This is a genomic window from Agreia sp. Leaf335, assembly GCF_001423605.1.
Lineage (GTDB): Bacteria > Actinomycetota > Actinomycetes > Actinomycetales > Microbacteriaceae > Agreia.
The window spans coordinates 1,076,222-1,133,892 of sequence record NZ_LMOQ01000001.1 but is presented as its reverse complement, the minus strand read 5'-3'; the positions used below and the strand labels follow the sequence as shown (position 1 = coordinate 1,133,892).

Annotated in this window: 48 protein-coding genes and 2 tRNA genes (2 of these 50 running past the window's edge); 21 read left to right on the top strand and 29 right to left on the bottom strand. The window is 66.9% G+C overall.

Annotated elements, in window-relative coordinates:
• The 3 genes in view from ASF79_RS05435 to ASF79_RS05425 are tightly spaced (each overlapping or abutting the next) and all read right to left on the bottom strand, a layout consistent with a single transcriptional unit that may run on beyond the window.
• Window positions 1-229, bottom strand: the 5' end (the start) of a protein-coding gene (locus tag ASF79_RS05435; RefSeq protein WP_156366166.1) for an Ig-like domain-containing protein. The gene continues 1,133 nt to the left of window position 1, outside the view; only the first 229 of its 1,362 coding nucleotides appear in the window; it begins with the start codon at window positions 227-229; the stop codon falls past the left edge of the window.
• The gene (locus ASF79_RS05430) at window positions 219-965 is read right to left on the bottom strand and encodes a TIGR03943 family putative permease subunit (RefSeq protein ID WP_235500649.1); all 747 of its coding nucleotides are present in this window, start codon (window positions 963-965) and stop codon (window positions 219-221) included. Before ASF79_RS05430 ends, ASF79_RS05435 begins: the two co-directional genes overlap by 11 nt.
• Window positions 955-2,022 carry a permease gene (locus ASF79_RS05425; protein ID WP_082495687.1) on the bottom strand — a complete coding sequence of 356 codons (1,068 nt, stop codon included), beginning with the start codon at window positions 2,020-2,022 and terminating at the stop codon, window positions 955-957. Before ASF79_RS05425 ends, ASF79_RS05430 begins: the two co-directional genes overlap by 11 nt.
• A gap of 73 nt (window positions 2,023-2,095) precedes the next feature.
• Between ASF79_RS05425 and ASF79_RS05420 the strand changes: the two genes are divergently transcribed.
• Complete coding sequence (locus tag ASF79_RS05420) at window positions 2,096-2,374, top strand: DUF4031 domain-containing protein (RefSeq protein WP_055852628.1); 279 nt, start codon at window positions 2,096-2,098, stop codon at window positions 2,372-2,374.
• Between the two features lie 29 nt (window positions 2,375-2,403).
• Here the strand turns inward: ASF79_RS05420 and ASF79_RS05415 are convergent, their stop codons facing one another.
• Window positions 2,404-5,007 carry an Rne/Rng family ribonuclease gene (locus ASF79_RS05415; protein WP_055852625.1) on the bottom strand — a complete coding sequence of 868 codons (2,604 nt, stop codon included), beginning with the start codon at window positions 5,005-5,007 and terminating at the stop codon, window positions 2,404-2,406.
• Window positions 5,008-5,321: 314 nt separating this feature from the next.
• On the opposite strand from ASF79_RS05415, the gene ASF79_RS05410 reads away from it, so the two are divergent.
• Entirely contained in the window at window positions 5,322-5,936 is a 615-nt protein-coding gene (locus ASF79_RS05410) for a vitamin K epoxide reductase family protein (protein ID WP_326938929.1), read from the top strand.
• A 1-nt stretch (window position 5,937) separates the two neighbouring features.
• Here ASF79_RS05410 and ndk read toward each other — a convergent pair whose 3' ends face one another.
• The 4 genes from ndk to ileS all read right to left on the bottom strand — a co-directional run bounded on the left by ndk (window position 5,938) and on the right by ileS (window position 11,616).
• Window positions 5,938-6,354 (bottom strand): nucleoside-diphosphate kinase, encoded by a 417-nt coding sequence (gene ndk, locus ASF79_RS05405; protein ID WP_055853185.1) that lies wholly within the window; start codon window positions 6,352-6,354, stop codon window positions 5,938-5,940.
• Window positions 6,355-6,423: 69 nt separating this feature from the next.
• Window positions 6,424-6,825: a DUF4233 domain-containing protein gene (locus ASF79_RS05400; RefSeq protein ID WP_235480437.1), complete on the bottom strand. Its 402-nt coding sequence runs from the start codon at window positions 6,823-6,825 to the stop codon at window positions 6,424-6,426.
• Window positions 6,822-8,237: a bifunctional folylpolyglutamate synthase/dihydrofolate synthase gene (locus ASF79_RS05395; RefSeq protein WP_082495686.1), complete on the bottom strand. Its 1,416-nt coding sequence runs from the start codon at window positions 8,235-8,237 to the stop codon at window positions 6,822-6,824. The genes ASF79_RS05400 and ASF79_RS05395 overlap by 4 nt, the downstream gene beginning before the upstream one ends.
• Window positions 8,230-11,616 carry an isoleucine--tRNA ligase gene (gene ileS / locus ASF79_RS05390; RefSeq protein WP_055852623.1) on the bottom strand — a complete coding sequence of 1,129 codons (3,387 nt, stop codon included), beginning with the start codon at window positions 11,614-11,616 and terminating at the stop codon, window positions 8,230-8,232. Before ileS ends, ASF79_RS05395 begins: the two co-directional genes overlap by 8 nt.
• Window positions 11,617-11,891: 275 nt before the next feature.
• On the opposite strand from ileS, the gene ASF79_RS05385 reads away from it, so the two are divergent.
• A complete protein-coding gene (locus tag ASF79_RS05385; RefSeq protein WP_055852620.1) occupies window positions 11,892-13,625 on the top strand; it encodes a BCCT family transporter in 1,734 nt (577 codons plus the stop codon).
• Here the strand turns inward: ASF79_RS05385 and ASF79_RS05380 are convergent.
• From ASF79_RS05380 to ASF79_RS05355, 6 genes are all read right to left on the bottom strand, one after another.
• The gene (locus ASF79_RS05380) at window positions 13,582-14,334 is read right to left on the bottom strand and encodes a DUF2071 domain-containing protein (RefSeq protein WP_055852616.1); all 753 of its coding nucleotides are present in this window, start codon (window positions 14,332-14,334) and stop codon (window positions 13,582-13,584) included. The two genes, ASF79_RS05385 and ASF79_RS05380, sit on opposite strands and share 44 nt — an antisense overlap.
• Window positions 14,331-14,669: a metalloregulator ArsR/SmtB family transcription factor gene (locus ASF79_RS05375; RefSeq protein WP_055852613.1), complete on the bottom strand. Its 339-nt coding sequence runs from the start codon at window positions 14,667-14,669 to the stop codon at window positions 14,331-14,333. Before ASF79_RS05375 ends, ASF79_RS05380 begins: the two co-directional genes overlap by 4 nt.
• Window positions 14,670-14,736: 67 nt before the next feature.
• Window positions 14,737-16,374 carry a dipeptide ABC transporter ATP-binding protein gene (locus ASF79_RS05370; protein ID WP_055852610.1) on the bottom strand — a complete coding sequence of 546 codons (1,638 nt, stop codon included), beginning with the start codon at window positions 16,372-16,374 and terminating at the stop codon, window positions 14,737-14,739.
• Window positions 16,371-17,174, bottom strand: coding sequence for an ABC transporter permease (locus tag ASF79_RS05365; RefSeq protein ID WP_235500647.1), 804 nt, complete (start codon window positions 17,172-17,174; stop codon window positions 16,371-16,373). Before ASF79_RS05365 ends, ASF79_RS05370 begins: the two co-directional genes overlap by 4 nt.
• A gap of 8 nt (window positions 17,175-17,182) precedes the next feature.
• Complete coding sequence (locus ASF79_RS05360; RefSeq protein WP_055852604.1) at window positions 17,183-18,127, bottom strand: ABC transporter permease; 945 nt, start codon at window positions 18,125-18,127, stop codon at window positions 17,183-17,185.
• A gap of 25 nt (window positions 18,128-18,152) precedes the next feature.
• Entirely contained in the window at window positions 18,153-19,784 is a 1,632-nt protein-coding gene (locus ASF79_RS05355) for an ABC transporter substrate-binding protein (protein ID WP_055852601.1), read from the bottom strand.
• A gap of 109 nt (window positions 19,785-19,893) precedes the next feature.
• Between ASF79_RS05355 and ASF79_RS05350 the strand changes: the two genes are divergently transcribed.
• Window positions 19,894-20,493 carry a TetR/AcrR family transcriptional regulator gene (locus tag ASF79_RS05350; protein ID WP_082495685.1) on the top strand — a complete coding sequence of 200 codons (600 nt, stop codon included), beginning with the start codon at window positions 19,894-19,896 and terminating at the stop codon, window positions 20,491-20,493.
• A 9-nt stretch (window positions 20,494-20,502) separates the two neighbouring features.
• On the opposite strand, the gene ASF79_RS05345 is transcribed toward ASF79_RS05350, so the two are convergent.
• Window positions 20,503-21,942: a helix-turn-helix domain-containing protein gene (locus ASF79_RS05345; RefSeq protein ID WP_055852594.1), complete on the bottom strand. Its 1,440-nt coding sequence runs from the start codon at window positions 21,940-21,942 to the stop codon at window positions 20,503-20,505.
• Window positions 21,943-22,076: 134 nt separating this feature from the next.
• Here ASF79_RS05345 and ASF79_RS05340 point away from each other — a divergent pair, with 134 nt between their 5' ends.
• The 6 genes from ASF79_RS05340 (at window position 22,077) to ASF79_RS05315 (ending at window position 28,945) form a co-directional block, all read left to right on the top strand.
• Window positions 22,077-23,924 (top strand): phosphoenolpyruvate carboxykinase (GTP), encoded by a 1,848-nt coding sequence (locus ASF79_RS05340; RefSeq protein WP_082495684.1) that lies wholly within the window; start codon window positions 22,077-22,079, stop codon window positions 23,922-23,924.
• Window positions 23,925-24,012: 88 nt separating this feature from the next.
• Window positions 24,013-26,625, top strand: a complete 2,613-nt coding sequence (valS, locus tag ASF79_RS05335; protein ID WP_055852590.1) for a valine--tRNA ligase — start codon at window positions 24,013-24,015, stop codon at window positions 26,623-26,625.
• 31 nt (window positions 26,626-26,656) lie between these two features.
• Complete coding sequence (locus tag ASF79_RS05330) at window positions 26,657-27,106, top strand: GNAT family N-acetyltransferase (RefSeq protein WP_055774522.1); 450 nt, start codon at window positions 26,657-26,659, stop codon at window positions 27,104-27,106.
• Window positions 27,103-27,768 (top strand): hypothetical protein, encoded by a 666-nt coding sequence (locus tag ASF79_RS05325; RefSeq protein ID WP_055852588.1) that lies wholly within the window; start codon window positions 27,103-27,105, stop codon window positions 27,766-27,768. The genes ASF79_RS05330 and ASF79_RS05325 overlap by 4 nt, the downstream gene beginning before the upstream one ends.
• Entirely contained in the window at window positions 27,765-28,013 is a 249-nt protein-coding gene (locus tag ASF79_RS05320; protein WP_235480439.1) for a hypothetical protein, read from the top strand. Before ASF79_RS05325 ends, ASF79_RS05320 begins: the two co-directional genes overlap by 4 nt.
• Window positions 28,010-28,945 (top strand): siderophore-interacting protein, encoded by a 936-nt coding sequence (locus ASF79_RS05315; RefSeq protein WP_326942848.1) that lies wholly within the window; start codon window positions 28,010-28,012, stop codon window positions 28,943-28,945. Before ASF79_RS05320 ends, ASF79_RS05315 begins: the two co-directional genes overlap by 4 nt.
• On the opposite strand, the gene ASF79_RS05310 is transcribed toward ASF79_RS05315, so the two are convergent.
• From ASF79_RS05310 to ASF79_RS05295, 4 genes are all read right to left on the bottom strand, one after another.
• Window positions 28,908-30,134 (bottom strand): benzoate/H(+) symporter BenE family transporter, encoded by a 1,227-nt coding sequence (locus ASF79_RS05310; RefSeq protein ID WP_055852582.1) that lies wholly within the window; start codon window positions 30,132-30,134, stop codon window positions 28,908-28,910. The two genes, ASF79_RS05315 and ASF79_RS05310, sit on opposite strands and share 38 nt — an antisense overlap.
• Window positions 30,115-31,392, bottom strand: coding sequence for an ATP-dependent Clp protease ATP-binding subunit ClpX (gene clpX / locus ASF79_RS05305; protein ID WP_055774534.1), 1,278 nt, complete (start codon window positions 31,390-31,392; stop codon window positions 30,115-30,117). The genes ASF79_RS05310 and clpX overlap by 20 nt, the downstream gene beginning before the upstream one ends.
• Before the next feature lie 165 nt (window positions 31,393-31,557).
• Complete coding sequence (locus tag ASF79_RS05300; RefSeq protein ID WP_044442923.1) at window positions 31,558-32,238, bottom strand: ATP-dependent Clp protease proteolytic subunit; 681 nt, start codon at window positions 32,236-32,238, stop codon at window positions 31,558-31,560.
• Window positions 32,239-32,271: 33 nt separating this feature from the next.
• Entirely contained in the window at window positions 32,272-32,883 is a 612-nt protein-coding gene (locus tag ASF79_RS05295; RefSeq protein ID WP_055774536.1) for an ATP-dependent Clp protease proteolytic subunit, read from the bottom strand.
• Window positions 32,884-32,996: 113 nt separating this feature from the next.
• Between ASF79_RS05295 and ASF79_RS05290 the strand changes: the two genes are divergently transcribed.
• Entirely contained in the window at window positions 32,997-34,289 is a 1,293-nt protein-coding gene (locus ASF79_RS05290; RefSeq protein ID WP_082495683.1) for a DUF445 domain-containing protein, read from the top strand.
• Between the two features lie 150 nt (window positions 34,290-34,439).
• Here ASF79_RS05290 and ASF79_RS05285 read toward each other — a convergent pair whose 3' ends face one another.
• The 4 genes from ASF79_RS05285 to ASF79_RS05270 form a co-directional block, all read right to left on the bottom strand.
• A complete protein-coding gene (locus tag ASF79_RS05285) occupies window positions 34,440-34,931 on the bottom strand; it encodes a hypothetical protein (RefSeq protein WP_055852576.1) in 492 nt (163 codons plus the stop codon).
• 670 nt (window positions 34,932-35,601) lie between these two features.
• Window positions 35,602-36,015, bottom strand: coding sequence for a phosphotransferase (locus ASF79_RS17655; protein ID WP_235500645.1), 414 nt, complete (start codon window positions 36,013-36,015; stop codon window positions 35,602-35,604).
• Between the two features lie 412 nt (window positions 36,016-36,427).
• Entirely contained in the window at window positions 36,428-37,774 is a 1,347-nt protein-coding gene (gene tig, locus ASF79_RS05275) for a trigger factor (RefSeq protein ID WP_055852574.1), read from the bottom strand.
• Between the two features lie 77 nt (window positions 37,775-37,851).
• A tRNA-Pro gene (locus ASF79_RS05270) sits at window positions 37,852-37,929 on the bottom strand.
• 204 nt (window positions 37,930-38,133) lie between these two features.
• Here ASF79_RS05270 and ASF79_RS05265 point away from each other — a divergent pair.
• Window positions 38,134-38,204, top strand: a tRNA-Gly gene (locus ASF79_RS05265).
• A 101-nt stretch (window positions 38,205-38,305) separates the two neighbouring features.
• The gene (locus tag ASF79_RS05260) at window positions 38,306-42,109 is read left to right on the top strand and encodes an SCO7613 C-terminal domain-containing membrane protein (RefSeq protein WP_156366165.1); all 3,804 of its coding nucleotides are present in this window, start codon (window positions 38,306-38,308) and stop codon (window positions 42,107-42,109) included.
• A 22-nt stretch (window positions 42,110-42,131) separates the two neighbouring features.
• On the opposite strand, the gene ASF79_RS05255 is transcribed toward ASF79_RS05260, so the two are convergent.
• Both ASF79_RS05255 and ASF79_RS05250 read right to left on the bottom strand, forming a co-directional pair.
• Window positions 42,132-42,800 carry a response regulator transcription factor gene (locus ASF79_RS05255; RefSeq protein ID WP_235500642.1) on the bottom strand — a complete coding sequence of 223 codons (669 nt, stop codon included), beginning with the start codon at window positions 42,798-42,800 and terminating at the stop codon, window positions 42,132-42,134.
• A 4-nt stretch (window positions 42,801-42,804) separates the two neighbouring features.
• Window positions 42,805-44,211 carry a sensor histidine kinase gene (locus ASF79_RS05250; protein WP_235500639.1) on the bottom strand — a complete coding sequence of 469 codons (1,407 nt, stop codon included), beginning with the start codon at window positions 44,209-44,211 and terminating at the stop codon, window positions 42,805-42,807.
• A 165-nt stretch (window positions 44,212-44,376) separates the two neighbouring features.
• Here ASF79_RS05250 and ASF79_RS05245 point away from each other — a divergent pair, with 165 nt between their 5' ends.
• From ASF79_RS05245 to ASF79_RS05230, 4 genes are all read left to right on the top strand, one after another.
• Window positions 44,377-44,865 carry a Dps family protein gene (locus tag ASF79_RS05245; protein ID WP_055774554.1) on the top strand — a complete coding sequence of 163 codons (489 nt, stop codon included), beginning with the start codon at window positions 44,377-44,379 and terminating at the stop codon, window positions 44,863-44,865.
• Between the two features lie 113 nt (window positions 44,866-44,978).
• Complete coding sequence (gene ppk2 / locus ASF79_RS05240) at window positions 44,979-45,902, top strand: polyphosphate kinase 2 (RefSeq protein WP_055852567.1); 924 nt, start codon at window positions 44,979-44,981, stop codon at window positions 45,900-45,902.
• Window positions 45,903-45,911: 9 nt separating this feature from the next.
• Window positions 45,912-46,193, top strand: a complete 282-nt coding sequence (locus tag ASF79_RS05235; RefSeq protein WP_055774560.1) for a hypothetical protein — start codon at window positions 45,912-45,914, stop codon at window positions 46,191-46,193.
• Between the two features lie 356 nt (window positions 46,194-46,549).
• Window positions 46,550-47,908 (top strand): HNH endonuclease signature motif containing protein, encoded by a 1,359-nt coding sequence (locus ASF79_RS05230; RefSeq protein ID WP_055852565.1) that lies wholly within the window; start codon window positions 46,550-46,552, stop codon window positions 47,906-47,908.
• 381 nt (window positions 47,909-48,289) lie between these two features.
• On the opposite strand, the gene ASF79_RS05225 is transcribed toward ASF79_RS05230, so the two are convergent.
• The 4 genes from ASF79_RS05225 to ASF79_RS05210 are packed head-to-tail and all read right to left on the bottom strand — an operon-like array spanning window position 48,290 to window position 51,938.
• Window positions 48,290-49,816 (bottom strand): amidohydrolase, encoded by a 1,527-nt coding sequence (locus ASF79_RS05225; RefSeq protein WP_055852562.1) that lies wholly within the window; start codon window positions 49,814-49,816, stop codon window positions 48,290-48,292.
• The gene (locus ASF79_RS05220) at window positions 49,813-50,439 is read right to left on the bottom strand and encodes an FMN-binding negative transcriptional regulator (protein ID WP_055852559.1); all 627 of its coding nucleotides are present in this window, start codon (window positions 50,437-50,439) and stop codon (window positions 49,813-49,815) included. The genes ASF79_RS05225 and ASF79_RS05220 overlap by 4 nt, the downstream gene beginning before the upstream one ends.
• A gap of 17 nt (window positions 50,440-50,456) precedes the next feature.
• A complete protein-coding gene (locus ASF79_RS05215) occupies window positions 50,457-51,443 on the bottom strand; it encodes an Fpg/Nei family DNA glycosylase (RefSeq protein ID WP_055852556.1) in 987 nt (328 codons plus the stop codon).
• A gap of 3 nt (window positions 51,444-51,446) precedes the next feature.
• Entirely contained in the window at window positions 51,447-51,938 is a 492-nt protein-coding gene (locus tag ASF79_RS05210) for a ribose-5-phosphate isomerase (protein ID WP_055852553.1), read from the bottom strand.
• Between the two features lie 111 nt (window positions 51,939-52,049).
• Here ASF79_RS05210 and pepN point away from each other — a divergent pair, with 111 nt between their 5' ends.
• From pepN to ASF79_RS05190, 4 genes are all read left to right on the top strand, one after another.
• Window positions 52,050-54,599, top strand: a complete 2,550-nt coding sequence (pepN, locus tag ASF79_RS05205; RefSeq protein ID WP_055852550.1) for an aminopeptidase N — start codon at window positions 52,050-52,052, stop codon at window positions 54,597-54,599.
• A 71-nt stretch (window positions 54,600-54,670) separates the two neighbouring features.
• The gene (locus ASF79_RS05200; RefSeq protein WP_082465818.1) at window positions 54,671-55,708 is read left to right on the top strand and encodes a mechanosensitive ion channel family protein; all 1,038 of its coding nucleotides are present in this window, start codon (window positions 54,671-54,673) and stop codon (window positions 55,706-55,708) included.
• A 1-nt stretch (window position 55,709) separates the two neighbouring features.
• A complete protein-coding gene (locus tag ASF79_RS05195; RefSeq protein ID WP_082495682.1) occupies window positions 55,710-56,153 on the top strand; it encodes a globin in 444 nt (147 codons plus the stop codon).
• Window positions 56,154-56,196: 43 nt separating this feature from the next.
• Window positions 56,197-57,671, top strand: the 5' portion of a protein-coding gene (locus tag ASF79_RS05190; protein WP_055852548.1) for an FAD-binding dehydrogenase. It continues 181 nt past the right edge of the window; the window shows 1,475 of its 1,656 coding nt (coding positions 1-1,475); the start codon lies at window positions 56,197-56,199; its stop codon lies beyond the right edge, outside the window.

Below are 57,671 nucleotides of genomic sequence, written 5' to 3'. Positions count from 1 at the left end.
CTGCGGCGATCTCCGCGAGCGGTTCGTTCGAGTGCATCAAGAGCCGCTGCTGGGCCAATTGCACCACGCTGTCGGTGTCGATGTCGGAGCGCACGAGCCTCGGGCCCTGTCCCAGAGTCAGAACGGCGAGCCCGGTGCAGAGCACGACCAGCACGGTGATCATGGCCGCGAGGGTACGACCGAACGATCCGCGACGCACGGGTGCGGAGGCGCTCGACTCAGTAGACATAGGGATCACTCGGCTCGTCGACCGGGCTGACCTGCTGAGGCAGGATGACCATCGGCTGGCGGCTCTTGACGCTCGGGTTCAGATCGAAGGCACCCGTCACCTCGACCCAGTCGTCGAGGGTCAACGACGACTTCCAGTCGGGCTGGTACACCGGCACACCCACGGGCTGGGCGTCGGCCGCGCAGCAGGTCACGAAGAAGCGCGTGATGAAGAAGACGTTGTCGGGGTCGTCGGGGTCGGCGCTGATGAAGCCCGTGAGCGTGGCCGGTTTGCCGGCGATGCCCTGCAGATCCGTGCTCTGGCGCAGAGCAGTCGCCCACTCCTTGACGCCGTAGTCGGCAGTATCGCCCGCGGCCTGCTGCGCGCCCGAACCCACCACCGTGCCGCTGTTCACGCTGCGCTGGTCGGCGGTGGCCGAGGTGAGCGTCGCGGGTGGCAGCACGATCAGCGCCCCGATGCCGAAGACGCTCGCGACGACCACCGCGACCGACAGGCCGCGCCGCCACGCGCGACGCGCACGCCCGCCGTCGGTCGCGTCGTCGGCGGGCACCCGCACAACGAAGCTCGCGACGACCAGCACGATGCCGCAGGCCGCAGCGATGACGGTGAACGCGAAATAACGAGGGTGCACGTAGAGACCGAGGTCACCGTTCAGCCACAGCCAGACCGTGGCCACGCAGGCCACCAGGGTCAGGACGACGCCGATCCACCGTTGTCTCAGGCTGTCAAACAACAACGTTCACCGCCAATCCCAGCGCCGCGGCCATCAGCCCGACGAGCACGGACACCTGCACGAGGGTCTTCGTCGTGAAGGTCGTTCGCATCAGCGCCAGCATCTTCACGTCGATCATGGGGCCGAAGGTCAGGAACGACACGATCGCTCCGGTGCTGAAGATGCCCCCGAACGACAGGATGAAGAACGCGTCGACGTTGGAACAGACCGACACGACGAACGCCAGGGCCATCAGCGCCAGCACCGACCAGACCGGGTTGCTGCCGAGCGCGACGAGCACGTCGCGCGGCACGATGGTCTGGATGCCGCCGGCCACGAGCGAGCCGATGATCAGCGCGGGCATGATCCCCGTGGTCTCCCGCACGAACATCGCCAGGCTGCGCACGAGTCGTGACCCGGACTCGTCATGCGCGATCGCGCACTCCCGCACGAACCCCGGCGTCAGCAGGGCGTCCGGATCGGAGTGCTTCGAGTAGAGCCACCCGATCGTGTTCGCGATGACGAATCCCCCCACGAGTCGCGCGACGAGGATGATCGGGTCTCCCCCGAACGCCTGCTGCGTGGTGATGATGGTAATCGGGTTGAGGATCGGTGCCGCGAGCAGAAAGGTCAGCGACTCGGGCACCGTGAAGCCACGGATGATGAGCCCGCGCGCCAGCGGTACGTTGCCGCACTCGCATACCGGGAGGAGCATGCCGATGAGCGAGATGCAGGCTCTGCGGGCCAGTGGGTTCTTGGGCAGGATACGGTCGAAGAATCCCGCGGGGAGCCAGACCTGCACGATCACCGCGAGCACGATGCCCAGCAGCACGAACGGCAGCGACTCTACGATGACGCTGATCGAGAGCGTGATGAAGTCCTGCATGCGGTTGGGCAGGCTCCACCCGAGGCCCGGGATCAGCGCGCGCACGGCGAACAACAGAACGACGATGCCGAGGCCCACGCCGACGCGCACCAGCAGCTGACGACCCGTCGCCGACGCCGAATGGGTGTGACCCTCGTGCTCGTCATGGGCAGCCTCGTCTGCGTGAGGGTCGAGGGTGGACCGGGTGGAAGACATCGGGCACCAGAGTACAAGCCACCCGGAGGGCGGACGCTGAGAAGCGCCGCGCGGCCGTACACTCGAGAAGATCATGACCGTGCTCATCGACTGGCCCATCTGGCCCGCTCACGGCACCGTATGGGGCCACCTCGTCAGCGACTCGTCGCTCGACGAGCTTCACGAGTTCGCCCGCAGGGCCGGTCTGCCCGCGCGCAGCTTCGATCTCGATCACTACGACGTGCCCATCGCCCGCCACGACGAACTGGTCGCGGCGGGGGCGCTGCCCGTGAGCTACCGCGATCTCGTGCGCAGGCTCGAGCGGAGCGGCTTACGCGTCAAAGGCCGCGACCGCCCCGGTGCGGGGCGATAGCGGCCTCTGATAGCGCTGAGGTCTGGCTGCTACTGCTGCTGTTCCTCGGGTGTCGGAGCCGAGAGCGCTGCCGTGCTCACCCGACGGCTGCGCGAACGACCCTGACCGGGCTGCTTGGGTTCCGGCAGGGCGCCGAGTACCGAATCGAGCAGCACTTCGGCGTCTCTGTTCGAGATGCGACGCTGGGCGGCCGGCGCCTTCGCGACGGGGATATCGAGGATCTCGATGGCCGGAAGCCCCGCAACGGCCGGAGCCTCGGAGACCTCTGACGCCGCGGGAGCCTGCGTGGTCTCGGGCTGCACCTCGACGGCCTCGATCTCGACCTGAGGCTTCGACTGGCGCGCGCGCCGGTTGCCCTTGCGACGCGACGAGGTCGGCGCGTCAGAGCCGGCCGCATCCGGAGTCGTCTGGACGTTCTCGGACACCGTGGCGACCTCGGCCGCAGCCTCGATGGGAGCCGTCGATGCCGCCTTGGCCGCCTCGGACTGCTCCTGGGTGATGATGTTCACCGCACCCGTGTGGGTGGAGATGGTCGACGCCGCGATCTTGGCGAGTGCGTTCTTCGCGTCGTCGGTGATGCCGTGCGGCTTGGTGGCGGGAGCGCTGTGCGACGACGAGCCGTTCGACGAACCATTGCCGTTTGCAGACGACCCGCCTGAACCGTTGCCATTTCCGTTGCCGTTACCGCCGTTGCCGCGACCCGATCGACGACGCTCCTGCTGCGGCGCGCCCGACGATGCGGGGGCGCCGCCTGCTCCACGATGCTTCACGACCGGGTCGTGGTGCACGATGACGCCGCGGCCCGCGCAGACCTCGCAGGCCTCGCTGAACGATTCGAGCAGGCCGAGGCCCAGCTTCTTGCGGGTCATCTGCACGAGACCGAGCGAGGTGACCTCGGCCACCTGGTGCTTGGTGCGGTCACGGCTCAGGCACTCGACCATGCGGCGCAGAACCAGGTCGCGGTTCGACTCGAGGACCATGTCGATGAAGTCGACGACGATGATGCCGCCGATGTCGCGCAGACGCAGCTGACGCACGATCTCTTCAGCGGCCTCGAGGTTGTTCTTGGTGACGGTCTCCTCGAGGTTTCCGCCGGAGCCCACGAACTTGCCGGTGTTGACGTCGACGACGGTCATGGCTTCGGTCCGGTCGATCACGAGGGATCCACCCGACGGCAGCCACACCTTGCGGTCGAGCGCCTTCTCGATCTGCTCCGAGATGCGGAACTCGTCGAAAGCATCCCTATCGCCCTCGTAGCGCTCGACCCGATCGAGAAGATCGGGAGCGACCTGGCCCAGGTAGGTCTCGATCGTCGCGCGGGCATCGTCGCCCGAGATGATCAGACGCTGGAAGTCTTCGTTGAAGACGTCGCGCACGATCTTGATCAGCAGATCGGGTTCGGAGTGCAACAGGGCCGGAGACTGCTGCTTCTGCACGGCGGTCGAGATCTCGGACCACTGCTTGGTGAGACGACTCACGTCGAGGGTCAACTGCTCTTCGGTCGCGCCCTCGGAGGCGGTGCGTACGATCACGCCGACGTTCTCGGGCAGCACCTCTTTGAGGATCTTCTTGAGTCGCGAGCGCTCGACGTCCGGGAGCTTGCGCGAGATGCCGTTCATCGACCCATTGGGCACGTACACGAGGTAGCGGCCCGGGAGCGAGATCTGGCTGGTCAGGCGAGCACCCTTGTGACCGACGGGATCTTTGGTGACCTGCACCAGGACGGTTGCACCCGGCTTGAGGGCGAGTTCGATCTTGCGCGCCTGATTGCCGCCGTTGGGGTTCTCTGCCGCTGCGGCGTCCCAGTCGACCTCACCCGAATAGAGAACAGCGTTGCGGCCGCGCCCGATGTCGACGAACGCCGCCTCCATGCTGGGCAGGACGTTCTGCACCTTGCCGAGATAGACGTTGCCGATGAGCGAGGCATCCTGCGCCTTGGCGACATAGTGCTCGACCAGCACACCGTCTTCGAGCACGCCGATCTGGATCTTATTGTCTTTGGCACGCACGACCATGACCCGGTCGACCGACTCGCGGCGGGCCAAGAACTCGGCCTCGGTCACGACCGGACGACGGCGACCGGCATCGCGACCATCGCGGCGACGCTGCTTCTTGGCCTCGAGGCGGGTGGAGCCCTTGATGCGCTGGGGCTCCGTGATGAGTTCCGGCTCGGGACGAGGCGTGCGCACCTTGACGACCGTGTTGGCCGGATCGTTGTCTCCCGGCCTGTTGTCCTCGCCCGAACGGCGACGAGAACGGCGCCGAACCGAGGTGTCAGGGCGATCGTCGTCGTCGCTATCGTCGTCGTCGCGCGGGGGCAACGGCTGGATGTCGGGCGCCTGGAAGATCAGCGACGTGGTCGGTCGCGCCGCGGGCGCGTGGACCGGCGCTGCCGTCTGCGCGGCGGGCTCGAGAGGCGCCAGTCCCGGATGCTCCTCGTCGAAGCCCGTGGAGGCCTCGGCCGGCGCCTCGGGCACCTGCTTCGGCTCCTCTGGCAGCGCGGGGGGCGCGACGGGAGCGTCGTGCGCGGGTGCGTCGGCAGACTTCTTCGCCGACTTGCGACCCCCGAAGAGGCGTTTGCGCGGTGCTGATTCTGTGTTCGATGAACCGTGGTTGTTGTTGTCTTCCACCATTTCTGGTGCACTCCTTGCCGACCCGGTGGCCGCGCCACCCGTCGGTACTCTCCAGAGCGAGCCCGTCGCCTGAGCGACGCCCTCGCCAATCCTTTACACGGGCAGCCGGCGACATAGGCTCTGGCTGCCTTTACGTGTACTTCTTTTGTGACTGTACATCTGTGTTCGGAAGAGGCGGGCGACCGATGAGGTTGCGCCTGCTTTCGTTCCGACAAGCCTTCTTTGGCGTCTTCCCGGACGCGGCCAGGAGGACTGACGCCAATTATCGCATGCATTCTCAGAATGCGTATTTTGCCCTGTGCGATAATCCGAACGTGGTGGATACGACGATCAAGACGAGACGGCCCTTCATATTCGCGATCTTCCTGATCGTGGCCGGAGTCATCGGATGGATCGCCGCCTTCGACCTCACGCTGGAGAAGATCGAGACCCTCGTCGATCCCTCCCACACTCCGAGCTGCGACATCTCGCCGCTCGTGCAGTGCGGAGCGAACATGTCGAGCGCTCAAGGGTCGGTATTCGGCTTCCCCAATCCCATCATCGGAGTCGCGGCGTTCATGGCCCCGATCTTTGTCGGCTTCGCGATTCTGGCCGGCGCGCGATTCGCGGCGTGGTTCTGGATCGCCTTCAACACGGGTCTCCTGGCGGGCATCGTCTTCGTCGCCTGGCTCATCTCTCAGAGCATCTTCGTTCTGGGAACTCTCTGCCCGTACTGCATGGTGGTGTGGAGCGTGATGATCCCGATGTTCTTCTACGTGACGGTCTTCAATCTGAAAGAGGGCCACTTCGGCAACTCGGGCGCGTCGCGACGCATCTTCGCTCGCGTGTACCCGTTTACCTGGATCCTCGTGCTTCTCGGTTACCTCGCGATCGTCGTGATGGCGCAGCTCAGGCTCGACGCCATCACGACGATCATTCTGTACAGCTGATCTAGCCGAACCAGATGGCGAGTTCGCGCTGTGCGGACTCGGGAGAGTCGCTTCCGTGCACGAGGTTCTGCTGCACCTTCAGACCCCAGTCGCGGCCCAGGTCGCCGCGGATCGTGCCGGGTGCCGCCGTGGTCGGGTCGGTCGTTCCTGCGAGTGAGCGGAAACCCTCGATGACGCGGTTGCCGGCGATGCGGATCGCGACGATCGGACCCGACTCCATGAACTCGAGGAGCGGCTCGTAGAACGGCTTGCCCTCGTGCTCGGCGTAGTGCGCCGCGAGCAGGCCGCGCTCGGGCTCGATGAGCTTGATGTCGACGAGCTGGTAGCCCTTGCCCTCGATTCGGGAGAGGATCTCCCCCGTGAGATTGCGGGCGACGCCGTCGGGCTTGATGAGAACGAGGGATTCTTCGCTCGTGATGGTCACAGGGATGTCCTTCCAGACAATGGGAAAACGTACCGTTTCACTGTAGCGAGGGTCGCGGACCGATCACGGCTGACCGGCGGCGGCTGCTGCTTTCTCTCGGTCGATTCGCGCTCCCACGACCATGCAGTACGTCCACAGGCCCACGAAGAGCACACCAACGATCCACATGACGGGCACGAGGAAGGCGGACGCGATGATCGCGGCCTGCAGCACCCAGCCGAAGGCGTAACCCCACCGGAAGCGCAGGAGTCCTGCCCCGGCCACGAGCGCCACGCACAGCAGGGCGCCCCCGCCGAGGGCGGGCAGCGCGGGGAGCGCCTTGAGCCCGAAGGCCACGAGGGCGGCGAGGAACATCACGACGCTCTCGAAGCCGAGCACGATGGAACCGAGCGACCGTCGCACGGATGCGGGTCGGGCGGGCCTTGTGGGCGTCGCGTCCTCGGCCGGGGGCTGGATGTCTGTCACGGCTTCCATTTCTCGGCCGAGGCAAGGGTGATGGCCTCGCCGACGAGCGTGATCGAGCCCGTCACGAGCACGGCGCCCCGTTCCGCCTCGTCTGCGCTGTCCCGAGCGACCTCCATGGCGCGCTCAAATTCGGGCTCGACCGTGACGCGGTCGCGCCCGACGATGCCGACGACGATCGCCGCCAGCGAATCCGCATCGATCGACCGGTCGCTGGGCGCATCCGTCACGACGAATTCGGTGACGACGGGTTCGAGCGCCCGCACGATGCCCTCGACGTCTTTATCGGCGAGGACACCGAGGACGGCGACCACCTTGTCGAAGGTGAAGTACTCGGTGATGGCCACGGCCAGCGCCTCGGCTCCGCCGGGATTGTGGGCGGCGTCGACCAGCACGGTGGGCTCGATGCCCACCAGCTGCAGACGCCCGGGCGATGTCGCGGTGGCGAAGCCCTCGTTCACTACGTCGGATGCGAGTTCGTGCGTTCCCCCGCCGAGGAACGACTCGACCGCCGCGACGGCGACGGCGGCATTCTGGGCCTGGTGGGCGCCGTACAGGGGCAGGAACAGATCCGAGTACGTTCCGGCGAGACCCTTGATCGACACGACCTGGCCGCCGACACCGACGGCGCTGGAGATCAGCCGGAACTGCTCTCCCTGCACGGCGAGGGTCGATTCGGTGAGCTCCGCCGCACGCTGCAGCTCGGCCAGAGCTCCCTCCGGCTGGAGGGCGGTGACCACGTGGGACACCGGCTTGATGATTCCCGACTTGGTGCGAGCGATCTCCTCGACCGTGTTGCCGAGGCGAGAGGTGTGGTCGAGCGAGATCGGGGTGATGACGGCGACCTGGCCGTCGGCCACGTTCGTGGAATCCCACTCGCCGCCCATGCCGACCTCGATCACGGCGACGTCGACAGGCGCGTCAGCGAACGACGCGAACGCCAGGACCGAGAGCGCCTCGAAGAAGGTGATGCGGGGTTCGCCCGCCGTCTCGAGCTCTCCGTCGACGATCTGAAGGAACGGCTCAATGTCTGCCCAGTTCGCCGCGAGCGCCTCGTTGCTGATCGGTTCTCCGTCGACGACGATGCGTTCGTTGAGGCGCTCGAGGTGCGGGCTCGTGAAGAGTCCCGTACGCAGGCCGTACGCCCGGAGGATGCTCTCCGTGATGCGGCTGGTGCTCGTCTTTCCATTCGTGCCCGTGATGTGGATCACGGGGTACGCACGCTGCGGGTCGCCCAGCAGCTCGACGACGCGACGGGTGGCCGAGAGCCTGGGCTGAGGAGCGGACTCGCCGAGCCTCTCGAGCAGCGCCGCGTAGACCGCGTCGCCCGCGGCGACGAACTCGTCGGGATCGGTATCGTCGAGCGGACCGATGTACCCGGATTCCTTCGGGTCGGGTGACTCGTGATCAGACATTGCGGATTCCTGACTGTCGGCTCACGGCGACGATGACGTCGTCGGTGTTCGCGTACTTGGCGCCGCCGATGCGAACGACGTGCTCGGGAGCGGTGGTGACCACGTTGCCGATCCACTCGGTGACCAGATCTCCACGGTACCCGCCGAGACGGGGGGTGTCACGGGGACCCGAGATGGTGAAGCCCGTGGCGAGGGTCTCCCCCGCCACGTCGACGGCAGAGGCCTGACGCAGCGCGTCGGCATCCGCATCGTCGAAGAAGACGAGGTCGAGCACGATGCGGTCGCTCACCTCGAAACCCGCCGACTTGCGGGCATCCTGCACGGCTCGGATCATGTCGCGTGCGAGACCCTCGGCCTCGAGCTCGGGGGTCGTCGCGGTGTCGAGCAGAGCGAATCCGCCGCCGGCGAGCAGCGCGAGGGCCGTGTGGGCGCCCTCACCGGCATCCTGCGTCTCGAGCACCAGGTCGTATTCGCCGTCGACGAGGTCGATGCCGCCCGCCGTCACGACGCCGTTGCTCTCGGACCAGTCGCCTCCGCGAGCGGCCTTGATGACCTGCTGCACCTGCTTTCCGAGGCGGGGGCCGGCGGCGCGCGCGTTCACCGTGAGCTTCGACGTGATGCCGAACTCGAGAGCGCTGTTCTGCTGCTGCTCGACCAGCGTGACGTTCTTGACGTTGAGCTCGTCGGCGAGGATGCCCTCGAACGGGCGCAGCGCTTCGACGTTCGAACTCACGATCGTGAGGTTCGCGAGCGGAAGACGCACGCGGAGACCGTTCTGCTTGCGCAGCGACAGGACGGTCGACGAGATCTCGCGCACCTGATCCATGGCGTGCACGAGCGCCGGGTCGGCCGGGAACCGGTTCTCGTCAGGCCAGTCGGTGAGGTGAACGCTCCGACCTCCCGTGAGTCCCTTCCAGATGCGCTCGGAGACGAGCGGCAGAAGCGGGGCGGCGACGCGGGTAACGGTCTCGAGCACCGTGAAGAGGGTGTCGAACGCCGCTGTGTCCGTTCCCGACCAGAATCGGTCGCGGCTGCGGCGCACGTACCAGTTGGTGAGCACGTCGGCGAAATCGCGCAGCTTCGCGGTCGCGAGCGTCGAGTCGTAGGCGTCGAGGTCCGACGCCACGTCGTGGATCAGCTCGCGCGTCTTGGCCAACAGGTAGCGGTCGAGCACGTCGGTCGAGTCGGTGCGCAGCCGGGCGTCGTAGCCCGACTCCCCCGCGGTGTTGGCGTAGAGCGTGAAGAAGTAGTAGGTGCTCCACAGCGGCAGCAGCACCTGGCGCGTCGCCTCCCGGATCGCCTCCTCTGTCACCACGAGGTTGCCGCCGCGCAGAACCGGCGAGCTCATGAGGAACCAGCGCATCGCATCGGAGCCGTCGCGGTCGAGCACCTCGGAGACATCGGGGTAGTTGCGGAGGCTCTTCGACATCTTCTGCCCGTCGCTGCCGAGCACGATGCCGTGGCTCACGACGTTGCGGAAGGCCGGGCGGTCGAAGAGCGCCGTCGACAGGGTGTGCAGCGTGTAGAACCATCCGCGCGTCTGCCCGATGTACTCCACGATGAAGTCGGCAGGGTTGTGGCTGTCGAACCAGTCCTGGTTCTCGAAGGGGTAGTGCACCTGGGCGAACGGCATCGACCCCGAGTCGAACCACACGTCGAGCACGTCCTCGATGCGGCGCATCGTCGACTGCCCGGTGGGGTCGTCGGGGTTGGGGCGCGTGAGCTCGTCGATGTAGGGGCGGTGCAGATCGGTCGGGCGCACGCCGAAATCGGCCTCGAGCTCGTCGAGCGAGCCGTACACATCGACCCGCGGGTACTCGGGGTTGTCGCTCTTCCACACCGGGATGGGCGATCCCCAGTAGCGGTTGCGCGAGATCGACCAGTCGCGGGCGTTCGACACCCACTTGCCGAACTGGCCGTCTTTCACGTTCTCGGGGATCCAGTTGATCTCCTGGTTCAGCGTCTCCATGCGGTCGCGGAACTCGGTGACGCGCACGAACCAGCTCGACACGGCCTTGTAGATCAGCGGATTGCGGCAGCGCCAGCAGTGCGGGTAGGAGTGCTCGTAGCTGGCCTGACGCAGGAGTCGCCCGTTGGCCCGCAGCAACTGCGTGAGCGGCTTGTTCGCCTCGAACACCTGCAGACCCACGACGTCGGAGACGCTCGGCAGGAACCGCGCGCCCTCGTCGACCGAGATCACGACGGGGATGCCGGCGGCCTCGCAGATCTTCTGGTCTTCTTCACCGTAGGCGGGAGCCTGGTGCACGATGCCCGTTCCATCGGTGGTCGAGACGTAGTCGGCCACGAGGATGCGCCACGCGTTCTGCGTTCCCCACGTCTCGGCGTCGGCGTAGTAGTCCCAGAGGCGGTCATAGGTGATGCCCTCGAGCTCCGCACCGAGGTGGGTGCGTGAGATGGCCGCGATGGCGTCGTCGGCCGACTCGTAGCCCAGGTCTTTCGCGTAGTTTCCCACGAGGTCGCTCGCGATGAGGTACTCGTGCGACTCGCCCTCGAGCCTGTCTTCGTGCACGTCGGCAGCACCCAGCGGGCCGCCCGGCAGCACGGCGTACTGGATGCCCGGGCCGACCGCCAGAGCGAGGTTCGTCGGCAGGGTCCACGGTGTCGTGGTCCAGGCCAGGGCACGCACGGCGGTGAGGCCGAGCGCCTCGGCCTTGACGCCGGTGAGCGGGAAGGTGACAGTGACCGTCTGGTCCTGGCGCATCTTGTAGACGTCGTCGTCCATGCGCAGCTCGTGGTTCGACAGCGGGGTCTCATCGTGCCAGCAGTAAGGAAGCACGCGGAAGCCCTCGTAGGCGAGCCCCTTCGTGTGCAGCTGCTTGAACGCCCAGATGACGCTCTCCATGAAGGTGATGTCGAGGGTCTTGTAGTCGTTCTCGAAGTCGACCCAGCGCGCCTGGCGGGTCACATACTCCTGCCACTCGCCGGTGTAGCGAAGAACGGAGTCGCGCGACGCCTGGTTGAAGACGCCGATGCCCATCTCTTCGATCTGGCTCTTCTCGGTGATTCCGAGCTGGCGCATCGCCTCGAGCTCGGCGGGCAGGCCGTGGGTGTCCCAGCCGAAGCGCCGCTCCACCTTCTTGCCGCGCATGGTCTGGAAGCGCGGGAACAGGTCCTTGGCATAGCCCGTGAGCAGGTGGCCGTAGTGCGGAAGGCCGTTCGCGAAGGGCGGGCCGTCGTAGAAGACCCACTCATCGGCATCCGCGCGGTTCTCGATCGACGCACGGAACGTGTCGTCGGCCTTCCAGAAGCCGAGGACCTCTTCTTCGATCGCCGGGAAGTTCGGGCTCGGCGTAACGGCGGGAGCCGCGTGGCGGTGCTGCTCACCCGGGGTCTCTTCGGGGGATTTGGGGTACGACATGCTTCTCCTGGACGGGCCTTCTCGTTGCCTGTTCCACGAGGACGCCTGGTCGGAAACGCTCCGACCCGCGTGGTACCACCTCGCTTGCCCACCATGATTCGGTCGGCCGCTCGTTCTTTGGCTGTGACGGGCCAGACCCGTTCGGTTCTACTCGGCCCGCTCGCGCGTGCGTTTCTTCCGAAGACTCACCGGTGATAGCCGGATCACTGTCATGTGACACCCATGTTATCCGACATCGGCACGGCATGGCCTCTTTGCACCCGTACCCTGGTCTGATGCCCGGATCCACTCAGACCCCCGCCTCCGTCAATCGATGGGTCTTCTGGCCCGCCGCCGTGATCGTCGTCGCGTTCGCCGCATTCGCCATGATCGTGCCGGATGCCGCCGAGGCGGCTTTCGCCGCCGTTCAGTCGAGCATCGTGAAGAACTTCAACTGGTACTACGTGCTGATCGCCGCGTTCTTCGTGGCCTTCTGCCTCTATCTCGGATTCAGCCGCTACGGCGATATCAAGCTCGGAAAGGACGATGACGAGCCGGAGTTCTCGATCGGCTCATGGCTGTCGCTGCTCTTCGCCGCCGGAATGGGTATCGGCCTGGTCTTCTACGGGGTCAGCGAGCCCCTGAGCCACTTCGCGCATCCCCGTCCCGGTGTCACCGGATCCGACATCGAGATCGCCCAGCAGGCGATCTCGCAGACGTATCTGCACTGGGGCGTCCACGCCTGGTCGATCTACGTGGTCATCGGATTGGCGCTCGCCTACGCGATCCACCGCCGCAACCGGCCCGTCTCCATTCGCTGGACGCTCGAGCCGATCCTGGGCCGACGCGTGCGCGGCGGGTGGGGAAACGCGATCGACGTCGTCGCCCTCGTCGGAACCCTCTTCGGAGTGGCGACGTCGCTCGGGCTCGGTGTGCTGCAGATCAGCGCGGGGCTCGAAGAGGCGGGGCTGCTCGAGGCCTCCACGCTCATCAACGTGATCATCATCGTCGTGATCACCGGCTTCGTCCTGTTCTCGGTGCTGTCGGGCGTCGGGCGCGGCATGAAATGGCTGTCGAACATCAACCTCGTGCTCGCGGCCCTGCTGGTCGTCTTCATCCTCATCGTCGGCCCCACCCAGTTCCTTCTGCGCGACTTCGTGCAGTCGCTCGGAAACTACGTGCAGAACTTCGTGGGCATGTCGTTCACGGTCAACGCATTCACCGGCGAGGCCGGAGAGGCCTGGCAGGCCAGCTGGACGACGTTCTACTGGGGTTGGTGGATCTCGTGGGCGCCGTTCGTCGGGATCTTCATCGCCAGGATCTCGCGCGGTCGCACCGTGCGCCAGTTCGTCACCGGAGTCATCCTGGTCCCCACCCTGATCACCTGCCTCTGGTTCTCCGTGCTCGGCGGCACGGCGCTGTACATGCAGCTGTCCGGCGAAGCCGACCTCGTGGGCGCGGATGGCGTCGTCGATGTCGAGGGTGCCCTGTTCTCGATGCTCGGCAACCTGCCCGGCGGTTCGGTGCTCACCATCGGCGCGATCGTCCTCATCGCCGTGTTCTTCATCACCTCTGCCGACTCCGGGTCGCTGGTGATGGGAATGATCGCGTCGGGTGGTCAGGTCGAACCACGCAAGTGGATCAGGGTCTTCTTCGCCTGCGTGACCTCGCTGCTCGCGATCGCCCTTCTGCTCTCCGGTGGTCTCGAGGCCCTCAAGACGGCGGCGATCATCATCGCGCTCCCCTTCTCGATCGTGATGCTGTTGATCTGCTGGTCGACGGTCGTCGCGTTCTCGCGGGAGCGACGAGCCTACGACCGGGCACAGCGCGCGGCGTTCGTGGAGCACGTCGGCGACTTCTACGGACTCGAGGTCGAGGCGCCTCTGGAGCGCGAGCCCGCGGGCGGCCTCCGGGCGCTCTTCCGGCGGCGAGGTCGAACGCCCACCGCCGCACCGGAGAAGCGCGCGGAGCAGGAGGGCGAGACGATTAGCCCGGAGTCGGCGCCGAGCTCGCCAGCATCGCCCGAGTGATCTGAGGGCTGCGAGGCGGCACGCTCCACACGATGGGTACCTCGCGCATCACGAGCACGCTGTCGAGCCGGGCGCTGCCCTCTGGCAACGCGTCGAAGAACGACGATTCGACGTTCAGGAGCCGCCCCGGCTCGACGGCCCAGTGCTCGGTCTCGAGCGTCAAGCCGTCGAGCCCGTCCGAGCGTCGTCGCGGCGACCAGCCGGTCGAGCCCGCGCGAAAGAACGCCGAGGCGTCGTCGACGGTCGAGAAGAGCCGGCTCCTCCATTCGGAGACCACGGCGACATCGGCCGACACCCTCAGATCCGACGCGGAGAGTTCGACCCGGATGCGATTGGGCGTCTCTGAGCCGGTGAAGCGCGCGTGCCGGTGGACCCCGGGGAACAGCCGCCCTCCGACCGCCACGGGAACCCAGGAGGCACTGTGTCGCACGGGAATGTAGACGCCCTGCCGCGTACCGCCCTCGTCGTCCCACTCCACGGCGATGCGGTGGGCCGCGTTCTCGGCGCCCCACCCGAGCGCCCGCGGCATCCACGGCGTTCGCATGTCGGCGAGCCTGATCAGACAGACCCCGGCCACGGCGGAACCATTGACAAGCTGAGGCCGGAGGCCTCTGGGAAGCAGATCGGCGGCGACAGACGGGTCGAGGGCGTAGTTGATGAGCAGCCGGCGTTCGATCACGGCCGTGAGTGAGGGAAGGAAGTAGCTCATGCGCGGGCCTCGTTCGTGGTCGTGGGTGTGACCTTCTGGATGCCTCGGAGAACGATCTGCTCGGGGCAGACGGCCGAGAGGAAATCGCCGACCGACAGCGCGAGTCTGTCGCCGACAAGAGAGTAGAGAATGCGGTTGGCGTCGCGCCGCTCCGACACGAGCCCCGCCCCCTTCAACACCGAGAGGTGCCGAGAGATTGTGGGCCCCGACACGGGAAAACGACCGGCGATATCACCGGCGGCCAACTCGCCGTCTCGCAGCTCCTGCAGGATCTGCCGCCGGATCGGAGAACTCAGCGCGGTGAAGACGTCCGAGGTCGAATCGTCATTTCGCATATTCGCAATATAGCACTGATGCTAATTAGCTCGATAGCTATTCTTTGATAGAGCCGGACATGGTTTGTCATGGCATGCGCGGCACGGCGGCGACCAGGGCCTTGGTGAACGGGTGCTGCGGGTTCTGGAAGACCCGATCGGTCGAGCCGCTCTCGACGACGCGCCCACCCTGCATCACCAGTACCTCGTCGCACAGCTGAGCGACGACGGCGAGGTCGTGCGAGACGAACACCAGGGCGACGCCGAGGTCACGGCGCAGCGTATCCAGAAGGTCGATGATCGTCGCCTGAATAGAGACGTCGAGTGCCGACACCGGCTCATCGCACACCAGGATTCGCGGATCCGACGCCAGGGCGCGTGCGATCGCCACCCGCTGCCTCTGCCCGCCCGACAGCTCGTGCGGCCGCCGACCCTCGAGAGACGCGTCGAGGCCGACACTGTCGAGCAACTGCCGGATGCGCGTGGCCCGGCCGCCGGCGGACGCATGGCGAGCGTCACCGCGCAGTCCCTCCGCCACGATGCGTGCCACGGTGTAGCGCGGGTCGAATGAGCCGAGTGGATCCTGGCTGATGAACTGGATGTCGCCCCGCCGAGACCGACGACGTCGTTCCGGCACACCGCTCCACGCACGACCGTCGAGGGCGACCTCTCCGCGGTCGGGCGTGTCGAAGCCGAGCAGCAGCCGCGCGAGCGTGGTCTTGCCCGAGCCGGACTCCCCCACCACGCCGACCGCGGCGCCGGCGCGCACCGTCAACGACACATCGTCGACCGCCGAGCGCACGCCGCCATCGGGACGACGGAAATCGCGCCCGAGGCCCGTCGCCTCGAGAACGACCTTGTGCACGATGGGCGCAGAGCCGATAGGCGAGACGTCAACGGGCGAGCCGCCGACGGGCGACGCCTCCGCGCCCAGGCACGGGGCCGCAGCCAGGAGCATGCGCGTATACGGGTGCCGTGGACGGGAGAGGACCTCGGTCGTGACACCCTCCTCGACGATGCGCCCGTCTTTCATGACGGCGACCCGGTCGGCGAGACCGGAGACGACGGCGAGATCATGACTGATCACGATGATGCCCAGCCCGTCGGCGCGCAGTCCGGCGAGCAGGTCGAGCACCTGGGCCTGCACGGTGACGTCAAGCGCGGTCGTCGGTTCGTCGGCGATGAGGATGCCTGGCTCGCCCGCGAGCGCCGAGGCGATCAGGGCCCGTTGCCGCAATCCGCCCGAGAGCTCGTGCGGATACTGCCGTGCCCTCTCCTCGGGCTCCGGCACGGCGACCCGACCCAGCATGCCGGTGACCCTGTCGGCGATCCCGGCCCGAGACATCCGCCCGCCGGAGCCGCGGGCACCGTGGATCTCGATGACCTCGGCGACCTCGGCACCGACCCGGCGCAGCGGGTCGAGCGAGACGAGGGCATCCTGGCTCACCAGGCCCACACGCGCTCCGCGTATGCGTCGCCAGTCGCGCTCCGAGTGGCTCCGCGCATCGACCCCGTCGATGACGAGCTCGTCGACATCGACGGAGGCGCCCTCGGGAAGCAGCCCGAGAAGCGCCCGCGCCGTCAGGGTCTTGCCGGAGCCGGACTCCCCCACGATGGCGAGGCACTCGCCGGCCGCCACAGAGAGCGAGACGGAGTCGACGACGACCGCCTGGCCAAAACGCACCGTCAGCCCCGAGACCCGAACGACCTCGCGATTCTCGGTCATGCTCGCCCCTCGCCGGCTCGACGCAGGCGCCGACCCACCACCGTGGCCGACACGACGGTCAGTGTGATCAGCGCGCCGGGGAAGAACGCGACCCACCAGGCCTGGCCCAGCAGATTGCGGCCGCCCGAGAGCAGGAGTCCCCATTCCGGCGTCGGATCCTGCGGCCCGAGGCCGAGAAAGCTGAGGCCGGCCGCGGCCACGATCGTGGTTCCGATTCCGATGGTGGCGATGACCCCCAACGGACGCAGCGTGTTGGGCACGATATGCGAGACGGCGACGCGCAGCGGGTGTACCCCCAGGCCCCGAGCGGCCTCCACGTAGCCGGAGCGGCGGACGACGAGCGTCTCGGCTCGCGCCACCCTGATGTAGGCGGGCACCGCAGCGACTCCGACGGCCGTGGCGACGTTGATCGGGCCGGGGCCGAGAACGGCGATGGCGAAGAGTGCGAGGAGGAACTCCGGGAAGGCGAGCAGGATCTCGACGCCGCGCATCGCGATGCCGTCGACGAACCGAGGGGCGAGACCCGCCAGCGTGCCGACGACGATTCCGGCGATCAGCGCGGCCGCGGTCGCGCCGGCGCCCACGCCGAGTGAGTAGGAGGCGCCGTAGACGACGCGGGTGAACACGTCACGGCCCGTCTGGTCGGTGCCGAACGGATGACCCCATGCCGGCGGCTGCAGTATCTGAGTGGTGTCGGTCGTGAGGGGATCGAGCGGCGTGAAGATCCACGGCGCGACGGCCATCGCGGTGACGACCACGAGAAAGAGCACCGCCGCGATCAGGCCGACCCTGTCGCGCACCCTGCCCCTCATCGCGCACCCCGGATAGCGGTCGTGGGCGGTGCGATGCGCGGATCGATCGCCCGGTAGGCGAGGTCGACCAGGAGATTGACGAGGACGAAGACGATTGCCGTGAAGACGATGACCCCCATCACCACCGGGAGATCGCGATTGGTGATGGCCGCGAGCGCGACCCGGCCGAGACCGGGGCGTGCGAAGACCGATTCGACCACGACAGCACCGCCGAGAAGCGAACCCACGATGTACCCCGCCAGAGTCAGAGCGGGAATCGACGCGTGCCGTAGCGTGTGCCGCAGGACCAGTCGTGAGGGGCCCGCACCGCGTGCCCGGGCCGTGGTGGCGAAGGGCTGCGCTTCGGCGTCTTCGAGCCCCGTCCGCACCACCTGTCCGAGAATTCCGGCGACCGGCAGCGCGATGGTCACGGCGGGCAGAACGAGGCCCTGGATGCCGTCTGCGCCGGCCACCGGAAACCAGCCGAGCCCGAACGCGAAGATGCTGAGCAGCACGAGGCCGATCCAGAACGGAGGCGAACTGATGGCCAGCAGCTCGAGCACCGAGACCGCTCCTCTCGCTCCGCGTCCGTGCACGAGCACCGCGCCGACGAGGGCGATGACCACGGCGATCGCCAACGAGGCAGCCGCCAACTGCAGCGTGTATCCGAGCTGCTGTCCGATCACCTCGGTCACGGGAAGTCGGAGCTGATAGCTGGTGCCGAGATCACCCCGAACGAGGCGACCGAGGTACGAGAAATACTGGGCGATCAGGGGCTGGTCGAGTCCGAGATCCACCCGGATCGACTGCTTGAGCTCGGGCGACGCCTGGGCGGAGACGCCGAGCATCACGTCGACCGGGTCGCCGGGAACCAGCTTGAGCACCAGGAATGCCGCTGTCGCCGCACCCCAGACGACGACCAGCATCCCCGCGACGCGCGCGAGGATGCGCCGGAGTACCATGCCCCGCACTCTATGTCAGCCCGGACTACTTCGTGAGCGAAGCCCCGGAGAAGAGCGGCCACCCGTGGATGTCGACCTCGATGCCCCTCACCTTGTCGCTCGAGGCGAGGATGTACTCGGGCACGTAGAGAGGCACGATCACCGCGTTCTCCGCATTCCACTGCTGCAGCTTCGTGTAGAGCTCCGCGCGCTGCGTTGTGTCGGTCGTGGCGACCGCCGAGGCCAGCGTCGCATCGATCTCGGGATCGCTCAGATGCGACGCGTTCTGGTAGCCGCCCGTTCCGAGGTGGCTGCGCAGCACATCGGCGTCGGCCGAGAGGAAGCCCCAGTCGGTGAGGTCGTAGTCTCCGGCGAGGTAGGCGTCGAGGTACGCGCCGGGCTCGAGCTGATCGTGCACCACCTCGAAGCCGATCTTCTTCAGTCCGTCTTGAATCAGGTTCGCGAGGTTGGCGTTGTCCTCGTTCACCGGCGTGTACGAGATCCACCGTGCACTCAGACGCTTGCCGTCCTTCGTGCGGTAGCCATCGGAGTCGCGCTCGGACCAGCCCGCGGCATCCAGTGCGTCGTTCGCCGCCTCGGCGTCGAACGATGTGCTTTTCTCGAGGGCCGCGTCGTAGGAGTCGGGTGTCGTGGGCCCGAGAATCGAGTACGCGCGCTTGTAGGTGTCGCTGAAGACCGCCTTCACCGCCGCATCGAGGTCGAAGCCGTCGGAGAAGGCCCTGCGCACGGTGACGTCGGAGAAAACCGGACGAGTGACGTTGAGGTAGAGCGAGTACGGCACACCGGGCGACTCGGTCGACGTGACCGTGAAGTTGTCACCGATCTGCGTCAGGCTCGACGGAGCCGTGTCGCCGATCACATCGACCTGGCCCGATGTCAGTGCGCTGGTGCGTACCGAGCTTTCCGGCAGGATCTTCACGTCGAGCTCGTCGATGCTCGCCGGCCCCTGCGCCGTCGCACCCTCGGGAGCCCAGTTGTAGTCGGGGTTCTTCGTGTAGACGAGCTCGCTGCCGGGGGTGTACTTCGACAGGATGAAGGGCCCCGATCCCACGGAGATGCCCGGGCCGCCCGCCTTCAACTCGCTGGCATGCTCGGCGAGCACCTTGGGAGAGTAGAAGCCCAGTTGCACCGACGCGGCGTTGGCGAGGAAGGGCGCGTACGGCTGCGAGAAACTGACCCGAACAGTGCTGGGGTCGATCACCTCGGTGCCGGCGTAGTACTCGCCGCCGATGAGGCTGGATGCCTGGGCCGATTCGGTGGCCGGGTCGACGATGTGATCGAAGTTGGCCTTGACCGCGGCAGCATCGAACTTCTCGCCGTCGGAGAAGGTGACGTCGTCGCGCAGGGTGAAGGTGTACTGGAGCTGATCGTCGGACACCTGCCACGCGGTGGCCAGCCAGGGAACGATCGTGCCGTCGGGCTTCTGCGACACCAGGGAGTCGAAGACGGGCCGCTGCAGGATCGCGTTGATGTCGAGCTGCGACGAGTGCACGTCGAGGTGACCCACCGGGTCGACGTCGACTCCGAAGGAGATCGTGCCACCCTGGACCTTCTCTCCCGTGCCCGCGGGCGCGGAGCAACCGGCCAAGACCAGGGCGGCGCTGACGACGAGCGCGAGGGAACCTGCGATGCGGAACGATCCGGGGCGCGAAAACATGATGAACTTCTCTCGGGTGGGGATGCCTCGATCGCGAGACGCACGTTCTAGCCTAGGCCGTTTTAAATAGACTCAGCCCAACAAAGCGAAGACGAGACAGGATGTGCCCATGACGGATGCGCCGCGCGCGACGAGGGGGCGGCCCCGCGTGGGATCGCCGGCACTCCTCGAGGAGGCCGCCTTCGAGCTCTTTCTCGAGAATGGTTACGCCGGCACGACGGTCGAGCAGATCAGCACTCGCGCCGGCGTGAGCCGCAACACCTTCTTCAACTACTTCACCGCCAAGAGCGACGTCTTCTGGGTGGGACTCGACGCCAGCATCGATCGCGTCGCCGCCTCTCTCGACGTGTCGAGCGGGGGCGGCGACGCGCGATCGACCGAAGCGCTGCGCGACTCTCTGCTGCGCGCCGCAAAGCTGCTCGGCCCGTCCGACGTGCCCTGGGTGCTCACCCACTTCGAACTGATCGGCAGCACGCACGAGGTCATGGCCTCCGCGATCGGTCGGGCCACGCGTCTGTCGAGCGTCATCGAGCGGGGTCTCGGCGACTCCGCCCCCGCCGCCGTCTCCCGAAGTCTGGCGTTCGCCTGCGTCGCCGCCGTCGTCGCGGCCATGACGAGTTGGGCCGAAGCCGGCCCCGGCCGAGGCTCGCTCGCTCCGCATCTGGAACAGGCGCTTTCGCCCGTTCTCACCGGGTTCACCGCGCCGTAGCGCCACCCGTCAGGTCGCGGAGTGCGACTCGAGGAACTCGTAGATCTCGAGCGTGTCGACGCCCGGGAACTCTCCCTGCGGCAGCGGCGACAGAATGTGGGCGTGCAGCCTCGCGCTGGGCCAGGCCCTGTCTCTCCAGCGTTCGGCGAGGTCGTCGTCCGGCCGACGGCAGCACGACTCGTCGGGGCAGCGGGACTGCGCTCGCACCGCCGTGTCTCTGCCTCGGAACCACTTCGCCTCGGCGAACGGCACGCCGACGCTGATCGAGAATTCGCCGGCGTCGGTCTTTCCCGTCTGGGTCGCGCACCAGAACGTTCCGCCCGGAGTATCCGTGTACTGGTAGAACTCCGTCGTGCGGTTGGTGCGGTGCAGCGCGGCACGAGATGCCCAGAAGCGGCACACGAGCTGTCCCTCGATCGCACCCGTCACATCCATCGGCAGCGCGAGGCCGTCGTTCTCGTAGGCCTTCTGAATAGCGCCATCGTCGGCGACGCGCAAGAAGTGCATCGAGAGGCCGAGCTGCTCTGTGCTCAGGTTGGTGAGCCGCAGCGCCGCCGCCTCGTGGGTCACCCCGAAGGCGTCGCGGAAGTCCTCGACGGAGAGGTCGCGGCGCTCCTTCGCCGCGCGTAGGAATCGCACGGAGGCGTCGTGCGGCATCAGGCAGGCGGCAGCGAAATAGTTGATCTCGAGCCGCTGCTGCAGAAACTCGGCGTAGCTCTCCGGGGGCTGATGTCCGAGAAGCCTGTGCGCCATCGCCTGCAACGCCATCGAGCGAAGACCGTGGCCTCCGGGAATCGAGGCCGGCGGCAGGTAGATCCGCCCGTTCTCGAGGTCGATGACGGAGCGTGCCGAGTGGGGCAGATCGTCGACGTGGATGAGGCTGAATCCGAGACTCTCGGCGAGCAGGCTCACACTGCGATGGGTCAGCGCTCCTCCGACATGGCCGACCTTCGCGAGCGCATCCGAGGCGATCTTCTCTATCTCGGGCAGGTAGTTGTTGCGCTCGCGCATTCTGAGACGCAGCTCCGTGTTCGCTCGGCGGGCCTCCTCTGGCGTCGCGACCGCGCGATTCGCGCGGCGGATGAGTTCGCGATGCAGGCCCACCAGCGACTCGAGCGTCTCCGTGGGCAGGCTGCGCGACGCAGGAACGACGGGCAGGCCGAGCGACGCGTAGAGCGGCCCACGCTGAGCCCGCGACAGTTCGATCTCGAGGGCGGTGCGGGCATCCGGCGCATCGCCCGAGAGAAGATCGGCCAGCGGCACGCCGAGTTCTTTCGCGACGTTCTGCAGCAAGGCGAGCCGAGGCTCTCTGCGTCCGTTCTCGACGAGGGAGAGCTGGCTGCCCACGACACCGACTCGCGCGCCCAGTTGGTCGAGTGTGAGTCCGGCCTGTTTGCGATGGTGCCGGATGCGCCGGCCCAGCGTGATCAGATCGGTTTCGGCGGCCACATTGCCCTCCTGTCAAGATCGGCGCTTCTTTGCGCGCGATTTTCTCAAATCTACGCCGCTTGTCGCTCAATCTGGAGATACCGAAGGATTTTCTTCCTCGCAACCAGACCGACGCATCCATTCACAGGAGAATCATGACGCTGCTCGCACCGAGGACCGCATCACCCCGCACCACACCCAACCCCGAGATCGCCGACTGGGTCGACGGCATCGCTCGGCTCACGACGCCCGACGAGGTCGTCTGGGTCGACGGATCGACCGCGGAATGGGACCGACTGACCAAGGAGATGGTCGCCCAAGGAACGTTGATCCGGTTGAACCCGGAATGGCGACCGAACAGCTTTCTCGCGCGCAGCGACCCCGCCGACGTGGCCCGGGTCGAGGATCGCACCTTCATCTGCTCTGTCGATCCCGACGACGCCGGTCCGACGAACAATTGGCGCGATCCGTCGATCATGCGCCTCGAGCTCTCGGAGCTCTTCTCTCACAGCATGCGCGGCCGCACGATGTACGTGGTCCCGTTCTCCATGGGCCCGATCGGCGGCGCGCTGTCGCAGTTCGGCGTGCAGATCACGGATTCGCCCTACGTCGTCGCGAGCATGGCTCTGATGACGCGCATGGGCGACGCAGCGCTCGACGCGATCACGCCCGGGACTCCGTGGGTACCCGCCCTGCACAGCGTCGGCGTTCCCCTGATCGACGACGACGAAGTGCGACGTGATGACAGCCCGTGGCCGCACAACGACACGAAATACATCTGCCACTTTCCCGAGACCCGCGAGATCTGGTCGTTCGGCTCGGGCTACGGGGGCAACGCGCTGCTCGGCAAGAAGTGCTTCGCCTTGCGCATCGCCAGCGTGATGGCCCGCGACGAGGGCTGGATGGCCGAGCACATGCTGATCGTGCGCGTCACCTCGCCCGAGAACAGGGTGTTCCACCTGGCCGCCGCATTTCCCTCGGCCTGCGGCAAGACCAATCTCGCGATGCTGGCACCCTCGATCCCGGGATGGACGGTCGAGACCATCGGCGACGACATCGCCTGGATGCGCCCCGGTGCCGACGGCAGGCTCCGCGCGATCAATCCCGAGCGGGGCTTCTTCGGCGTCGCGCCGGGAACTGGACCGTCGACCAACCCCACCGCCACGCAGACGATCTGGGGAAACACGATCTTCACGAATGTCGCCCTGCGCGACGACGGAGATGTGTGGTGGGAGGGCCTGACCGACACGCCGCCGGCCCACGCGACCGACTGGGAGGGCAACGACTGGACCCCCGCATCCGGTACTCGCGCCGCACACCCCAACGGACGCTTCACCGTGACGGCCGATCAGTGCCCGTCGATCGCCGACGATTGGAATGCGCCGGATGGCGTCGTCATCGACGCGATCCTGTTCGGTGGTCGTCGCCCCAGCACCGTGCCTCTCGTGTCGCAGGCGGCGTCGTGGAAGCAGGGCGTCTTCATGGGCGCCACCATGGCCTCCGAGACGACCGCCGCGGCCACCGGCGAGGTGGGGCGGCTGCGTCATGACCCCTTCGCGATGCTGCCCTTCGCCGGTTACAACATGGCCGACTACTTCGCCCACTGGATCGCCATGGGCGAGCAGCTCGGAGACAAGGCGCCGCAGATCTTCTCCGTGAACTGGTTCCGCACGGACGCCGACGGCCGGTTCGTCTGGCCCGGATTCTCTGAGAACGCTCGGGTCATCGAGTGGATCGTCGGGCGTCTTCAGGGCGACCTGGAGGCACGCTCGACCCCCATCGGAGGCCTTCCCCTCGCGCACGAACTGAATCTCGACGGGCTTTCTCTCAGCGTCGACGAGATCCGGGGAATCATCGATCTCGACACGGCGGCCTGGCGTCGCGAGGCCCGGGCGATCGCCGAGTACTTCGACTCGTTCGACGACACCCGGTTCCCCCTCGAGCTGCGACGAGAGCTCGATCTATTGACGCGCGAGCTCGGCCCCGACCAGGCGTCGAGCTGAAGCGGCGGCGGGGAGAGTATCCTTAGGGGCTGACATTCAGGCACCTCACCACCGACACGGTGCCGCCCATAACAAAGGACTCCCCGCCGTGACCGACTCCGTGCCCTCCTCCATTCCCGCGAAGCCCGTGCTCGAGGGGCTCGAGAGCAAGTGGGGAGAGACCTGGGAAGACCAGGGCACGTACCTCTTTGACCGCGACGCGGCGACCCGCGAGGGCGTCTACTCCATCGACACTCCCCCGCCGACGGCATCCGGTTCGCTGCACATCGGGCACGTCTTCTCGTACACGCACACCGACGTGATCGCGCGGTTCCAGCGCATGCGCGGCAAGAGCGTCTTCTACCCCATCGGGTGGGACGACAACGGCCTTCCCACCGAACGGCGCGTGCAGAACTACTACGGCGTGCGGTGCGACCCGTCGCTGCCCTACGAGGCCGACTTCACACCTCCCTTCGAGGGCGGCGACAACAAGAGCTCGAAGGCCGCAGATCAGAAGCCCGTCTCGCGTCGCAACTTCATCGAGCTCTGCGAACGACTCACCGTCGAAGACGAGAAGCAGTTCGAGGCGCTGTGGCGCGAACTCGGCCTGTCCGTCGACTGGACCCAGACGTACCGCACGATCGGCGACGAGTCGCTCCGAGCGAGCCAGCTGGCCTTCCTCGGCAACGTCGAGCGCGGCGAGGCGTATCAGGCCATGGCTCCGACCCTGTGGGACGTGACGTTCCGCACTGCCGTCGCCCAGGCCGAGCTCGAAGACAAGGAGCAGCCGGGCGCCTATCACCGGCTCGCGTTCCACGGCCCCGCCGGCGACATCTTCATCGAGACGACCCGCCCCGAACTGCTTCCCGCCTGCGTGGCTCTCGTCGCCCATCCGGACGACCCCCGGTACGCCGATCTCGTCGGCACGACCGTTCGCTCGCCCCTCTTCGACGTCGAGATCCCCGTGGTCGCCCATCACCTCGCGCAGCAGGACAAGGGTTCGGGCATCGCCATGATCTGCACGTTCGGCGATCTCACCGACGTGATCTGGTGGCGCGACCTCGACCTGCCCATCCGCGCCGTGATCGGCTTCGACGGCCGTCTCATCTCGGATGCGCCGCTGGCGATCACGTCGGAGGGCGGCAAGGCCGCGTACGCCCAGCTCGCCGGCAAGACGGTCTTCTCTGCCAAGCAGACGATCGTCGAGCTGCTCCGCGAGTCCGGAGAGATGATCGGCGACCCGAAGCCCATCACGCACCCCGTGAAGTTCTTCGAGAAGGGCGACAAGCCCCTCGAGATCGTGTCGACCCGCCAGTGGTACATCACCAATGGCGCCCGCAACGAAGAGCTGCGCTCTCGTCTGCTCGAACTCGGCAATGAGATCTCGTGGCACCCGGAGTTCATGAAGGTGCGCTTCGACAACTGGGTCGGAGGCCTCACCGGAGACTGGCTGATCTCGCGCCAGCGCTTCTTCGGCGTGCCCCTGCCCGTCTGGTATCCCCTCGACGCCGACGGCAACCCGGTGTTCGACCAGCCCATCTTCCCCGACGCGTCGTCGCTGCCCGTCGACCCGTCGTCGGATGCGGCGCCCGGCTACGACGAGAGCCAGCGCGGCGTCGCCGGCGGGTTCCAGGGCGAGGTCGACGTGATGGACACCTGGGCGACCTCGTCGCTCACCCCGCAGCTCGCGGGCGGGTGGAAGCGCGACGAAGACCTCTTCGAGCGCGTCTACCCCTTCGACCTGCGACCCCAGGGCCAGGACATCATCCGCACCTGGCTGTTCTCCACCCTGCTGCGCGCCACCCTCGAAGACAATGAGAAGCCGTGGAAGCACGCTGCGGTGTCGGGGTTCATCGTCGACCCCGACCGCAAGAAGATGTCGAAGTCGAAGGGTAACGTCGTCACGCCCGCCGATGTGCTGAAGCAGCACGGCTCCGACGCCGTGCGGTACTGGGCGGCGTCGAGTCGCCTCGGCACCGATGCGGCTTTCGACCCGCAGAACCCGACCCAGATCAAGATCGGCCGCCGACTGGCCATCAAGATTCTGAACGCGGCGAAGTTCGTCTACGGCTTCGAGCTGCCCGCCGGCGAGCACGCCGTGACGCACCCCATCGACCTGTCGATGCTCACCTCGCTCGACGCCGTCATCACCACGGCCACGGATGCGTTTGCGAACTACGACCACGCCCGGGCGCTCGAGACCACCGAGTCGTTCTTCTGGACGTTCTGCGACGACTACCTCGAGCTGGTCAAGGAGCGCGCCTACAGCGAGGCCACCGAACCCGCGGCCCGCGCGTCGGCGGTCCTGGCGCTGCGCGCCGCGACCGACGTGATGCTCCGTCTCTTCGCGCCCTTCCTGCCATTCGCCACCGAGGAGGTCTGGTCGTGGACGCACGACGGCTCGGTGCACGTCGCCCCCTGGCCCACCACGACGCGCGACGCCCCCGGCGTGCCGGCCGACGGCATCCCCTCGAACGAGACCCTGCTGCAGCTGGCAGGCCAGGCTCTGATCGGCATCCGCCGGGCCAAGACCGACGCGAAGGCCTCGCAGAAGACGCCCGTCGCATCCGCCGTGATCGCCGCGCCCGCCGAGACCATCCAGATCCTCGAGACGGCGGCCGACGATCTGCGCGCCGTGGGAAAGATAGAGCATCTTACCTTCCGCGCGGGCACTGAGCTTGTCGTCGAGGACATCGTCTTCGCGCCCGATAGTCTCGCCTGAGACAGCGTTGTCGCACACCCTAGGAGCAACAGTGGCATTCACCATCAGACCCGTCGTAGACCGTGATTTCTTCGCCTGGCACGAGTTGTTCGAGGGGTATTGCGACTTCTACGAGACTCCCCTGAACGACGAGAAGGCCGTGCGTGCCTGGTCGTGGTTCACGTCGGAGCGGCGCCTCGCCGAGGCCATGATCGCCGTCGACGACGAGACCGGCCAGTTGCTCGGACTCGCCCACTTCCGCGAGTTCGTCGACACCCTCGCGGGCGGCACGGGCCTCTACCTCGACGACCTCTACGTGCGACCGGATGCGCGGGGGCAAGGAATCGGTCAGGCTCTGATCGAGCGACTGCGCGAGATCGGCGTCGAGCGCCGCGCCTTCGTCGTGCGCTGGATCACGGCAGAGAACAACGAGGACGCCCGACGTCTGTACGACCGGATCGCGCAGAAGACCGAGTGGGTCACGTACGATTTGAAGGCGTGACCGAACCGAGAGAGGGAGGCTCGACGCACGTGAAGAAGACCATTCTGATCACCCTCGCGGCAGCCTTCACCGCGCTCGCGCTGACCGCGTGCGCCACGGGAGACGCTGATGGAGGCGCCACCGGAGGCGTATCGCCCTCGGCCACGCCGACTTCGTCGAGCGACCTCCAGGGCGGCACGCAGCCCACCACGAAGCTTCCCGTCGTGGCCTTCCCCGACTCCGAGGAGCTCGCCTCCTGGTGCCCGCTCGACGTCGAGGCGGTGCACCTTCACCAGCTGGAGGCGACCGTCTCGAGCGCGGTCGTCTGCTCGACCTCGATGGGCGCAGACGGCATGATGACCACCACGGTCAGCACCGTGAGCGGCGGACTCGACCAGCTCCTCGCCGCGTACGCTGTGCCGAACGCTCCGGTCGATCCGTCGGTCGTGTGCACGCTGCAGATCGAGGACCCACTGCTCGTCTGGCTGACCTACCCGGGTGAGCGCAGCTACCCGGTGTACGCCCCGGTCAGCCCGTGCGGCTTCCCCACCGACGAGGCGAAGGCTGCCTTCTCCGCTCTCGAGCTCACCGCCGTCGCGTCGTTCACCGAGACGTCGACCGGCGTGACCACCACCGACATCGGCCTCGGCGCGCCAGCTGCCGCGGCGAAGGAGACAACATGATCCAGCTCGGAACCCGTTGGGCCGTCGGCGACGAGACCCCGTCACGCCTGCCCCAGGTCGTCACCGACGCCGTCGAGGAGGTCGAAGCGGCCCTCGCGGAGGCGGGCACCGACACCTCGGGATGGAATTGGACGCTCACCTGGCTCGAAGGCAAACCTGTGTGCGAACTCGATGACGGAACGCTGGTCGAATACGACCCCGACACAGACGAGGCGATCATCACGCCCTACGAAGACGAGGACTGATCCTGTTCGCCCAGTCCCCCACGTCTCCGTTTCATCTGCACAGAGTTCGAGTCGGTCGGATCCTTGATCTGTCACCCAGCTTTCGGCGATTCACCCTCAGCGGCGATCGGCTCGACTCCTTCGCCGACAACGGCTTCGACCAGCGCATCAAACTGATCCTGCCGATCGAGGAACACGGGCTCAGCACCATGCCCATGACCGACGACTGGTACGCCCGGTGGCGCGATCTGCCCCACGATCATCGCAATCCCATCCGCACCTACACCGTGCGCGGGGTGCGCGCAGAACTGCGCGAGATCGACGTCGACGTGGTGGTGCATCCCATCGATGGCCCCGCTTCGATCTGGGCCGAGACGGCCTCGGTCGGCGACGAGCTCATCGTGCTCGGGCCGAACGCTCACCACGACGGAGTGCAGGGCGGCGTCGATTTTCTTCCGCCGCCCCACGCCGAGCGCATTCTGCTCGCGGGCGACGAGACGGCATTGCCTGCCATCGCAGCGATTCTCGAGCGCCTTCCCGCAACGGCCTCTGGGCACGCCATCGTCGAGGTGCCGCACTCCGACGACGCCGCCTGCATGGCGTCGCATCCCGGCTTCACCGTCGAGGTGCTCGCGCGACACGATCGGGCGCGGGGCGACCTTCTCGTGCCTGCGGTGCAGGCCGTGGCTCCCGATCTGCTGCGCTCTGTGCGCGCGGCATCGACCGCGACTGCCGAACTGAGCGACGTCGATGTCGATATCGACATGCTGTGGGAGGTGCCCTCGGACGATCACGGTGGACCCGCGCGGCAGTCTGCCCCTCTCTACGCCTGGCTCGCGGGCGAGGCGGGAGTGATCAAGACTCTGCGTCGGCACCTCGTGAGCGAACTCGGCATCGACCGTAAGAGCGTCGCGTTTATGGGGTACTGGCGTCTCGGTCGGGCTGAGGGCTGACCCGCGACCTGCCGACCGTGGTCACGATCATCACGACCGCGCCTACGAGCAGGCCCCAGAAGGCGGAGCCGATGCCGACGATCGATACACCCGATGCCGTGACGAGGAAGGTCGCGATGGCGGGGATGCGACGGTCGACGACTTCGAGCGCGCTCACGACGCTCGTGACGAGGGCTCCGAGCAGCGCGAGACCCGCGACCGCCGTGATCAGGATGGGCGGCGCGGCCGAGATGAGCGTCGTCGCGACTCCGGCTGCGAGGCCGAAGAGCACATAGAGCACCCCAGCCGTAACGGACGCCGGCCAGCGCTTGCGTGGATCGGGATGCGCGTCGGGGCCGGCCATGATAGCCGCGGTGATCGCGGCGAGGTTGATGGCGTGCCCGCCGAGGAGCGCGCCGAGCATTGAACCCGCGCCCGACGCGACGAGAGCCGGTCGCGGCGGAACCGCGTAACCGAAGGTCGACATCACCGCGAATCCGGGCACATTCTGGCCCGCCATGGTGACGATGAACAGAGGCAGACCGAGGCTCACGATGACCGCGGGGTCGAACGACGGAATGACGAATTGCAGCGTCGGGGCGAGTCCGGACCCCTCGAGGAGCGAGCTGCCCGATGTGACGGCGATGCCGATAGCCGCTACGAGCATCGCGGCGGGCACTGCCCACCGCGGAGCGAGCCTGTACAGCACGAGCCACGTGATGATCACGGGCAGGGCCAGCCACGGAAGCTGCACCGCCGCCGTGATCGGAGCGAGACAGATCGGAAAGAGGATGCCTGCGAGCATGGCACTCGCGATCGGACGCGGGATGCTGGTGATGGCACGCCCGAGCGCGGGCCAGAGACCGCACAGCACGATCAGGGCACCGCAGACCAGAAAAGCGCCCACGGCGGCGCCGAAGTCATCGGTCACAGCAGCCGCAGCAACCAAGAGTGCGGCCCCAGGTGTGGACCACGCGAACGAGATGGGCATTCTGAACCGCCATGCCAGCACGATGCAGCACAGTCCGCTCAAGACGCAGACGGCGAGCAGGCCAGACGAAGCCTGCGCCTCGCTCGCCCCTACTGCACGAAGACCGGCGACAACGAGCACGAACGAGCTTGCGAAGCCCGTGATCGCCGAAACGATACCAGCCGAGACGGGCTGGATCAGCCCAACGGCGTCGGCGTCGCTACGCCGACTTTTCGGCACGAACAGGCTTGCGCGGAACAATCGTCGGTGCGGCGTTGTTGTTCACGGATTCGCGGGTGACGACGACACGCGCCACCTCGTCGGTGGAGGGCACCTCGAACATGATCGGTCCGAGCACCTCTTCCATGATGGAGCGGAGCCCACGTGCACCGGTCTTGCGCAGAACCGCCAGGTCGGCGATGGCTTCGAGAGCTTCGCGGTCGAACTCGAGCTCGACGCCGTCGAGTTCGAACATGCGCTGATACTGCTTGACGATGGCGTTGCGCGGCTCGGTGAGGATCTGCATCAGCGCGGTCTGATCGAGCGGCGTCACCGTGGTGACCACGGGCAGGCGGCCGATGAACTCGGGAATCAGACCGAACTTGTGCAGGTCTTCGGGCAGAACGTCGGAGAAGAAGTTGACGTCTTCGCGCTTGGAGTGCAGCGGCGCGTTGAAGCCGATGCCCCGCTTGCCTGCCCGCTCGGCGATGATCTCCTCGAGCCCCGCGAACGCACCGGCCACGATGAAGAGAACGTTCGTGGTGTCGATCTGGATGAACTCCTGGTGCGGGTGCTTGCGCCCGCCCTGCGGCGGAACAGACGCCACGGTGCCCTCGAGGATCTTGAGCAGCGCCTGCTGAACCCCCTCGCCGGAGACATCGCGGGTGATCGACGGGTTCTCTGCCTTGCGGGCGATCTTGTCGACCTCGTCGATGTAGATGATGCCCGTCTCGGCACGCTTGACGTCGTAGTCGGCCGCCTGGATGAGCTTCAGCAGGATGTTCTCGACGTCTTCGCCGACGTAGCCCGCCTCGGTGAGCGCTGTCGCATCGGCCACCGCGAACGGCACGTTGAGCCGCTTCGCCAGCGTCTGCGCCAGGTACGTCTTGCCGCAGCCGGTCGGGCCGATGAGGAGGATGTTGCTCTTGGCCAGTTCGATCTGGTCGCCCTGCGTCTCTGCAGGGCCGATGGTGGTGCGCGCCTTGGTGCGCTTGTAGTGGTTGTAGACGGCGACGGAGAGTGCCTTCTTCGCGGCCTCCTGGCCGATCACATATTCTTCGAGGAAGTTGAAGATCTCTTTGGGCTTCGGCAGCTCGAACTCGCCGGTCGCTTCGTCGCCCGCCTCAGACAGGCGCTCCTCGATGATCTCGTTGCACAGCTCGACGCACTCGTCGCAGATGTAGACCCCGGGGCCGGCGATGAGTTGCTGCACCTGCTTCTGGCTCTTTCCGCAGAACGAACACTTGAGCAGGTCGGCGCTTTCTCCGATGCGAGCCATGCCAGCCTCCTGTCGATGACGATTGATTCGAGCCTAACCCGTGCCACCGACATCCGGGGCGGACCATGATCGAGAGTCGCGTTAGTCGTAACAAAAAGGCCCCTCGACGGGCTCAACGAACGAATCGATCATCGAGCCCGGCGAGGGGCCTCATGGGGAAAAGAACTACTTGACGAGCGCAGGCAGGTTCTTGCGCGAGGTCAGGACCTGGTCGATCAGTCCGTACTCGAGGGCGTCGGCCGCACTCATGATGTTGTCGCGGTCGATGTCCTTGTTGACCTGCTCCGCGGTCTTGCCGGAGTGGTGCGCCAGGGTCTCCTCGAGCCAGGTGCGCATGCGCAGGATCTCGGCGGCCTGGATCTCGATGTCGGAGGCCTGGCCACCGCCCTCTCCGCCACCCGCGGACGGCTGGTGGATGAGGATCCGAGCGTTCGGCAGGGCGAGGCGCTTGCCGGGCGAGCCCGCAGCGAGCAGCACGGCCGCCGCCGAGGCAGCCTGGCCGAGGCATACGGTCTGGATCTGCGGGCGGATGTACTGCATCGTGTCGTAGATCGCCGTCATCGCAGTGAACGATCCACCGGGAGAGTTGATGTACATCTCGATGTCGCGGTCCGGGTCCTGGCTCTCGAGAACGAGGAGCTGAGCCATGATGTCATCGGCGGACGCGTCGTCGACCTGCACTCCGAGGAAGATGATGCGGTCTTCGAAGAGCTTCGCGTACGGGTCCTGGCGCTTGTAGCCATAGGCCGTGCGCTCTTCGAACGTGGGCAGGATGTAGCGGTTGGACGGCGAGGTGCCGTTTCCGTAGGGCGAGCTGTAAGCGGCGCCGAAAGCGGGAGTATTCATTCTTCTTCTCTGTTCGTCTGGTCTCGGCGGAACTTAGTTGGACTCGCTGGGCACGGCGTCGGCCTCTTCGGTGCCGCCGCCGCCGGCGACGTCGGACGCGAACTCGCGGACGTGGTCGACGAAGCCGTACTCGAGGGCCTCCTGCGCGGTGAACCAGTTGTCACGGTCGCCGTCTTTGATGACCTGCTCGATGGTCTTGCCGGTCTGTTCGCTGGTGAGCTCCGCCATGCGGCGCTTCATGTCGAGGATCAGCTTGGCCTGGGTCTGGATGTCGGCGCTCGTGCCGCCGAAGCCACCGGAGGGCTGGTGCAGCAGCACGCGGGCGTTGGGCGTGATGTAGCGCTTGCCCTTCGTTCCCGACGAGAGCAGGAACTGGCCCATCGAGGCCGCCATGCCGATTCCGACGGTGACGATGTCGTTCGAGACGAACTTCATCGTGTCGTAGATGGCCATTCCCGCGGTGATCGATCCGCCGGGAGAGTTGATGTAGAGGTAGATGTCGCGATCGGGATCTTCGGCTGCGAGCAGAAGAATCTTGGCGCAGATCTCGTTCGCATTGTCGTCACGGACGGCACTGCCCAACCAGATGATGCGGTCCTTGAGTAGTCGGTCAAAAACACTGGATACCAGAGCCGGTTCGGCCATGTGATTGCTCCTCTATTACTTGCGTGATCTCGAATCTACTGGAGGATGCCTCGGCAGAAGCCGCTGTTCGCCGTAGGCAAAGAATGGCGGTGAAGCCGTCTTACGATAAAGCCATGGCCACCCCGCTCGACGTCCCCGTCGCATCCACCACCCTTCTCTCGCCGCGCGACCTGGAGAAGCTCGCCGCGCTCCGCGGCATGAAGCGCCTGGCCACCGGACTTCTGGTGATCATGGCGGTGATCTTCGTCGTGGCATTCGCGCTGCAGGAGAAGTACGAGTGGCTGCAATACGTGCGCGCCGCGGCCGAGGGCGGCATGGTGGGCGCCATCGCCGACTGGTTCGCGGTCACCGCATTGTTCCGGCATCCTCTCGGACTGCGCATTCCTCACACGGCGATCATTCCGACCGAGAAAGACCGTATCGGCGTGACGCTCGGAGAATTCGTCGAGACGAACTTTCTGTCGCGCGAGGTCATCACGACGAAATTGCGCTCGCTCGGGGTCTCGCGCGCCGTCGGAACCTGGCTCATCGATCCGGCCCACGCAGAGAGGCTCACCTCGGAGGCGGCCAACGCGGCACGCGGATTCCTCTCCCTCGCCGACGACGACACGATGCGCGAGGTCATCGAGGAGATCGGGCGTCGGCAGCTGATCGATCCGGCTTGGGGGCCTCCCCTCGGACGCATGACCTCGACCTTCGTCGACGGCGGGCACCAGGGCCAGGTCGTCGATCTGCTCGTCGAGCGTCTGCACGAGTGGCTCGAACGCAATCCGGATGCGTTCGGTCAGGCCGTGAGCGAGCGCCTGCCCAGCTGGATGCCGTCGTTCGTCGATCGCGTCGTCGACGACCGCGCCCACCGGGAGGCCCTGAAGTTCATCTCGGCTGTGCGCAACGACCCGAACCACCAGTTGCGCGTCGCGATCGACGAGTATCTGCGCAAGCTCAGCGACGACCTGCAGCACGACGAGGCCACGATGACCAAGGTCGAAGAACTCAAGGGTCAGGTGTTCGACAGCCCGCAGGTACGCGATCTGGCCGGCCAGGCGTGGAACGCCGCCCGCACCGCACTGCTGTCGTCGCTCGAGAACTCCGACAGCGAGTTGCGCACCCGCCTCACCCAGGCGGTCGCTCAATTCGGCCACGCGCTCCTCGAAGACGCCGTGCTCGGGGCGAAGGTCGACCGTTGGGTCGAGGACGCGGCGGGCTACCTCGTCGAGACCTATCGACACGACCTCGCAGCGATCATCTCCGACACCGTGCGCGGCTGGAACGCCGAGGACACGGGACGCAAGATCGAGGTCGAGGTGGGCCGCGACCTGCAGTTCATCCGCATCAACGGCACCGTCGTCGGCTCGCTCGCAGGACTGGCCATCTTCACCGTCGCCCACGCCATCTTCGGCAGCTGACCCGCCCGGACACGCCTGTGAGACCCGCGCTGACACAGCCAGCGCGTCGACTCGGCGAATATGCACCGATCAGGCGGCGTGTGCGTGCTCCTGCGCCGACTCGATAGCTGCATTGGTGCGTCTGCGCCGAGTGGATCACCGCGAGTCCTGTCACGGGCGCCAGCCGGCGTCGCGCAGGGCCGCTTCGACGCGGGCCACAGCGGCCATCGGGTCGCCGAAGAGTTGACCTTTGCGAACACGGATCGGCATCCACTTGTTGCGAATGAAACCCTCGATTCGGAGCATGTCGCGGTTGTACTGAACGGAATCGGTGCGATGCTGCTCGCCGTCGTACTCCGCGATCACGCGAAAGTCCCGAAATAGGCTGTCTCCTCGTCCGAGGAATGTACCTGATTCGCTGAAGATGTCGACGTTCAGTTCCGGCTCGGGCAAGCCCGCACGCATCATGTGGAGGCGGAGGATCGTCTCCGGCCGCGATTCCGCGCCCTGCCTGATGTCGAGAACTGCGCGCCGGGCCGCCTGCGCGTGCCGGCCAGAGTAGCTCTGAACACGGTCGATCAGCTGCTCGATCGTCGCGTAGGGACGTGTCTCGCCAGGCTGCCGCTTTTTCGGGACCAAGATGAGGTGGTCTGCCGCGGCCACGAGGTCGTCGTGCGACAGTACTCCGGCGAGGTGGCACCAGGTGGAGGCGGCGTCCGAGACACGGAATCCATATCTCCTCTCGACTAGGATGCGCGTGTCAGAGAACTCGCGCCCTCTTACGCCGCGCGCTCGACTCGCCCGATTCGGCGACATCCGGCCCACGTGCACGCCCTCTGCCCGTGTGAACTCCTCGGGCAACGGTATACGCCACATCCGAGCTGCCGTAAGGCCGCAGAAGAACTCGTCCGGTCGCATCCGCACCATGTAGGCGAGGCACAGACCATAGAGTCCGTGGATGCCACCCCGCCGGACTCGTACGCCATGGAACGGTCGCTCGAGATCTCGTCCCCTCATTCGCTGACGACCGATCCCCGCATGCCGCCCTTCCGCAACAGAGAACGATCGCCGCGTCAGATGGGGTGGAAGAGCGACGCGACGAGGCATCTCGACATGTTGCCCCGTCTTCGCCGCTGTTTGTGCCTCTCTCCACAGGCAACACGATCCGTCGACTCGGCGCAGAAGCACCGAAACCCGGCGTCATGCACGCGTTTGCGTCGACTCGATAGGCACGAGCGCGTCGAGTCGGCGGAAAAGCACCGACCGAGCGCGGGGTGAGTGCTTTCGCGCCGAGTGAATGCGACGGGGCTGGGGAGGAGGAGCGTAGGGACGCTCAGGTGGCGGCCCAGAGGGCGCGGTAGTACCGGATGCGCTCCTCGTCGCGCGCGATCCCGTAGGCATCGAGCAGTTCCGACTCCAGACGCTCTCCCCCGGCGAAGTTCCATTCCAGGCTCCGCGTCGCGATGGCCAGGTCGGCCCAGCGATCGGCGACGCCCGACGACCCCAGGTCGACGTGGCCGACGAACGCGCCATCATCGGCGAGAAGCGTGTTCGGCGCGCACGCGTCGCCGTGGCAGACGACGAGCCTGTCGATGGATGGCGGGATCTCGAGCGACTCGGCCACCGCAAGGCCCTCCGATCGCGCGCGGCCGATTCGCCGGGATACCGACCAGGAATAGGGACAGGCGTCGACGGGCAGTGCGTCGTGCAGACGGCGGAGTCCGGCGCCGATGCCGCGAGCCGCCACGCGCGCCGTCGAGGCGTCCGACCCGAACCGCGCATCGACCGCACCGTGGCCCCGGCAGGCCGGCCGTCAGCATCCACGAACCGCCGTCGCCCGAACCGGCCTCGATCACGCGAGGAACCACGATGAACGCGCTCGCCCAAGCGAGCCGCTCGGCCTCGCCTTCGAGCGACGACTCGCCTTCGGGTATCCACTTGATGAAGCGGGCCCCCACGCCCTCGCCGAGTCTGAACGTCAGTCCGCCTCGAGTGCTACGCCACACCGGAACCGGCGTATCGCCGGCGGCGTGCAACGACACGATCGACGGCACCTCGACCGGTCCGTCGGGCACCGCGGCGATCTCCATTTACTCAGTGTCGCTTAACGACGAAGGGCCCGGCATGCGCGTGCATGCCGGGCCCCTCGAATGAAGCGACTAGTGGGAGTGACCCTCGTGGTCGTCGTGGTCGTGACCCTCGTGCTCGTCGATGGCGTCTTCGGGCTCCGAGACGACCGCGGCGAACTCCTTGAGGTCGACCGTCTTGCCGTCGGTGTCGACGACCTTGGCCTTGCCGAGCAGGATCGCGAGCGCCTTGTTGCGGGCGACCTCGCCGACCATGGCGGGGATCTGGCCGCTCTGGTCGAGTGCCTGAACGAACTCGTTGGGCTCCATGCCGTACTGAGCGGCGCTCTGCACGAGGTACTGCGTCAGCTCATCCTGGCCCACCTTGACCTGCTCCTTCTCAGCGACAGCGTCGAGGAGGATCTGGGTGCGGAACGTGCTCTCGCTCGAGGCGGTGACCTCGGCGCGGTGCTCGTCGTCTTCGAGGCGGTTCTCGCCCTCGAGGTGACGGTGCACCTCGTCTTCGATGAGCGCGGGCGGCACGGCGACGTCGACCTTCTCGAGCAGCGTCTCGACCAGCTTGGTGCGGGCGGCGGATGCCTGGCCGAACGCCTTCTGCTTCGCGACGGTGTTCTTGAGGTCGGCCTTCAGCTCGTCGAGCGTGTCGAACTCGCTGGCGATCTGAGCGAAGTCGTCGTCGGCCTCGGGAAGCTCGCGCTCCTTGACGGCGAGCAGCGAGACCGACACGAGTGCGTCGGAACCGGCGTGGTCTCCGCCGAGCAGCGGCGCCTCGAAGGTGGTGGACTCGCCGGCGGAGAGGGAGTCGAGCGCCTCGTCGATGCCTTCGAGCAGTTCGCCCGATCCGACCTCGTAGGAGATGCCCGTGGCCTTGTCGACCTCGGCGCCATCGATCGTGGCGACCAGGTCGAGCTGGGCGAAGTCGCCCGTCTTGGCCGGACGGTCGACGGTCACCAGCGTGCCGAAGCGGCTGCGCAGGTTCTCGAGCTCGGTCGCGATGTCCTCGTCGGACACCTCGACGGCGTCGACGGTGACCTCGAGGTCGTTGTACTCGGGGAGGGTGATCTCGGGGCGCACATCGACCTCGATGGCGAGCTCGAGGTCTCCGGAGAAGTCCTTGTTACTGGGCCACTCGACGATGTCTGCGCTCGGCTTGCCCAGGGGGCGAAGCTCGTTCTCGGTGATGGCCTGGCGGTAGAAGCCGTCGAGTCCGTCGTTGACGGCGTGCTCGAGCACGGCCTCCTTGCCGACGCGCTGGTCGATGAGGGGCGGCGGAACCTTGCCCTTGCGGAAGCCGGGGATATTGATCGACTCGGCGATGTGGCCGTATGCGTGATCAATGCTGGGCTTCAGCTCGTCGGGGGTGACCGAGATGGCGATCTTCACGCGTGTCGGGCTGAGCTGTTCGACCGTGGTCTTCACGTTTGGCTTCTCCTGAGGGTTAGTACTGTGCTGCACCGTTTGGCTGGATCAAAGTGGTACTGGGGGAACTCGCGCTGTGGTCGGGGCGACAGGATTCGAACCTGCGACCTCCCGCCCCCAAAACGGGCGCTCTAGCCAAGCTGAGCTACGCCCCGGTTCTCGTCACAAGTCCCGTGAGGCCAGTCACCGGGTGACGCACAGGGCGTCTGGCACGAGGGTAGTGCCGGGCGAATTGGCCTCGGCAAGTCTACTGCACAGTCTGGAGGCCCGCTGAGCAATTTCCCGGCCCCGGTTACGCGGACGGGGAAACTGTGTACTACGATGTTCCAGTGCCGCTTGCGGCGCACACCTCCCCATTCGGGGCTGTAGCTTAGTGGTAAAGCCTCTGTCTTCCAAACAGATGATGCGAGTTCGATTCTCGTCAGCCCCTCGTCGTCAAGAAAGGCCCCCGAGACACTCGGGGGCCTTTTTTCATCCCCAGTTCGACCTCACCCGCTGCAGACGATGTGTGATCTCTGACACGCTGTGCAGATGACAGACCCCGCGCCTGCCTCCGTTCCGTCGCCGGAGGCCGCCTGGCCTTCGACACCTCTCGCCTTCTCTGACATGGGCCTCTGCCCGCGCTGTTTCGCGGTGCTGGGCAGCAGCCGTTGCCATGCCTGCGGTCTCGAATTAAACGTGCCGCTGGCCGCAGAACTCATCGCCGCGTCGAACACGATCGTCGACGTCGAACGCCGTCGCCGCGATCTGATCGATCGCATGTGGAACGAGCAACTCGCCGGCCAGGCGGACGAGCGGATCACGCAGGTCGCGTCGACACTCGAGCTCCCTCAGCCGGCGGCCCCACCCACGTCCGCAGACCACACGCCGGATGCCGCGAGCGCGGCCGCCGCGACTGTTCCCTCTCCCCCGTTCCCGCACCCCGCGCCCGCGGTCGCCCTCACGGACCGGGGACCCCGCCGATCCGGGGTGCAGGTCTTCCTGCTGGTGACGGGCATCGTGCTCCTCTCCGTCTTCGCACTGTTCTTCGTGACCGTCGCCTACCTGTTCGCCACAGTCGAGGTGCGCGTCGTCGTCACCGCTCTCGCCGGAGTCGTCGTGTTCGGCGTCGCCTGGCTGCTCAGGCGGCGCCGCCTGCCCGCCACAGCCGAGGGCATGGGTGTGACAGGGGCGGTGATCCTGATCGGTGTACTCGTGTTCGTGCGGGGTGCAGAACTCTTCGGTTCCCCTTCGGTCGCCCCCGCACTGTTCTGCGGCGTGGGCCTGCTCGCTCTCGCCGCCCTGCTCGAACTCCTTCATCGGGTCTCGGGGCTCCGCTTCGCGCGCTTCGGCAGCGTGGTACTCGCCCCGGCCGGTCTCGCCCTCGTCGTGATCGGCGCGCTCCACCCTGTCGACTCCGGCCTGGCGTGGTGGGCGGGCCTTGTGGTGGCAGGTGCGTCCGCGCTTCTTCTTCCGCAGATCGGTGATCGGTCGACCGAGGCGGCCGTCCTCCGATGGGTCGCCGTCGCATCGATGACGGCGGCACTCATCCCCGCCGCTGTGCTTCTGCCCGAGCTCCCGGGCTCGTCGGCCCTGGCGTACTCCGTGTCGGCGATCGCCTGGGGCGCGGTCGTCCTGCGGCTGCGTGCGGAGTCCGGCGCGCGACCCTGGAGCAGGGCGGCATCGGTGCTGCTCGGGTTGTCTGTGACGCTTGCCCCGACGATGGCCATATTCAGAGACGCGTCGACCGAGTGGAACCTCTGGGCTCCGGGAACGGCCGCCGGCGTCATCGCCGTCACCTTCGTGGTTCGTGCGCGCACCTCCACGACCGAGCTCTCGACGCGGACCTGCCGCGACGCGCTGATCCCCGCGCTCGTCGTCGCCGCGATCGGCCTGCTCCCGGGCGTCGGACTTGCGGCGATTCACATTCTCAGCTCGCTCGTTCCACGACATCTTCTCTGGCAGGCGACCCCCGGCGACACCGCCGGTTACCTTCCCGAGACCGGAGCGTGGGCCGCCGTTCTCGCCCCGGCCGCCGCAGCGATCCTCGGAGCCGTGGCCATCCGCTTCGTACGGCTGCCGAGGGTCGTCGGGGCGGTCGCGGGCGGACTGGCGGCTCTGGCGATGCTCGCCGCGGCCAGCCATTCAGCCTCGGTGATGGTGGCTCTCCTCGCCTACGCGTCTGTCGCCGTCGTCGCACTCTCGCTTCTTCTCGCCACGAGGGGCCGGCGCGTGCCTGCGGCGCGTGTTCCCGCGGCGATCGCGTTGGGTGTCGCCACGTTCGCGGTCGCGATTCTCTCGCATGCGAGCTCGCCCCTGTGGCTGCCGGGCATCCTCGCCACCGCGGCCCTGATCGTCGCATCTCGGCTCGTCGTCGCACCCGGCACTCGCGCCGGCTCGCTCGTGCGGACTCTCCTCACCGCCGTGGCCATGGGCCTCGGGTTCGTCGAGGCGACACTGCTGGTGCCCTGGATCACGGGCTGGCGCCTCTCGGCCTCGCTGAGCGGTTCCCCCTTTCCTCCTCCGAGCGATTTCGCCGCCCTTCCCGGTGCGGCCGCTGCGCTCCTTCTGTTCGTGGCTCCGCTGGTTCTGCGAACCCGCGTCGAGCGCGTTCCGAGCGGAATCTCGGGTCTCCGCGCCGCAGCGATCGTCGCCCTGCCCGCAGCGGCCATCAGCTCGCTCGTCCTCTTCGCGTCGGGAGCCGGTTCCGCCGCCGAGCACGTCGTGCGGGTCGCTGTTCTGCTCGTCCTCACGGTCGCCGCCGTGACCTGGCAACTGCGCGGCCCCGTGGCGAACACGGTCGAACGCGTCGTGCTGGCCGTCATGGCGCCCCTCGCGCTGGCGGCAACCCTCGCCGCCGTGATCGACGCTGCCACCACCTCGTCCACGGCCCTGATCGTCGACCTCGCGGCACCGACCGCGGCGCTCCTGTCGGCCTCTCTCGGCGCGATGTTGTTCGCACGGGCCGCATCCGGCATGCACCGCGCCGCGCGCATCGCGTGGGAGTGCGCAACCGCCCTCATCGTCGTCGTCTCCATCGCCCGAAGCGCGATCGATCCCGGAGAGAGCACGTGGCTGACTCTGCTCCTGCTCGCGGCGACGCCGCTCATCGTCGCGTTCACCGACGGCAACCCGTTCACGAGTCTGTCGCCGCGACGCTTCGGCGGCACCCTCACGTGCATCCTCGCCGTTGCGGCACTCTGGCAGTTCCTGGCCTTCCGAGGCATCGTCGACGTCGAACCGTACACGCTGCCCGTGGCCGGCTTGCTGTTGTGTCTCACCGCCGCCATCGCCGTGTTCAGCCCGCTGACGGCGTCCGTGGCCACCGTCCGGTCGACCCTCCTCGCCGCGGCTCCCGTCATCGCACTCGCGCCCTCCGCGCTGGTCTCGATCGCAGACGAACACGCCGCCCGCGCCATTGTGGTGCTCGTGATCGCCGGCGCGGTGACGACGGTGGCGCTCATCGCACCCCGGGTCGTGCGCGGCGTCCTCGTGCGCGACAGCACGCTGTATTCGGGCATCGCTGTGCTGATTTCTGTGGGCCTCGGCCGCACCGTGCGCGACGCCGTCGGCGCCTCTGACGCGGCGCTCTTCCCCGAGATCTGGACGCTCCCCGCCGTGCTCGCTCTGATCGTGACGTCGGTCGTGTGGACGAGACGTCGAGCCCTGCCCTTCCCCGTCGCTCAACTCGGGGTGCCCTCGGCCGTCACCCTCGCCGGTGTCAGCGCTGTCGTATGCCTGGTCGCGCTTCCCGAGACGAATGCGTCGACGCGCCTCATCGTCGTGAGCACGACTTTCGTCGGTGTGGTGGTCGCCGCCGCCGTGCGCCGCTCGGTGCCTCTCGACCGTGTGTCCAGGCTCACGGCCCTCAGCCTTCTGGTCGTCGTCGGAGTCACCGGCCTCGCGACCGGCGCGGCGCATCCATTCGAACTGGCGACGGCTCCCGTCGCCGTGGCGCTGATCGCGTCGGGCCTTATCAGACTGAACCGCGACGCGGCCGCTCGCACGTGGCCGCACCTCGGACCGGGGCTCGGCCTGCTGCTCGTTCCGTCACTCCTCGCCGACGTCGGAAGCACGGATCTCTGGCGCGTCATCGCACTCGGCGTTCTCACGGTGGCGATCGTCGTCGTCGGCATCGCGCTGCGCTGGCAGGCTCCGCTGATCGTCGGCGGGGTGGTGCTGCTCGTGCACGCGATCGCCCAGTCCTGGCCGTGGATCCAGGGACTCTACTCGGCCGTGCCGTGGTGGATCTGGCTGGGAATCGGCGGCGCACTCCTCGTCGCGCTGGCGGCCCGATACGAGCATCGGGTGCGCAACCTCAGATCGTTCGTCGGTACGGTGTCCTCACTGCGCTGACGCGCGGGCCAGGCCGGTGGTGTCAGGACGCTCTCAACCACGCGAGCACGGCCAGAACGCGACGATGATCGGTGCCGGAGTCGTCGAGGCCCAGCTTCGAGAAGATGCTCGAGACGTGCTTCTCGACGGCCCCGGTTCCCACGACGAGCTGGGCGGCGATGCCCGCATTCGTTCGGCCCTCGGCCATCAGAGCGATCACGTCGCGCTCCCGTGCTGTGAGGGTCGACAGCGGGTCGCGACGCCGACCGAGCAGGTGCCGCACAACCTGCTCGTCGAGCACTGTGCCGCCGTCGGCGATGCGGGCCACGGCATCCCGCAGTTCGTCGAGCGACACCAGCCGATCTTTCAGCAGGTACCCGATGCCGCTCTCGCCGGCCGCCAGGAGCTCGACCGCGTAGGTCTCCTCGACGTATTGACTCAGCAGCAGGATGCCGATCTCCGGATGCCGTCTGCGCAGATCGAGCGCCGCACGCACACCCTCGTCGCGATAGGTCGGCGGCATCCGAACATCGAGAATGGCCACGTCGGGGCGCACCGCCGCGATGTCGGCCAGCAGCGACTCGGCGTCGCCATAGGCGGCCAGCGTCTCGAACCCTGCCTCTGCGAAGAGCCGCACGAGACCCTCGCGCAGCAGAAGGGAGTCCTCAGCGAGAACGAGACGGATGGTGCGCTTCTCGTCTCGATCACTCACGTCTTCAGGATAGGGGGATGCGAGTCGCGATCATCGTCGGTCCGCCCTCGGGTGAGGTGATCGTGAGTTCTCCGCGCAACCCGCTCACCCTCTCGACGAGTCCCGCCAGTCCGTGGCCCGCGGTCTCCGCCGCCTTTCCGACGCCGTCGTCGAAGACGGTCAGCTCGAGCACGCGCTCACCGGCATCCGATTCGCGGACCGATGCTGACACCGTGGCCATCGTCGCCGCAGCGTGCTTCGCAACGTTCGCCAGAAGCTCGGCAGCGATGAAGTAGACGCTGCGCTCCACCTCGGGCGCGATCTCCGTTTCGCCCAACGACAGCCGGATGCTCGTGGGCACGGTGCTGCGCACGGCGAGCGACTCGAGGGCGGCAGCCAGGCCGCGATCCTGCAGCAGGGGCGGTGCGAAGCCTCGAGACAACTCGCGGAGTTCCTCGAGCGTGTCTCGCGACTGCTCCCTGGCTCCTTCGAGGAGCGCCCGGGCTGCGGCAGGATCGGAGTCGAGGGCGCGCTCGGCGCTGGCCAGGTCGAATTGGAGACGCACGAGTCGCTGCTGCGGTCCGTCATGGATGTCTCGCTCGAGGCGGCGCAGACTGTGGTCCTCGGCCGAGACGGCCGCATCGCGAGACGCGCCCAGGGCGGCGACCTCGCGTTTGAGGTCGTCAGAGGCGAAACGACCGAGCATGCCGCGGGCGATTCCGTGATGGATTCTGACGAGGCCTCGGGTCACGAACGGCAGCGTCGCAAGCATCGCGAGACCGAGTATGAGGTAGAGGATCGTCTCGTTGCGCTGAAGAACATCGGGGTCGTTTCCGAGCTGCGTGCCGGGCACGACGAATTCGATGACGACCTTGTTGATCCAGAGGTTGCCTGCTTCGTGCGGGGGCAGGAATCGTGACCAGATGCCGAAGCTCACACCGCCGAGGCCGGTCACGAGCCAGGTGATCGCCACGCACCACGTCGCGACTCCCACCGCGAAGTTCACGACTCCTCCATGCAGGAGGTACAGCCAGTAGTGCCCGTCGCCCAGGTACCGCTTGAGCCAGCCCAGGATGCCGGGGCGGCGCGGGAGGTTCCACGTGGGCCGCGCGATGGGTGGCATCCCCGCAGCTTCGAGACGAACGAGCTCGACCGCGCCGAACCAGCGAGCCGTCACCATGGCGGCGGCCAGCACGAAGAATCCTCCGACCAGAACGACGGTCGACGCACCCAGAGAGAAGAGGGTCACGAGGGCGATGAACGCGATCGTCACCACGGGAAGCGTGGCGAGGAGGAATCCGAGTTCGCGGGGCACCCTCGCCCACCGTCGACGGAAGCGATTCTGCACCGGTGCTGTGCCGTCGGAGTCGATCATCGTGTCCAGCGTGGCAGAGTCCAGCTGGTGTGTCATGTCGAGCGTCTGTGTTGTCATGCCTCAACCCTGACCGTCACGCCGCCTCGTCGACATACGACGAGCATCCGATATCAGCCGGGGGTTAACCCCCGGTCAGGGCTGGGTTAGCCCAGCCTCAGCTTGCTTGCGGAACAAACTGTGCTGAGTACGGTTAGACGAGTCAGACACGATAGGAGTCACACAATGACCAACACCACCGTCACCGTTCCCACCAGCTCGACGAGCCCCGACGTCGCAGCCGCCACGGCCCAGTTCCTCGCCCCGATCGTCGTCGACCTCCAGGCCCTCGCCATCAACGGCAAGCAGGCGCACTGGCACGTGCGCGGCGCCAACTTCATCGGCGTGCATGAGCTGCTCGACAACGTCGTCAGTCACGCCCAGGACTGGGCCGACCTCGCCGCCGAGCGCGTCGTCGCTCTCGGGCTTCCGCTCGACGCGCGCATCGAGACCGTCGCTGCCAAGACCGTCATCCCCACCATGGAGCCCGGCTTCCAGCGCTCGGAGTACATGATCGCCGCGATGGTCGCCCAGATCGACGCGACGCTCGTCGGCATCCGCAAGGCCATCACCGAGCTCAACGACATCGACCTCACCAGCCAGGACGTCGTTCTCGAGATCGCCCGAGGCCTCGAGAAGTCGCGCTGGTTCCTCGCGGCGCACATCGCCGAGTAGTTACAGCTCGAACGACGGCCCTCCGGTGGATCCACCGGAGGGCCGTCGTGGTTAACCCGGCGTCCACCCCGCAGTCACCGACCGGATGCCTCCGGCGGCTAGCGTCAGGCCCTATGACGCAGCTCGTGAGCCACTACGCACTCCCGCCCGATCTCGACGACGTCTCGGGCTACACGGTGTTCGATGAGGACGACGACGATCCCGTACTCATCTCGCGAGACGGCACCCGCGTCGATACCTGGCGCGAGGGGTATCCCTATGCCGAGCGCATGGACAGGAACGAGTACGAGCTCTCGAAACGTCTGCTGCAGATCGAGTTGCTCAAGCTGCAGAACTGGATCAAGAAGTCCAACCGCCGCCTCGTCGTGGTCTTCGAGGGCCGCGACGCCGCCGGTAAGGGCGGAACGATCAAGCGATTCACGGAGCACCTCAATCCGCGCGGCGCCCGAACGGTCGCTCTCGAGAAGCCGTCTGAGCGAGAGAGCGGGCAGTGGTACTTCCAGCGCTACGTGCAGCACCTTCCCGCCTCGGGTGAGATCGTGCTCTTTGATCGCTCCTGGTACAACCGCGCCGGCGTCGAGCGCGTCATGGGGTTCTGCACTCCCGCCCAGTACGACGAGTTCATGCGCCAGACGCCGAGGTTCGAGGAGATGCTCGTCGGCGATGGCATCGACCTGGTCAAGTTCTGGTTCTCGGTCTCGGCAGACGAACAGCGCACGCGCTTCGCAATTCGTCAGGTCGACCCCGTACGGCAGTGGAAGCTGTCGCCCATGGATATCGCGTCGCTCGACAAGTGGGGCGACTACACGGCGGCGAAAGAGGCCATGTTCGCCCACACCGACACGGCGAACGCGCCCTGGACCGTCGTGAAGAGCAACGACAAGAAGCGTGCCCGCCTCGAGGCCATGCGCCACGTGCTGAGCCTGTTCGACTACGACAACAAAGACCATGAGATCGTCGGGCAGCCCGATGAGAACATCGTCGGCTCAGCCGCACGAATCTACGAGCGCGGGGAGAACGCCACGATCGTCACGTAGCCTTGTCGGGTGGAAAAAGATCTACTCGCTCTGTCGCAGCTTCGGCAGGAGGCCCGCGATGTGCTCGATGCCGGCATCGAAGCCCGCTGCCGCGAGGGCGAGGATCCGTGGGACTTCCTTCCCGAGCTGCCCACGGTCGATCAGTGCGTGGTCATCGGTCTGCGCACCGCTCACGTCGAGGCTCGCCTTCCCGGTGAGCCGCACCAGTCGAACTTCGAGATCCTGCGCGGCATCGCGTTCGATTACCCCGAGCTGCGCCGCGCCGCCTGGTCACTGGTGACCCGCCGCTGATCTCTGCGCTCATCGGGAGACGGCTGCGCTGGTCGAGTAGGCCGCGCCCAGCGCTGGTCGAGCAGGCAGCTCCCGCGTTGGTCGAGTAGGCCGCCCGCGGCCGTATCGAGACCTGGCCGCGTTGGTCGAGCAGGCCGCCCGCGGCCGTATCGAGACCCACATGCGTTGGTCGAGTAGGCCGCCCGCGGCCGTATCGAGACCCGTCCCCTTCCCTGAGCCTGTCGAAGGGGAAGGGAGGCCGCGTCTACTCCTCCACAAGGCATCCATTCGGGTAGTTAGCCACAGCGAGATTCCCTGATCAAGCGTCAAATGTGAGTTCCACCCCCAGTGTCGGTGGTTCCTGTTTGACTTCACGTATGACATCTACCATCCCGCTTCTCGAGCCCGACCCGTACGTGGTCGCGCTCGAGGAGGTCGCCGCCCTCGATCAGCAGATAGCCCGACTGTCTGCGATCAGGGCCAGACGCGTCACCGACGCTGCTCACCACCTGCACCGGCAGGCACCAACAGATACCTCTTCGGGTGGTCCTGTGTGGTCGACCGCTCGAGTCGAGAGAGTCGAGTTGTTCACCGAACTCGCCCAGCTGACTCGTCGCACCGAGTATCGCGCCGCGACTCTGATCGACACCAGCACTGCTCTCGTGGATCGCCTCCCGGCCACACTCGCTGCAGTGGCTGCGGGGGTCGTGTCGTGGGAGCATGCCGAGGTCATCGCGAAGCACGCCGACGGTCTCGACGGAGATGCGTTGACCGCCTATGACACCCGGCTTGCGGCGCTGGCGGCGGAGGTGAACCCGAAGCAACTTGACCGCAAGGCCCGCCACGAGGTCGAACTGTCTCAACCGTCTACGGCGGTGGAACGGGCCGAGAAGGCCGCGGCCACCCGGCGTATCTACGTCGATCCGGCGGCGGATGGCATGGCGTATCTGACGTTGTTCGCACCGGCACCAGAGATTCACGCGATCACCGACCGGGCCACACGCCTCGCATCAGGGCTTCGGGCGGGCGGTGACCCGCGGAGTATGACGCCCCTGAAGCTCGATGTCCTCACCGACCTCATGCTGAACGGCGAAACGTCGATCCCTGGTGCGACCCGGGGCGTCCGGGGCAGGGTGCACGTCATGGTTCCCGCGCTGACGTTGCTCGGCATCGGTGAGGAGGCCGCGATCCTCCGTGGCTACGGTCCGATCGACCCGGCCACCGCCGCGCAGTTGACGGCGGAGGCGACGTCGTGGCGGCGTATCCTCACCGACCCGATCACCGGACGCATCCTGACGACGGACCCAAGGGACTATCGGCCCACGGCGCGCATGATCGACCACGCGAGACTCGTGCACCCGACCTGTGTATTCCCCGGCTGCACCGTCCCATCGGAACAGGCCGATGTCGACCACACCGAAGACCACGCCTACGGAGGGGACACGATCCCGGAGAACCTCGCACCGCTCAGTCAAGGGCATCACAGGGTGAAGCACCACACCCGGTGGCAGATCGTGCAGAACGGAGACGACATCCTGACTGCCACCTCGCCAGCGGGCTACGAGTACACGGTCCGGCCGGAAGGCAGGATGCAACCCGCACCGAAACGACTCATCGATGCATCCACAGCAGCATTGACTGCCGTCGTCAGCTCAGAAGCCGCCACCGTGGCCGGGCAAGCAGTCGCAAAGAGAGGGACAGGACCGGAGGAGGATCTCGCGGACTGCCCCTTCTAGAGAGTTCCGAGCTAGAAAGTCCCGGCTGACGAATCACACTCAACGCCAACGTTTGAAGACCGAAGGAGACTTCACGACCCCATACCCAATCGAGCAACGCGATACAGGCCATCAAGACGACGCTGCAGAATTCGGTCATCAAAGCGACGCTCCGGCAGATCGCGGGTCGGGCTAGCGGGAAAGCACCCGACGCGACGCGGAGCCCTTCCTCTGAGGTCGCCCTGCTCCGGGAGCCGATCGCCGATCTTCTGCGAGCTCCCGAGTGCGCAGCGGCGATCTCCTGTGCGCAGCCGACCTTTCGGTGAGCCGCGAAATGTGCTGGGGTGAGCAGGAAACACGCACCCGCGCCCGAAGCACCGATTGGCAGTGTCTCGCGCCGAGTCAGAGCGCGTTGTGCGTGAAGCGCCCCGCGAGCAGCGTCGCGGCCACGGGCATCCGGCGCAGTTCGTCGGTGCTGGCTGATAGTGGATCGACGTCGAGAACGGCGATGTCGGCTGGCCCGCCCGGCTCGAGGGCACGACGTCGGTCGGCGGAGGCGAACAGGCCGTCGGCGACCGAGATGGACTGCTCGGGATGCCAGGGCGCACGATCGTCACCCGTGCGCGCCACGGCGGCGGCGATGGTGATCCAGGGGTCGAGCGGCGCGACAGGCGCGTCCGAGCCCAGGGCGAGTTCGGCTCCGGACTCGAGCAGCGACGCGAGCGCGAACGCTCGGCCCGTGCGACCGGGCCAGTATTTGTCGGCGACGTCGCGGTCGTCCATGGCATGTTCGGGCTGCACCCCGGCGACGACACCGAGGCGGGCGAAGCGTTCGAAGTCGACCTCGGCGATGAGCTGGGCGTGCTCGATGCTTCCCCCCACGCCGAGTCGTTCGAACGCATCGAGAGCGAGCGTGTTGGCGTGATCGCCGATCGCGTGCACGGCGGGAACGAGGCCCGCCTGGCTGGCCCGGCGGAGCATCGGAACGAGCTCCTCGTAGGGAACGTTGAGCTGACCGCGGGAGTGGGCCAGTCCCTCCAATCCGGGGTACTCGTCGAAACAGTACGCGGTGCGAGTGTTGAGCGACCCGTCGGTGATCACCTTGAACGGCCCCACCTGCAGCAGACCATGCGTGCCCGCGATCAGCGCACCGGTGACGAGGCCCGCGTCGATGGCCCGGTCGAGGTGCTGCGGGTAGATTCCGAATCGAACACGCAGTTCGGTCGAGCCCGATCGGATGCGACGCGTCCAGTCCTCGACGTTCCACGACATCTCGAGATCGACGACACCGACGACACCGCGAGTCGCGGCGGCGCGGGCCGCGTCGCGCACCCAACCATCCAGGGTGTCCGTCTCGACGTCGCCGAGGGTGCGGGTCACGGCGAAGCAGTCGTCTTCGCGCAGCAGCCCCGTGGGATGCTCGGCCCGGCCGTGCTGTGCGAGCGCGGCGGAATTCAACCAGCAGCAGTGCAGGTCGGCACTCACGAGGATGACCGGCCGCGCCCCGGTCACGGCATCGAGCAACCCGCGGTGCGGAGCGTCCGGCCAGAGTCCGTCGCGGAACCCGTAGCCGACCAACGGCCCGGCATCCGTGTCGCTCGTGATGCCCGCCGACTCGTCGTGCGACGCGCTCGCCCGTCGAAGCCGCTCTGCCACGATGCCCACGGCATCCGCCGCAGACGCCGCGGCCGAAAGATCGAGGCGGCGCGACACCAGCGCCCACTGGGTGGCGTGAACGTGCTTGTCCCACAGGCCCGGAATCAGGTAGCGACCATCGAGGTCGACGATCTGCGTCGCCGCATCGCGTGACGCGGCGAGAGAACCTCCGCCGGCCGTGGAGACCGACTCGATGCGCCCGTCGACGAGGCTCACCTCGGCCGTCCCTCCGCCGGGCAGCCGGGCTCCTGTCAACAGCACCGATTCGGTCATTTCTCTCCCCGTACGCGTCGCATCTCGGCCGCGAGCGCTTCGCTCGCATACGGCCCGTCACCCTCGAGCTCGGAGATGATTCGATCCACCGTCGCCTCCGGCTTGTTCTGACTCAGTTTGGTCTTCGCCTCGATGCGCGTCGGCACGAGACGGAATCCCACGGTGCCCGCGCTGATCGCGTCGGCGAAGGCGGAGTTCTCGGCTGTTCCACGCATGAGCCGAGGCTCGTCGACGTGCTTCTCGAAGTGCGCGACGAGCCGATCGAGCACGCGCAGATTCTCGTCGGCGTCGAGGATCTCGGGAACACCGGACAGGTGCGCGGAGGTGAAGTTCCACGTGGGAACAGCCGGATCGGCGCCGTACCACGACGGCGAGATGTAACCGTGGGGGCCCTGCACGACGACCATCACCTCATGCTGACCGAGTTCGTGCACGCGCTCATCGGGTCGCCCGACGTGTCCGACGATGGCGAGCTCGTCACGGCTGTCATCGAGAAGCACGGCGTAGTGCGACGCGACGAGCCCCTTCGAGGTGTGGCTGACGAGCGTGATCCACGGGTTCAGCTCGATGAGCCGTCGCAACTCTGCCTCGTCATCGAGGACGAATGCGGGTGTCTTTCTCATGTCACGCCTGTCTCATGTCACGCCTGATCTTTCGGGCACCAGTACAGTTTTCTGCCACCCATGATCTCGAGCACGATGTTCGTGCCGCAGACGCGACACGGAAGACCGTCGCGCTTGTAGACCCAGTGCCGGTCTTCGCGTTTCGCGAGCGCCTTGTCGTAGTCGGTCTTGGAGAGCTTGTCCATCGTCATCATCTGACCGGTCTCGACGCCGATGGTGAGGAGTTTGGTCCAGTCCTTCCAGAGCTCGCGAACCGTGTCCTCCGGCACGACCTTTCCCGGCGTGTGCGGGTTGAGGCGGGCACGGAACAGCAGCTCCGCCCGGTAGACGTTGCCGATACCGCTCACGACCGACTGGTCCATGAGCAACAGCCCGATCGGCGTCGGCTTCTTGCGCACGGCGGCAGTGAAACGGTCTTCGGCCGCACGGCGGGCCTTCGCCGTGGTCTCGAGAAGCGGATCCGGCCCGGCCTTCGCAATCACCGCGGCGACCTGGGCCGCATCCAGAATCTCGCACGCGGTCGGCCCGCGCAGGTCGGCCACGGCAGTGTCTGTCAGCAGGCGCACGCGCACCGCACCCACCGGCGCGGGAGGCCATTCGGTGATCTCGTCGCCGAACTGCTCCTGCTCCGACATGCGCAGCCGGGCCCGTCGTGGAGCGCCGATGCTCGAGAGGGAGTCCTCCCCATCGGCGTCGACGATGGTTCCGCGTTGGTTCGTCTGACCCATGCGGCCGCTCGCCGCCGCGATGGTGTCGTCGCGTGTGATGTCTCCCGCGAAGTCCCAGGCGCCGTAGATGCCGAGATGCACGCGCAGCCAGACCTCGCCGTCGAACTCCAGGAACATCTGCTTTCCGACGGCCTTCGCGTCGGTCATCGTGCGCCCGTCGAGAATGGCGGCGCCCTCGGCGAAACGGCCCTGCGGAGACCAGGATTCGATGCGGCGACCCACGAAGTTGCGCGCGAATTGGCGGGTGATGCGATGTACGGAATGTCCCTCGGGCATGACTCAGGCCGGGTCGACGACGTGCCCGGCGATGGCGCCCGTGGCCTCGTACTCCGCGAGCTGCGCGATGCGCCGCACGTGCCTCTCTTCGAGCGAGAAGGGCTCGGCCACGAAGGCGTCGATCAGGCCCATGGCCTCGTCGACGGTGTGCTGGCGGGCGCCGATCGAGATGACGTTGGCGTCGTTGTGCTGGCGGGCGAGTACGGCGGTCGAGTGGTTCCAGACGAGCGCTGCGCGCACGCCGGTGACCTTGTTCGCCGCGATCTGCTCACCGTTGCCCGAGCCGCCGAAGACCACACCGAGAGCCTGGATGCCGGCCTGCTGATCACGCACGACGGCCTGAGCCGCATTGATGCAGAACGAGGGGTAGTCGTCGATGGGGTCGTAGCTCGTCGGTCCGTGGTCGATCACGTCATGCCCGAGGGATGCGAGGTGCTCCTGGATGGTCTGGGAGAAATCGAGCCCGGCATGATCCGTGGCGATATGGATGCGCATGGGATGAGTTTACTGAGGCCGGGCGGTGGCGCAGATAGGCTGGTACGGTCACGCGCGGCGGGTCACGAGCCCGCGCGCCCAGAACTCATACGAGTACGAAAGAAGTCACCAGTGCCTGGAGAAAACCTCACCCGCGTCGAAGCGCAGGAACGCGCCGCCATCGTCAGCGTCTCGAGCTACGACGTGGTCCTCGACCTCACCCAGGGGGCCGAGACGTTCCGGTCGACGACGACCGTCCGCTTCAGCGCCACCGCAGGCGCGTCGACCTTCATCGACGCCATCACGCGCTCGGTGCACTCGGTCACGCTGAACGACCGGTCGCTCGATGTCTCTGCCGTGAACGACGGCGTGCGCATCCAGCTCGACGATCTGGCCGACGACAACGTGCTCGTCATCGACGCCGACGCCGAATACACCAACACCGGCGAGGGCCTGCACCGCTTCGTCGATCCCGTCGACGGCGAGGTCTACCTCTACAGCCAGTTCGAGGTGCCCGACTCGCGCCGCATGTTCGCGGTGTTCGAGCAGCCCGACCTCAAGGCCACGTTCGCCTTCACCGTCACCGCACCCGCCTACTGGCAGATGGTGTCGAACCAGCCGACCCCCGAGCCCGTCGCCGTCGAGGGAACCGACTCCGCGACCTGGGCCTTCGAGCCCACGCCCCGCATCTCGTCGTACATCACGGCCCTCATCGCGGGCCCCTACGTGGTGGAGCGCAGCGAGCTGACGTCGAGCGACGGCCGTGTTATCCCCCTCGGCGTCTTCTCGCGCGCCTCGCTCTCGCAGTACATGGACGCCGACTACATCTTCGAGAAGACCCGCCAGGGCTTCGAGTTCTACGAGACGCAGTTCGCCTACCCCTACCCGTTCGACAAGTACGACCAGCTCTTCGTGCCCGAGTTCAACGCGGGCGCGATGGAGAACGCCGGTGCGGTCACCTTCACCGAGACCTACGTCTTCCGATCCAAGGTCACCGACGCCGTGCGCGAGCGCCGGGTCGTCACCGTACTTCACGAGCTCGCCCACATGTGGTTCGGCGACCTCGTCACCATGCGCTGGTGGAACGACCTGTGGCTCAACGAGTCGTTCGCCGAGTACATGTCGACACTGGCCACCGCCGACGCGACCGAGTGGACCGAGGCCTGGGCCACGTTCGCCTCGACCGAGAAGAGCTGGGCCTACCGTCAGGATCAGCTGCCCTCGACCCACCCCATCGTGGCGACCATCAACGACCTCGAAGACGTGCAGGTCAACTTCGACGGCATCACCTACGCCAAGGGCGCATCGGTGCTGAAGCAGCTCGTGGCCTGGGTCGGTCAGACAGAGTTCATGGCCGGCGTGGCCCGTTACTTCGACGCTCACGCGTTCGGCAACACCGAGCTCGTCGACCTGCTGACCGAGCTCGAGGCCACGAGCGGCCGCGACCTCGGCGAGTGGTCGAAGCTATGGCTCGAGACCGCCGGCGTCAACACGCTGCGCCCCGAGATCACGACAGACGAGAACGGCACGATCACGTCGTTCTCCGTGCTGCAGACAGCGATCGCCGAGTACCCCACGATCAGGCCGCACCGTCTCGCGATCGGTTTCTACTCCTTCGACGGCGATGCGCTCGTGCGCACGAAGCGGGTCGAACTCGACGTCGACGGCGAGCGCACGGAGGTCGGCGAACTCGTCGGCGAGCGTCGCCCCGACCTCGTTCTGCTCAACGACGACGACCTGGCCTACGCCAAGGTGCGCCTCGACGAGGCGTCGCTGGCTGTCGCCGCCGAGAGCCTCGCCGCCGTGACGAGCCCGCTCGCCCGCGCCATCCTATGGGGATCCGCCTGGGACTCGACCCGCGACGCCGAGACACGGGGACGCGACTTCGTGCGCCTGGTGCTGGGCAACGTCGCGACAGAGACCGAGAGCACCACGCTGCGCACCGCGCTGAATCAGCTCGTGCTCACCAGCACGAGCTACATCGCTGCGGATGCTCGGGGCGAGGTCATCGAGGTCGCAGCCGACGAGCTGTGGTCGCTCGCCCAGGCCGCCGAGGCGGGAAGTGACGCGCAGTTCCAGTTCGTTCGCTTCTTCGCCGCCCTGGCTTCGACCGAGGATCAGCTCGCGACCGTCGCCCAGCTGCGCAATGGCGAGGTTGCACTCGACGGCCTCGAGATCGACACCGATCTGCGCTGGGAGCTGCTGATCGCGCTCGTCGCCGGAGGCAAGGCCGGCCAGACCGAGATCGATCAGGCTCTCGAGAACGACAACACGGCATCCGGTGCGCAGTCGGCCGCTCACGCCTCGGCCGCCATCCCCACCGCGGAGGGCAAGAATGCCGCCTGGGCCTCACTCATCGACACCGACGAGGCTCCGAACGCCATCGTGCGCGCCACGGCCCTCGGCTTCCAGCGCGCTCACGACACGGCGCTCCTCGAGCCGTTCGTGGCCAAGTACTTCGACGCCCTGGTCAGCATCTGGGAGACCCGCAGTTACGGCATCTCGTCGTCGCTGATCACCGGTCTGTACCCGGCAGCGCTGGCGAACCAGGAGTTGCGCGACGCGACCCAGGCGTGGCTCGATGCGAACGTGGAGCAGCCCCCGGCGCTGCGCCGCCTCGTCGTCGAGAACCTGGCCGGCGTCGATCGTGCGATCGCGGCACAGGCGCGCGACGCGGACTGAGAGATGAAGGGCACCTCGAGCGGGGTGCCCTTCAGCCGGTACTGAGACGCCATCGATAGAGTGACGTGAATATGGATTGGAACGCATTCTGGGCCGGCTTCAACGACTTCATGGTCGTGTGGGGCAAACCGATTAACATCGTGATCATCATCGCGCTCGCTTTCGCGATACGCGCGCTGATGATCTTCGTGATCAAACGCGTCGTGCAGCAGGTCGTCTCCGGCGTCAAGAAGAAGCAGAACGTGCAGGACACGCAGGCTCTCATCGCGTCGCCTCTGGCCGCGGTGCGGGTCGTGCAGCGCACCCGCACCCTCGGAACCGTGCTGACGAATATCGTCAACGTGACCGTGGTCGTCGTCACGCTGATTCTCGTCGTCACCACGATCGATCCGAACATCATCGGCTCGCTCGCGATCCTGACGGCGGCCCTCGGTGCCGGACTCGGATTCGGTGCGCAGAACATCGTCAAGGACGTGCTGAACGGCCTGTTCATGGTGATGGAGGACCAGCTCGGGGTCGGTGATGTCGTCGATCTCGGTCCGGCCACGGGTGTGGTCGAGGCCGTGGGCATCCGTGTCACGCAGGTGCGCGATGTGAACGGAACCCTCTGGTTCGTGCGCAACGGAGAGATCCTGCGCGTCGGCAACATGTCTCAGGGCTGGGCGCGCGTCATCATCGACCTCGCCGTGCCCTACGACACCGATGTCGACGAGGTGCAGAAGAAGATGCTCGAGACCGCCACGGCCCTCGCGTCCAACCCCAAGTACCGCAGCCTCATCATGGAGAAGCCGGAGATCTGGGGGTTGGAGTCGATCTCGGCCGAGGCCCTCGTGATCCGGCTCGTCGTCAAGACCCGCACCTCGTCGAAAGACACGGTCGCCCGCGAACTGCGGATGCGCCTGAAACGAGCACTCGACGAGATGGATGTGCGGCTTCCCGCCCTCAACAGCATCGTGCTCTCGGGCTTCGAAGGCGCCGCCAGTGTGTCCGGAGCTCGCACGCCGAAGACCAAACCGGTTCCCCTCACCACCAGCGTCGATGAGAACACCACCAAGTCCGGAGAGACGGGGCCTCGACCTCCTCGGGCCCCGAAGAAGACGGATAGCTGACATGTCGATTCCCTCTGAGCCGTCGCCGATCACGCTGCGTGTCTCGCAGAACGGCGACTCGGCCCTCGCCCGCTCGTTCTACGACGAGGTCGGGGGGCGAGCCACCTTCGAGAAGCTCGTGCGCGCCTTCTACGACGGAGTCGCAACCGACCCCGTGCTCGTCGAGATGTACCCCGAGCAAGACCACGAGGGTGCCATCCAGCGCCTCACGGGATTTCTCGAGCAGTACTGGGGCGGTCCGGGTACCTACAGCGAAGAACGCGGCCACCCGAGGCTGCGCATGCGCCACATGCCTTTCAAGGTGAACCCCGATGCTCGCGACCGGTGGCTGACCCACATGCGGGCAGCGGTCGACACTCTTGAGCTTCCTCCGCTGCAGGACGCTACGCTCTGGGGATACCTCGACAGGGCGGCCCATGCGATGGTGAACACCTTCGAGGAGTAGCCGGGCGGTTCCGCGCCGGAGCATGAGAGACGAAGGAGTCTTGATGTCATCGAACAGCACCGGAGCGATCATCGTGGGTGCGGGGCTGGCCGGCCTCGTCGCTGCGTCCGAACTCATCGGGGCGGGCCGTCACGTCACCATCGTCGAGCAGGAGCCCGCGGCCTCGCTCGGCGGACAGGCGTGGTGGTCGTTCGGCGGGCTCTTTCTCGTCGACTCCCCCGAGCAGCGTCGCCTCGGCGTGCATGACTCGCCCGAGTTGGCGCGCCAGGACTGGTTCGGAAGCGCGGGCTTCGACCGCGAGGAGGACGCCTGGCCGAGGCGCTGGGCCGAGGCCTACCTCGACTTCGCCGCCGGCGAGAAACGCGCCTGGCTGCACAGCCTGGGCGTGCGATTCTTTCCCGTGGTCGGGTGGGCGGAGCGCGGCGGCTACACGGCCAACGGCCACGGGAACAGCGTGCCCCGTTTTCACATCGTCTGGGGCACGGGGCCAGGAGTGCTGGCTCCCTTCGTGCGCATACTCCACGAGGGGATCGCCCGGGGGCTGGTCACGATGCTGCACCGGCACCGCGTCGACGAGCTCGTCACGCGACACGGTTCGGTCGTCGGGGTTCGCGGCGCAATCCTGGCCGACGACGATGCGGTGCGGGGCGCATCCAGCTCGCGCGACGTGGTCGGCGACTTCGAGCTGGAGGCCGAGGCCGTCATCGTGACCAGCGGCGGCATCGGCGGCAACCACGATCTCGTACGCACGAACTGGCCCGCGCGCCTCGGCACTCCCCCGGCGACGATGCTCTCCGGCGTTCCCGCCCATGTCGACGGGCGGATGCTCGCGATCTCCGAGAACGTCGGCGCTCACCTCATCAACGGCGACCGCATGTGGCATTACACCGAGGGAATCACCAACTGGGATCCCGTCTGGCCGTCGCACGGCATCCGGATTCTGCCCGGCCCGTCGTCTCTGTGGCTCGACGCGACCGGGCGCCGCCTCCCCGTGCCTCTCTTTCCCGGGTTCGATACGCTCGGCACCCTCGAGTACCTGCGAACGACGGGATACGACCACAGCTGGTTCGTGCTCACCCAGAAGATCATCGAGAAGGAGTTCGCCCTGTCGGGAAGCGAGCAGAACCCCGACCTCACCGGCAAGGATCTGCGGCTGCTCGCGAAGCGAGTGGCTCCCGGAGCCCCTGGGCCCGTCGAGGCCTTCAAGAAGAAGGGTGTCGACTTCGCGGTCGCCGCCACTCTTCCCGAACTGATCGAGTCGATGCAGAGGCTGTCACCGACCGGTGTGCTCGACGCGGGTCTGGTCGAGAGCGAGGTGTTGGCGCGCGACCGAGAGGTCGCGAACGACTTCACCAAGGATGCGCAACTCACCGCGATCCGCGGAGCCCGACGATATCGGGGCGACAAGCTCATCCGCGTCGCCAGCCCTCATCGCCTGCTCGACCCGGAAGCCGGACCTCTCATCGCCGTGAAACTGCACACTCTCACACGAAAGAGCCTCGGCGGCATCGAGACGAA

Bases quoted from the DNA above. Each gene is read 5' to 3' on its own strand.
- ASF79_RS05425 (WP_082495687.1), bottom strand. From the start codon at position 2,022: ATGTCTTCCACCCGGTCCACCCTCGACCCTCACGCAGACGAGGCTGCC.
- ASF79_RS05420 (WP_055852628.1), top strand. From the start codon at position 2,096: ATGACCGTGCTCATCGACTGGCCCATCTGGCCCGCTCACGGCACCGTA.
- ASF79_RS05415 (WP_055852625.1), bottom strand. From the start codon at position 5,007: ATGGTGGAAGACAACAACAACCACGGTTCATCGAACACAGAATCAGCA.
- ASF79_RS05395 (WP_082495686.1), bottom strand. From the start codon at position 8,237: ATGTCTGATCACGAGTCACCCGACCCGAAGGAATCCGGGTACATCGGT.
- ileS (WP_055852623.1), bottom strand. From the start codon at position 11,616: ATGTCGTACCCCAAATCCCCCGAAGAGACCCCGGGTGAGCAGCACCGC.
- ASF79_RS05385 (WP_055852620.1), top strand. From the start codon at position 11,892: ATGCCCGGATCCACTCAGACCCCCGCCTCCGTCAATCGATGGGTCTTC.
- ASF79_RS05380 (WP_055852616.1), bottom strand. From the start codon at position 14,334: ATGAGCTACTTCCTTCCCTCACTCACGGCCGTGATCGAACGCCGGCTG.
- ASF79_RS05375 (WP_055852613.1), bottom strand. From the start codon at position 14,669: ATGCGAAATGACGATTCGACCTCGGACGTCTTCACCGCGCTGAGTTCT.
- ASF79_RS05370 (WP_055852610.1), bottom strand. From the start codon at position 16,374: ATGACCGAGAATCGCGAGGTCGTTCGGGTCTCGGGGCTGACGGTGCGT.
- ASF79_RS05360 (WP_055852604.1), bottom strand. From the start codon at position 18,127: ATGGTACTCCGGCGCATCCTCGCGCGCGTCGCGGGGATGCTGGTCGTC.
- ASF79_RS05355 (WP_055852601.1), bottom strand. From the start codon at position 19,784: ATGTTTTCGCGCCCCGGATCGTTCCGCATCGCAGGTTCCCTCGCGCTC.
- ASF79_RS05350 (WP_082495685.1), top strand. From the start codon at position 19,894: ATGACGGATGCGCCGCGCGCGACGAGGGGGCGGCCCCGCGTGGGATCG.
- ASF79_RS05340 (WP_082495684.1), top strand. From the start codon at position 22,077: ATGACGCTGCTCGCACCGAGGACCGCATCACCCCGCACCACACCCAAC.
- ASF79_RS05320 (WP_235480439.1), top strand. From the start codon at position 27,765: ATGATCCAGCTCGGAACCCGTTGGGCCGTCGGCGACGAGACCCCGTCA.
- clpX (WP_055774534.1), bottom strand. From the start codon at position 31,392: ATGGCTCGCATCGGAGAAAGCGCCGACCTGCTCAAGTGTTCGTTCTGC.
- ASF79_RS05300 (WP_044442923.1), bottom strand. From the start codon at position 32,238: ATGAATACTCCCGCTTTCGGCGCCGCTTACAGCTCGCCCTACGGAAAC.
- ASF79_RS05295 (WP_055774536.1), bottom strand. From the start codon at position 32,883: ATGGCCGAACCGGCTCTGGTATCCAGTGTTTTTGACCGACTACTCAAG.
- ASF79_RS05290 (WP_082495683.1), top strand. From the start codon at position 32,997: ATGGCCACCCCGCTCGACGTCCCCGTCGCATCCACCACCCTTCTCTCG.
- ASF79_RS05260 (WP_156366165.1), top strand. From the start codon at position 38,306: ATGACAGACCCCGCGCCTGCCTCCGTTCCGTCGCCGGAGGCCGCCTGG.
- ASF79_RS05250 (WP_235500639.1), bottom strand. From the start codon at position 44,211: ATGACAACACAGACGCTCGACATGACACACCAGCTGGACTCTGCCACG.
- ASF79_RS05245 (WP_055774554.1), top strand. From the start codon at position 44,377: ATGACCAACACCACCGTCACCGTTCCCACCAGCTCGACGAGCCCCGAC.
- ppk2 (WP_055852567.1), top strand. From the start codon at position 44,979: ATGACGCAGCTCGTGAGCCACTACGCACTCCCGCCCGATCTCGACGAC.
- ASF79_RS05230 (WP_055852565.1), top strand. From the start codon at position 46,550: ATGACATCTACCATCCCGCTTCTCGAGCCCGACCCGTACGTGGTCGCG.
- ASF79_RS05225 (WP_055852562.1), bottom strand. From the start codon at position 49,816: ATGACCGAATCGGTGCTGTTGACAGGAGCCCGGCTGCCCGGCGGAGGG.
- ASF79_RS05220 (WP_055852559.1), bottom strand. From the start codon at position 50,439: ATGAGAAAGACACCCGCATTCGTCCTCGATGACGAGGCAGAGTTGCGA.
- ASF79_RS05215 (WP_055852556.1), bottom strand. From the start codon at position 51,443: ATGCCCGAGGGACATTCCGTACATCGCATCACCCGCCAATTCGCGCGC.
- ASF79_RS05210 (WP_055852553.1), bottom strand. From the start codon at position 51,938: ATGCGCATCCATATCGCCACGGATCATGCCGGGCTCGATTTCTCCCAG.
- ASF79_RS05200 (WP_082465818.1), top strand. From the start codon at position 54,671: ATGGATTGGAACGCATTCTGGGCCGGCTTCAACGACTTCATGGTCGTG.
- ASF79_RS05195 (WP_082495682.1), top strand. From the start codon at position 55,710: ATGTCGATTCCCTCTGAGCCGTCGCCGATCACGCTGCGTGTCTCGCAG.